Annotated in this window: 54 protein-coding genes and 1 tRNA gene (2 of these 55 running past the window's edge); 37 read left to right on the top strand and 18 right to left on the bottom strand. The window is 68.0% G+C overall.

All coding sequences use genetic code 11. The features are described from left to right. The 3 genes in view from ACJH5R_RS15255 to ACJH5R_RS15245 are tightly spaced (at most 56 nt apart) and all read right to left on the bottom strand, a layout consistent with a single transcriptional unit that may run on beyond the window. Positions 1-1,807, bottom strand: partial view of an acyl-CoA dehydrogenase gene (locus ACJH5R_RS15255; protein ID WP_406782302.1) — the 5' portion only. It extends 392 nt beyond the left edge of the window; the window shows 1,807 of its 2,199 coding nt (coding positions 1-1,807); its start codon is at positions 1,805-1,807; its stop codon lies off the left edge, out of view. Between the two features lie 56 nt (positions 1,808-1,863). After that, positions 1,864-2,811, bottom strand: coding sequence for a 2-hydroxyacid dehydrogenase (locus ACJH5R_RS15250; protein WP_406782301.1), 948 nt, complete (start codon positions 2,809-2,811; stop codon positions 1,864-1,866). Between the two features lie 2 nt (positions 2,812-2,813). Further along, positions 2,814-3,452: a TetR/AcrR family transcriptional regulator gene (locus tag ACJH5R_RS15245; protein ID WP_406782300.1), complete on the bottom strand. Its 639-nt coding sequence runs from the start codon at positions 3,450-3,452 to the stop codon at positions 2,814-2,816. 91 nt (positions 3,453-3,543) lie between these two features. Here ACJH5R_RS15245 and ACJH5R_RS15240 point away from each other — a divergent pair, with 91 nt between their 5' ends. After that, a complete protein-coding gene (locus ACJH5R_RS15240) occupies positions 3,544-4,119 on the top strand; it encodes a VOC family protein (RefSeq protein ID WP_308485266.1) in 576 nt (191 codons plus the stop codon). Positions 4,120-4,127: 8 nt separating this feature from the next. On the opposite strand, the gene ACJH5R_RS15235 is transcribed toward ACJH5R_RS15240, so the two are convergent. The 4 genes from ACJH5R_RS15235 to ACJH5R_RS15220 form a co-directional block, all read right to left on the bottom strand. Next, on the bottom strand, positions 4,128-5,108 hold the full coding sequence (locus ACJH5R_RS15235) for an FUSC family protein (RefSeq protein WP_406759000.1): 981 nt from the start codon (positions 5,106-5,108) through the stop codon (positions 4,128-4,130). 26 nt (positions 5,109-5,134) lie between these two features. Further along, positions 5,135-6,931, bottom strand: coding sequence for a selenocysteine-specific translation elongation factor (gene selB / locus ACJH5R_RS15230; RefSeq protein WP_406759001.1), 1,797 nt, complete (start codon positions 6,929-6,931; stop codon positions 5,135-5,137). A gap of 13 nt (positions 6,932-6,944) precedes the next feature. Then, entirely contained in the window at positions 6,945-8,252 is a 1,308-nt protein-coding gene (gene selA / locus ACJH5R_RS15225) for an L-seryl-tRNA(Sec) selenium transferase (protein ID WP_406782299.1), read from the bottom strand. Between the two features lie 23 nt (positions 8,253-8,275). Continuing rightward, positions 8,276-8,370 (bottom strand) — tRNA-Sec (locus ACJH5R_RS15220). A 106-nt stretch (positions 8,371-8,476) separates the two neighbouring features. On the opposite strand from ACJH5R_RS15220, the gene ACJH5R_RS15215 reads away from it, so the two are divergent. The 4 genes from ACJH5R_RS15215 to ACJH5R_RS15200 are packed head-to-tail and all read left to right on the top strand — an operon-like array spanning position 8,477 to position 11,945. After that, entirely contained in the window at positions 8,477-9,382 is a 906-nt protein-coding gene (locus ACJH5R_RS15215; protein ID WP_406759003.1) for a metal-dependent hydrolase, read from the top strand. Positions 9,383-9,420: 38 nt separating this feature from the next. Beyond that, on the top strand, positions 9,421-10,518 hold the full coding sequence (locus tag ACJH5R_RS15210; RefSeq protein WP_406759031.1) for a PDR/VanB family oxidoreductase: 1,098 nt from the start codon (positions 9,421-9,423) through the stop codon (positions 10,516-10,518). Continuing rightward, on the top strand, positions 10,515-11,495 hold the full coding sequence (selD, locus tag ACJH5R_RS15205) for a selenide, water dikinase SelD (protein ID WP_406759004.1): 981 nt from the start codon (positions 10,515-10,517) through the stop codon (positions 11,493-11,495). The genes ACJH5R_RS15210 and selD overlap by 4 nt, the downstream gene beginning before the upstream one ends. A 30-nt stretch (positions 11,496-11,525) precedes the next feature. Further along, positions 11,526-11,945: a hypothetical protein gene (locus tag ACJH5R_RS15200; protein ID WP_406759005.1), complete on the top strand. Its 420-nt coding sequence runs from the start codon at positions 11,526-11,528 to the stop codon at positions 11,943-11,945. Between the two features lie 16 nt (positions 11,946-11,961). Here ACJH5R_RS15200 and nrfD read toward each other — a convergent pair whose 3' ends face one another. From nrfD to fdh, 3 genes are read right to left on the bottom strand one after another with little or no spacing between them, the layout of a single operon-like run. Then, positions 11,962-13,017 (bottom strand): NrfD/PsrC family molybdoenzyme membrane anchor subunit, encoded by a 1,056-nt coding sequence (nrfD, locus tag ACJH5R_RS15195; RefSeq protein WP_406759006.1) that lies wholly within the window; start codon positions 13,015-13,017, stop codon positions 11,962-11,964. After that, positions 13,014-13,976: a 4Fe-4S dicluster domain-containing protein gene (locus ACJH5R_RS15190; protein WP_406782298.1), complete on the bottom strand. Its 963-nt coding sequence runs from the start codon at positions 13,974-13,976 to the stop codon at positions 13,014-13,016. The genes nrfD and ACJH5R_RS15190 overlap by 4 nt, the downstream gene beginning before the upstream one ends. Then, positions 13,976-17,266 carry a formate dehydrogenase gene (gene fdh / locus ACJH5R_RS15185; RefSeq protein ID WP_406782297.1) on the bottom strand — a complete coding sequence of 1,097 codons (3,291 nt, stop codon included), beginning with the start codon at positions 17,264-17,266 and terminating at the stop codon, positions 13,976-13,978. The genes ACJH5R_RS15190 and fdh overlap by 1 nt, the downstream gene beginning before the upstream one ends. An 89-nt stretch (positions 17,267-17,355) precedes the next feature. Between fdh and fdhD the strand changes: the two genes are divergently transcribed. After that, positions 17,356-18,180 carry a formate dehydrogenase accessory sulfurtransferase FdhD gene (gene fdhD / locus ACJH5R_RS15180; protein ID WP_406782296.1) on the top strand — a complete coding sequence of 275 codons (825 nt, stop codon included), beginning with the start codon at positions 17,356-17,358 and terminating at the stop codon, positions 18,178-18,180. A gap of 155 nt (positions 18,181-18,335) precedes the next feature. Next, a complete protein-coding gene (locus ACJH5R_RS15175; protein WP_406782295.1) occupies positions 18,336-19,613 on the top strand; it encodes a hypothetical protein in 1,278 nt (425 codons plus the stop codon). Here the strand turns inward: ACJH5R_RS15175 and ACJH5R_RS15170 are convergent. Then, positions 19,610-20,152 carry a hypothetical protein gene (locus ACJH5R_RS15170; protein WP_406782294.1) on the bottom strand — a complete coding sequence of 181 codons (543 nt, stop codon included), beginning with the start codon at positions 20,150-20,152 and terminating at the stop codon, positions 19,610-19,612. The two genes, ACJH5R_RS15175 and ACJH5R_RS15170, sit on opposite strands and share 4 nt — an antisense overlap. 105 nt (positions 20,153-20,257) lie before the next feature. Here ACJH5R_RS15170 and ACJH5R_RS15165 point away from each other — a divergent pair, with 105 nt between their 5' ends. From ACJH5R_RS15165 to eccE, 18 genes are all read left to right on the top strand, one after another. Then, positions 20,258-20,704: a hypothetical protein gene (locus tag ACJH5R_RS15165; protein WP_406782293.1), complete on the top strand. Its 447-nt coding sequence runs from the start codon at positions 20,258-20,260 to the stop codon at positions 20,702-20,704. Beyond that, on the top strand, positions 20,701-21,477 hold the full coding sequence (locus ACJH5R_RS15160; protein ID WP_406759013.1) for a hypothetical protein: 777 nt from the start codon (positions 20,701-20,703) through the stop codon (positions 21,475-21,477). Before ACJH5R_RS15165 ends, ACJH5R_RS15160 begins: the two co-directional genes overlap by 4 nt. 115 nt (positions 21,478-21,592) lie before the next feature. Next, positions 21,593-21,892 (top strand): PE family protein, encoded by a 300-nt coding sequence (locus ACJH5R_RS15155; RefSeq protein WP_406759014.1) that lies wholly within the window; start codon positions 21,593-21,595, stop codon positions 21,890-21,892. A 10-nt stretch (positions 21,893-21,902) separates the two neighbouring features. After that, complete coding sequence (locus ACJH5R_RS15150; RefSeq protein WP_406759015.1) at positions 21,903-23,495, top strand: PPE family protein; 1,593 nt, start codon at positions 21,903-21,905, stop codon at positions 23,493-23,495. A 222-nt stretch (positions 23,496-23,717) separates the two neighbouring features. After that, complete coding sequence (locus tag ACJH5R_RS15145) at positions 23,718-24,011, top strand: type VII secretion protein EsxS (protein WP_406782292.1); 294 nt, start codon at positions 23,718-23,720, stop codon at positions 24,009-24,011. A 34-nt stretch (positions 24,012-24,045) separates the two neighbouring features. Then, complete coding sequence (locus tag ACJH5R_RS15140) at positions 24,046-24,333, top strand: WXG100 family type VII secretion target (protein ID WP_406759017.1); 288 nt, start codon at positions 24,046-24,048, stop codon at positions 24,331-24,333. 97 nt (positions 24,334-24,430) lie between these two features. Further along, complete coding sequence (locus tag ACJH5R_RS15135; RefSeq protein ID WP_406759032.1) at positions 24,431-25,330, top strand: class I SAM-dependent methyltransferase; 900 nt, start codon at positions 24,431-24,433, stop codon at positions 25,328-25,330. Between the two features lie 275 nt (positions 25,331-25,605). Next, positions 25,606-27,438 carry a type VII secretion AAA-ATPase EccA gene (eccA, locus tag ACJH5R_RS15130; RefSeq protein ID WP_406759018.1) on the top strand — a complete coding sequence of 611 codons (1,833 nt, stop codon included), beginning with the start codon at positions 25,606-25,608 and terminating at the stop codon, positions 27,436-27,438. Then, positions 27,435-29,060 (top strand): type VII secretion protein EccB, encoded by a 1,626-nt coding sequence (eccB, locus tag ACJH5R_RS15125; RefSeq protein WP_406782291.1) that lies wholly within the window; start codon positions 27,435-27,437, stop codon positions 29,058-29,060. The genes eccA and eccB overlap by 4 nt, the downstream gene beginning before the upstream one ends. Further along, positions 29,057-33,019: a type VII secretion protein EccCa gene (eccCa, locus tag ACJH5R_RS15120; RefSeq protein WP_406782290.1), complete on the top strand. Its 3,963-nt coding sequence runs from the start codon at positions 29,057-29,059 to the stop codon at positions 33,017-33,019. Before eccB ends, eccCa begins: the two co-directional genes overlap by 4 nt. Positions 33,020-33,050: 31 nt before the next feature. Beyond that, positions 33,051-33,362 carry a PE family protein gene (locus ACJH5R_RS15115; protein WP_406759881.1) on the top strand — a complete coding sequence of 104 codons (312 nt, stop codon included), beginning with the start codon at positions 33,051-33,053 and terminating at the stop codon, positions 33,360-33,362. Next, positions 33,362-34,795 (top strand): PPE family protein, encoded by a 1,434-nt coding sequence (locus tag ACJH5R_RS15110; RefSeq protein WP_406759880.1) that lies wholly within the window; start codon positions 33,362-33,364, stop codon positions 34,793-34,795. Before ACJH5R_RS15115 ends, ACJH5R_RS15110 begins: the two co-directional genes overlap by 1 nt. Before the next feature lie 22 nt (positions 34,796-34,817). After that, entirely contained in the window at positions 34,818-35,111 is a 294-nt protein-coding gene (locus ACJH5R_RS15105) for a hypothetical protein (protein ID WP_064890669.1), read from the top strand. 14 nt (positions 35,112-35,125) lie between these two features. After that, complete coding sequence (locus ACJH5R_RS15100; RefSeq protein WP_406759017.1) at positions 35,126-35,413, top strand: WXG100 family type VII secretion target; 288 nt, start codon at positions 35,126-35,128, stop codon at positions 35,411-35,413. A gap of 33 nt (positions 35,414-35,446) precedes the next feature. Beyond that, a complete protein-coding gene (locus ACJH5R_RS15095) occupies positions 35,447-36,322 on the top strand; it encodes an ESX secretion-associated protein EspG (protein ID WP_406759879.1) in 876 nt (291 codons plus the stop codon). 48 nt (positions 36,323-36,370) lie between these two features. Then, positions 36,371-37,804: a type VII secretion integral membrane protein EccD gene (gene eccD / locus ACJH5R_RS15090; RefSeq protein WP_406782289.1), complete on the top strand. Its 1,434-nt coding sequence runs from the start codon at positions 36,371-36,373 to the stop codon at positions 37,802-37,804. Continuing rightward, positions 37,801-39,222, top strand: coding sequence for a type VII secretion-associated serine protease mycosin (mycP, locus tag ACJH5R_RS15085; RefSeq protein WP_406759877.1), 1,422 nt, complete (start codon positions 37,801-37,803; stop codon positions 39,220-39,222). The genes eccD and mycP overlap by 4 nt, the downstream gene beginning before the upstream one ends. Next, a complete protein-coding gene (gene eccE / locus ACJH5R_RS15080) occupies positions 39,219-40,190 on the top strand; it encodes a type VII secretion protein EccE (RefSeq protein WP_406782288.1) in 972 nt (323 codons plus the stop codon). The genes mycP and eccE overlap by 4 nt, the downstream gene beginning before the upstream one ends. Positions 40,191-40,201: 11 nt before the next feature. Here eccE and ACJH5R_RS15075 read toward each other — a convergent pair whose 3' ends face one another. The 3 genes from ACJH5R_RS15075 to bluB are packed head-to-tail and all read right to left on the bottom strand — an operon-like array spanning position 40,202 to position 43,038. Then, positions 40,202-41,395 (bottom strand): alpha/beta hydrolase family protein, encoded by a 1,194-nt coding sequence (locus ACJH5R_RS15075; protein WP_406782287.1) that lies wholly within the window; start codon positions 41,393-41,395, stop codon positions 40,202-40,204. A 57-nt stretch (positions 41,396-41,452) separates the two neighbouring features. Continuing rightward, positions 41,453-42,352 (bottom strand): amidohydrolase family protein, encoded by a 900-nt coding sequence (locus ACJH5R_RS15070; protein WP_406782286.1) that lies wholly within the window; start codon positions 42,350-42,352, stop codon positions 41,453-41,455. Continuing rightward, positions 42,349-43,038 carry a 5,6-dimethylbenzimidazole synthase gene (gene bluB, locus ACJH5R_RS15065; protein WP_406782285.1) on the bottom strand — a complete coding sequence of 230 codons (690 nt, stop codon included), beginning with the start codon at positions 43,036-43,038 and terminating at the stop codon, positions 42,349-42,351. The genes ACJH5R_RS15070 and bluB overlap by 4 nt, the downstream gene beginning before the upstream one ends. Between bluB and ACJH5R_RS15060 the strand changes: the two genes are divergently transcribed. From ACJH5R_RS15060 to ACJH5R_RS15045, 4 genes are all read left to right on the top strand, one after another. After that, complete coding sequence (locus ACJH5R_RS15060; protein ID WP_406759872.1) at positions 43,037-43,375, top strand: hypothetical protein; 339 nt, start codon at positions 43,037-43,039, stop codon at positions 43,373-43,375. The genes bluB and ACJH5R_RS15060 overlap by 2 nt on opposite strands. 3 nt (positions 43,376-43,378) lie before the next feature. After that, the gene (locus ACJH5R_RS15055; RefSeq protein WP_406782284.1) at positions 43,379-44,062 is read left to right on the top strand and encodes a phosphatase PAP2 family protein; all 684 of its coding nucleotides are present in this window, start codon (positions 43,379-43,381) and stop codon (positions 44,060-44,062) included. After that, positions 44,049-44,285: a hypothetical protein gene (locus ACJH5R_RS15050; RefSeq protein ID WP_406759870.1), complete on the top strand. Its 237-nt coding sequence runs from the start codon at positions 44,049-44,051 to the stop codon at positions 44,283-44,285. Before ACJH5R_RS15055 ends, ACJH5R_RS15050 begins: the two co-directional genes overlap by 14 nt. A gap of 73 nt (positions 44,286-44,358) precedes the next feature. Then, positions 44,359-45,015 carry a L,D-transpeptidase gene (locus tag ACJH5R_RS15045; protein ID WP_406759869.1) on the top strand — a complete coding sequence of 219 codons (657 nt, stop codon included), beginning with the start codon at positions 44,359-44,361 and terminating at the stop codon, positions 45,013-45,015. A gap of 5 nt (positions 45,016-45,020) precedes the next feature. Here the strand turns inward: ACJH5R_RS15045 and ACJH5R_RS15040 are convergent, their stop codons facing one another. Both ACJH5R_RS15040 and ACJH5R_RS15035 read right to left on the bottom strand, forming a co-directional pair. Next, entirely contained in the window at positions 45,021-45,332 is a 312-nt protein-coding gene (locus tag ACJH5R_RS15040) for a DUF732 domain-containing protein (protein ID WP_406782283.1), read from the bottom strand. Between the two features lie 12 nt (positions 45,333-45,344). Next, complete coding sequence (locus ACJH5R_RS15035; RefSeq protein WP_406782282.1) at positions 45,345-45,659, bottom strand: DUF732 domain-containing protein; 315 nt, start codon at positions 45,657-45,659, stop codon at positions 45,345-45,347. Positions 45,660-45,919: 260 nt separating this feature from the next. On the opposite strand from ACJH5R_RS15035, the gene ACJH5R_RS15030 reads away from it, so the two are divergent. Continuing rightward, positions 45,920-47,083 carry a PPE family protein gene (locus ACJH5R_RS15030; RefSeq protein ID WP_406782281.1) on the top strand — a complete coding sequence of 388 codons (1,164 nt, stop codon included), beginning with the start codon at positions 45,920-45,922 and terminating at the stop codon, positions 47,081-47,083. A 12-nt stretch (positions 47,084-47,095) separates the two neighbouring features. Then, complete coding sequence (locus tag ACJH5R_RS15025) at positions 47,096-48,328, top strand: PPE family protein (RefSeq protein ID WP_406782280.1); 1,233 nt, start codon at positions 47,096-47,098, stop codon at positions 48,326-48,328. A gap of 7 nt (positions 48,329-48,335) precedes the next feature. Here ACJH5R_RS15025 and ACJH5R_RS15020 read toward each other — a convergent pair whose 3' ends face one another. Next, entirely contained in the window at positions 48,336-48,962 is a 627-nt protein-coding gene (locus ACJH5R_RS15020) for a TetR/AcrR family transcriptional regulator (RefSeq protein WP_406759864.1), read from the bottom strand. 39 nt (positions 48,963-49,001) lie between these two features. Between ACJH5R_RS15020 and ACJH5R_RS15015 the strand changes: the two genes are divergently transcribed. The 6 genes from ACJH5R_RS15015 (at position 49,002) to ACJH5R_RS14990 (ending at position 55,266) form a co-directional block, all read left to right on the top strand. Beyond that, positions 49,002-50,228 carry a hypothetical protein gene (locus tag ACJH5R_RS15015; protein ID WP_406759863.1) on the top strand — a complete coding sequence of 409 codons (1,227 nt, stop codon included), beginning with the start codon at positions 49,002-49,004 and terminating at the stop codon, positions 50,226-50,228. Between the two features lie 105 nt (positions 50,229-50,333). Then, entirely contained in the window at positions 50,334-51,062 is a 729-nt protein-coding gene (locus ACJH5R_RS15010; protein WP_406759862.1) for a hypothetical protein, read from the top strand. Positions 51,063-51,145: 83 nt separating this feature from the next. Then, entirely contained in the window at positions 51,146-51,538 is a 393-nt protein-coding gene (locus tag ACJH5R_RS15005) for a hypothetical protein (RefSeq protein ID WP_406759861.1), read from the top strand. Between the two features lie 67 nt (positions 51,539-51,605). Then, the gene (locus ACJH5R_RS15000; RefSeq protein ID WP_406759889.1) at positions 51,606-52,502 is read left to right on the top strand and encodes a family 16 glycosylhydrolase; all 897 of its coding nucleotides are present in this window, start codon (positions 51,606-51,608) and stop codon (positions 52,500-52,502) included. A gap of 409 nt (positions 52,503-52,911) precedes the next feature. Beyond that, the gene (locus tag ACJH5R_RS14995) at positions 52,912-54,348 is read left to right on the top strand and encodes a hypothetical protein (RefSeq protein ID WP_406782279.1); all 1,437 of its coding nucleotides are present in this window, start codon (positions 52,912-52,914) and stop codon (positions 54,346-54,348) included. A 123-nt stretch (positions 54,349-54,471) separates the two neighbouring features. After that, complete coding sequence (locus ACJH5R_RS14990) at positions 54,472-55,266, top strand: family 16 glycosylhydrolase (protein ID WP_406759888.1); 795 nt, start codon at positions 54,472-54,474, stop codon at positions 55,264-55,266. Here ACJH5R_RS14990 and ACJH5R_RS14985 read toward each other — a convergent pair. Further along, on the bottom strand, positions 55,263-55,570 hold the 3' end of the coding sequence (locus tag ACJH5R_RS14985; protein WP_406759859.1) for a hypothetical protein. 586 nt of this gene lie beyond the right edge of the window; 308 of the gene's 894 nt are visible here — the last part of the coding sequence; the start codon falls outside the window, past its right edge; it ends in the stop codon at positions 55,263-55,265. The two genes, ACJH5R_RS14990 and ACJH5R_RS14985, sit on opposite strands and share 4 nt — an antisense overlap.

Raw genomic sequence — 55,570 nt, 5'->3', positions numbered from 1 at the left:
GCATCTCGGATCCGCCGATCGATACCCGCTCGGCCGTCAGCGTGTTGCGGCTGACCTCCCAGCCCCGGTTCACCTCGCCGAGCACCAGCTCGTCCGGGATGAACACGTCGTCGATGAACACGGTGTTGAACATCGCTCCGCCGGTGAGTTCACGCAGCGGACTGACCGTCACCCCCTCGGCCTTCATGTCCAACAGGAAGTAGGTGATGCCGTCATGTTTGGGAGCGCTCGAGTCGGTCCTGGCCAGCAGTGCTCCCCACGAGGAGAACTGCGCGGCCGACGTCCAGATCTTCTGGCCGCTGATCCGCCAGCCGCCGTCGACCTTGGTTGCCTTGGTAGTCAGGCTGGCCAGGTCCGAACCGGCACCCGGCTCGGAAAACAGTTGGCACCAGATCATTTCGCCGCGGAACGTGGGCGGGAGGAAACGCTGCTTCTGCTCGTCGGTGCCAAACGCCACGATCGACGGGATCAGCCACGCGGCGATACCCATCGCCTGGCGACGCACCCGGCCGGTGGAGAATTCCTGCTCGATGATGATCTGCTCGATCGGCTCGGCGGCCCGCCCCCACGGCTTCGGCAGGTAGGGCAACACCCAGCCGCCCTCGGCGATCGCGACCGTGCGCTCGTCGTGCGCCATGGCCTTGAGTGCAGCGACCTCGGCCCGGATCTCGGCCCGTAGCTTCTCGGTGTCGGGGTCCAGGTCGATGTCGATCTTGCGCATGCCACCGGCAGTGGCGGTATCGACCACCTGTTGCGGGTATGCGGAGCGGCTGCCGAAGGAAGCAGCCAGAATCAGTGCGCGCCGGTAGTACACACCCGCGTCGTGCTCCCAGGTGAAGCCGATTCCACCGTGCACCTGGATGCAGTCCTGGGTGCAGTGCTGCGCGGCGCTGGGCGCCAGCGTGGCCGCCACTGCCGTTGCGAACTGCACCGCAGAACCGGCAGCGTCCCAACCGTTTTCATCAGCCTCGTCGATAGCCCGGGCGGCATCCCACACCGCGGCGGTGGCCCGCTCGGTGTCGGCGATCATCTCCGCGCACTTGTGCTTGATCGCCTGGAACTGGCCGATCGGTCGGCCGAACTGCTCGCGGATCTTGGCGTAGTCCGCCGCAGTGTCGGTGGCCCAGCGGGCCACACCGACCGCCTCCGCGGACAGCAGCGTCGTGATCAGTGCGTGCGCCCGCGCCGACGAGAGGTCACGCAGGATCGCGGTGTCGTCGACCTCGACGCCGTCGGCGCGCACGTGGGCGATGGGACGCAGCGGGTCCACGCTCGTCACCGGCTCGATCTCGAGCTGCTCGGCGCGCAGCACCACCCACACCTCGGCGCCGTCGACGGCCACGGGCAGCACCAGCAACGACGCCTGCGCGGCGGCCGCCACGGCGCGGGCCTCGCCACCGATCACCAGCCCCGACCCTGAAGAGGTGCCGGTCAGTCCGGGATTGATTGTGTAGCTGGCGATCACCTCTCCGCCAGCCAGCCCGCTCAGCTCGGCGGCAGCCGGATTGTTCGCGGCGATCAGGGCGCTGGCGATTGCGGACGGCACGAACGGCCCGGGAACCGCGCCGTAGCCGAACTCGGCGAGCACCACCGCCAATTCCAGGATTCCGAAACCCTGGCCGCCGGCATCCTCGGCCAGATGCACACCCGCCAAGCCCTGCTCGGCGGCCGCCCGCCAATACGGCGGTGGATTCTGGATCGGGGTGTCCATCGCGGCGTGCAGCATCTCGGCCGGCACTGCGCGGGTCACAAACGACCGCACGGAATCGGCCAGGTCCTGATGTTCAGAGGTGATCGCTATCGGCATCGATACGCCTTTCGGTGTGTACGTATAGTCAATCTAACAACCAGTCGGTTGGTTGACTACGGTTGGTTGACGACGTGGGCCAGCGGTTGCCCATCGCGCAACCGGCGGCAGTTGTCCACAGCGGCCGCCAGGTAGCGCCGCATGGTGTCGGCGGTGTACCAGCTGACGTGCGGAGTGAGCACCACGTTCTCCAGGCTGAGCAGGGGGTTGTCCGCGGTCACCGGCTCGACGGCGAACACGTCGAGGCCGGCACCGGCCAGGCGCCCACCGCGCAGCGCGTCGGCCAGCGCGGCCTCGTCGACGATTGGACCGCGCGCGGTGTTGACTAGCACCGCCCCGGGTTTCATCCGCGCCAGGGCGGCCCGGTCGATCAAGCCCTCGGTGGCCTCGGTCAATGGAACGTGCAGCGAGACGATGTCCGAGGCGGCCAGCAGTTCTGGCAGGGGCCGCCAGCCGGGCGTGCCGTCGTCGCGGGTGCTGGTGTGCAGCACCTGCGCGCCCATGGCGGCCACGATTCCGGCCACCCGCTGCGCGATGCTGCCGAAGCCGACCAGGCCGACGGTGCAGCCGCCGATGTCGCGGCAGTGCTCGCCTAGATCGGGATCGGTCGGCCACCCGCGGACCTCCCGGGTGGCGCGATCCAGCGGCAGCAGCCGGCGCAGCACCGCGAGCATCAGCAGCACGGTGCCCTCGGCGACGGACGCGGCATTGGCGCCGGGCATATTGGCCACCGCGATGCCGCGCTGGGACGCGACGTCGACGTCGATGGTGTTGATGCCGACACCGAACTTGTGCACCAGCCGCAGTGCAGGCCCACTCAGCAGGTCGTCGCCCGAGAGCGGTCGCAGCACGTGCCAGAGCACCTCGGCGTCGGCCAGTTCACGGCGGAACGTGGCGTCGTCGTCGGCGGCGCACCACCGGATGTCCAGCCAATCGGATTCGGGTGCAACGAATTCCTCGACCTTCGGGCCGGGAATGAAATGCGCCAGGACTCTCAACGCCATGCTCAGGAATTCTCCTCGGTGTAGATCGCCCGATAGAACACGTTGGCCAGCGTGCGAATACACGCGTCATCGTCGGGGCCCTCATCGCGGGGCGTGGCGAGCTGGACATAACAGAACTGGTTGAGCATCGACACGATCGCCACCGCGAGCAATTCCGGGTCGTCATTGGGGCAGTAGCCCTCGGCTTGGGCGCGCTTGACCGTTTCAGTGATGTGGCCGACGGGAACGGCGCAGATATCCGCCCAGTACCGGGCGAAGTCGTCGTTGACCATCGCCAGCTGGGAGACCCCGATCATCTCGGCCAGCCGGTTGCGGTAGGTGTGCCAATGCGCGGCGGTGGCCTGCTCGATCCGTTCGCGGTTGGTCAGCCCGTGCCGCACCATGCTGGATGCGCGCTCACCGGCCTCATCGCGGAACCGCAGCGCCCATTCGGCGACCATCGCCTCTTTGGAGTCGTAGTAGTTGTAGAACGACGCCGCGCTTCGGCCGGCTTCGGCCGCGATGTCGGCGATGGTGGCGGCCAGAACTCCCTTGCGGGCGATCACCGCGCGCGCCGCCGAGTCGATCGCGGCTTGGGTGCGTCGGCCCCGGTGGGTGGGCAACGGGTCGCGGTGGCCGGACTGCTCGGGGCTGGTCGACACCGGAACACACTCCCTGTCTTGGTGGGGCTGGATCAAACCTGAATCTGATGTTAGATTCAGTTTCAGATCTTGACCAGAGGAGTGTCCGCACATGATCAAGCCGCACGGTGTCAACACCGAATTCGAAATCAGCGGGATCAACCACGTAGCGATGGTGTGCTCCGACATGGAACGCACCGTCGACTTCTACAGCAACACCTTGGGCATGCCCCTGATCAAGTCGCTCGACCTGCCCGCGGGTATCGGTCAGCACTTCTTCTTCGATGCCGGTAACGGGGACTGTGTGGCCTTCTTCTGGTTCCGCGACGCGCCGGACCGGGTGCCCGGGATCTCCTCGCCGGCTGCCATACCCGGAATCGGCGAGATCACCAGTGCGGTAAGCACGCTCAATCACCTGGCCTTCCATGTGCCGGCGGACAAGTTCGACGCCTACCGCCAGCGGCTGAAGGAAAAGGGTGTGCGGGTGGGCCCGGTCCTCAACCACGACGAGTCCGAGTGGCAGGCGAGCCCGACGTTGCACCCGGGTGTGTATGTCCGCTCGTTCTACTTCCAGGACCCCGACGGCATCACGCTGGAATTCGCTTGCTGGACCAAGGAATTCACCGGTGACGAGGAGCACGTCGCGCCCAAGACCGCAGCCGATCGGCGGGTCCCGGCCAGCACTTAGAAGCTGCGTCAATGCGGCGCGAGCCGGACGACCCGGTCCAGTTCGTCGATGCAGGTGTCGATGGAGGCAATTAACGCGGCGTTGCCGGAGTGTGCCACCAGCGTGTGACTGCGGGCCGATGTCGCGTGCGCCGCTGCGGCAACAGGCTCGTCACGGGTGAGGGCGGAGGCTGCCGCGGCGAGCTCGCCGACGGCTTCCCGGACCGGTTCGACGAGCGGTTCGGCGGTCCCGGTGATGGTGCGCGCCAGTTGCACCACGGAAGTGGCCAGCAGGGACAGTTGTGCGGCCTGGCGATCGGCGGCTCGCGTCGCGTCGCGCAGCGACCAGCGAAACGGGCATACCCGCGCCAACTGTTCGGCGGTACCGCGAGCTTCGGTCAGGCGAGCCAGACGGTGGTGCAGCTCGGCCGCGGCTGACAGCATCCAGTCGGAATCGCCGGTGTGGCTGTGTGTCTGGGTGAGGATGTCGTGCACCGCCGTCAACACTTCGATCCGGGCATCCCCCAGGACCACTACCGGGTTCCGGGGGAAAATCAGGATGCTGAAGGTTGCCGCGATCCCGCCGCCGACCAGCGCGTCGAACAGCCGCTCCGTTCCGATACCGCTGTGCGGCAGGGACAACACCAGGATGGCTGAGATGACCGTCTGGTTGACGAACATCGGACGGTGCTGCAGGAAACCTCGGCCGATGAGCAACGCCGCAGACAGCGAGACCAAGACGACTACCGACATCGCGATCGGCCCGGTGCCCAGCACCATGTTCACCAAGCTGCCTAATCCGATGCCCAGTCCCACCCCCACCACCATCTCGGCCGCAAGCTCTGCGCGGACCACGTTGGTCGCCCACATGCACACCGCGGCGGCGATCGGCGCGAAGAACGGGGCAGGGTGGCCGAGCACGTCGCGGGCCAGGTACCAAGCCACGCCCGCGGCGAGCGCGGTCTGCAGGATCGCCCATGCGGTGGCTCGCAGTCGCGACGTACCGATCATGTTGCCAGCAAACAGCATGTGTCGTGTCAGCGCACCACTTCCCGGTAGACCGCATCGATTCGGCGAGTCCAGCCGCGGGCATCGAGATACTCCAGCAAGGGGATCGCCACCCGCCGGGTGGTGTTCAACGCCTGCTTGGCCTGAGTGGCCGTGAAAGGCTGCGTCAGCGAAGCCAATTCACGCATCGCCAGCGCGGGCGCGGTTGGGAGCAGGACGAGATTCTCGCCGAGCCGCAACAACCGCCCGACCCGTTCAGCCGCCGCCAGCTCCCGGATACCCAGGTGCAGCGCGGCCAGATCGTCGGCCTCCGGGGCGTGAAACGGGGCCGCGGTCAGCCGGGATTCCAACTCGGCGATCGCGTACTCGGCAGGGCCGAGATCGGCACGGTCGTCCGGCACGCGAATCAGTCCGTCACGTTGTTCCAAACCCGCGGCACCTACCAGCTCATCGAGCAACGCCGCTTCGGGCAACGCAAGCAGATCCGCCGCCGCACCCCGGGACAGACCGGCGGACAGCGGATCGCGCTCTCGCAGTTCGCGCGCCGCAGTCTGCAGCCGGTCTCGCCAAGCCTTGTAGGTCGCAGGGTGCACCCACCAGCCGCCCATCACCGTCACCTCCGGCGGTGCCGGGGAGACCTCGTGTCCGAGCAACCGCAGCTGGCGCTGCGACACCGCGCCGCGGCGGGCCACCTCGGTAAGTACCCGGCGCGCCTGGTCGGCCGGATCGGAGCCGGCGAGCTCCTCGGCACGTCGGGCCGCGTCACCGCGTCGCCGCAGGGCCGGTGGATCGGCGTCGAGCACCACCACCCCGCCCAGCACGCGGCGGGCACCCGGGTCGCGCAGTACCAGACGATCGGAAAACATCAGCGGCAGAGGGTGTTCCAAAGTGATTCGGGCGTGGTCGGTGCCCAGAACCCGAAGCCGGGCGGACACCGCAGCCGTGCCGACGTGCACCACGATTCGCTCGGGTGCCTCGGTCAGGGGACAACCGGTGCTGCGCCGGACGTCGACCACTGTCGTGGTCAGCCACTCGTCGGGGCTGACCAGGGTGTCCCCGCGGCGCACCTCGCCGGCCGTCACCCCACGCAGATTGACTGCCACTCGCACCGTGGGGTGCAGTTCCGAATGCGCCTCGCCGCAGCTTTGCAGTCCTCGGACGGCCACCGCACGCAAGTGGCCGCGATCCAGCAACTGCAGGTGATCGCCGCTCGCAAGTGTGCCCGCGGTCAGGGTGCCGGTCACCACCGTCCCGGCCCCGGTGATGGTGAACGACCGGTCGACCCACAGCCGGAGGCGCCCCATGCGCAACGGTGGCGGAAGCTCGGCCAACAGGTCGTCGAGCACAGCACGCAGCGTGTCCAGGCCGGTGCCGTCCAGCGCCGAGACGGCGACGATCGGGGCGTCGTGCAGACCCGTCTGGGCCAGTTCGGCGCGGACCTGTTCGGACACCTCGGCGACACGTTGATCGCCGGCCCGGTCGACACGGGTGAGCACCACCAGTCCCCGGGTAATGCCCAGTGCCGCAATGGCGTCGCGGTGATCGTCGGACTGGGCCCGCCATCCCTCGTCGGCGGCGACCACGAAGCACACCACCGAGGCCGGTCCCAGGCCGGCGAGCGTGTTGGGCAGAAACCGTTCGTGGCCAGGGACATCGACAAAGGCCACTCGCCGTCCCGACGGCAGCGCGGTCCAGGCGAAACCCAGGTCGATGGTGAGTCCGCGCCGTCGCTCCTGCGCCCAACGGTCGGGTTCCATCCCGGTGAGCGCCCGCACCAGGGTGGATTTGCCGTGGTCGACGTGGCCGGCGGTGGCAATAACAAACATGGCCGAACGCCCCTCACCCCATCCGGTCGAGCGCGGCCCGCACCGCCGCCAGCAGCCGTCCGTCGTCGGCTTCGGGCACACAGCGCAGATCGATCAGGCAGGCGCCGTCGTGCACTCGGGGCAGCACCGCGGGATCGCCGGTGCGCAGCGGAGTGGCCGCCGCCTCGGGCAGTCGGACCGCCCAGCCCGGCAACGGGACTCCCGGCGCACCGCCGCCACCGACGCGGCCGTCGTGGGCGATGACGGTGCCGCCGACCGCGCTGGCCAACCGCTCGGCGCGCGATCGCAACTGGTCGGGATCGGCGTGCAGCGCCCGAGTCACCGGTGCGGGGGCGCCGGAGACGGTCGCCTCCAGCGCGGCGAGGGTGAGTTTGTCGGCGCGGACCGCGCGGGCCAACGGGTGTCGGGCAAGCCGGGAGATGACCCCGGCGCGGCCCAACACGATTCCGGCCTGCGGCCCGCCGAGCAGCTTGTCACCGCTGGCGGTCACGACGTCGGCGCCGTCGGCAAGCGTGGTGGCCGCATCCGGCTCGTCGGGCAGCAGCGGATCGGGGGCCAACAGTCCGCTGCCTAGATCGGCCACCAAGGCAACGTCGTGTTCGGTTGCCAGTGGCCGCAATTGCGCCAATCCCACCGACGCAGTGAAACCGTGGACGGCGAAATTGCTGGGGTGCACCTTGAGGATGCACCCGGTCTGCGGGCCGATCGCCTCGGCGTAATCGCGCAGGTGGGTGCGGTTGGTGGTGCCGACCTCGTGCAGCCTCGCCCCGGTGGAGGCGATCAGGTCCGGTAGGCGGAATCCGGCCCCGATCTCGATCAGTTCGCCCCGGCTGACCACGACCTCGCGGCCGGCGGCCAACGCGGTGGTGGCCAGCACCAGGGCCGCGGCACCGTTGTTGACCACCAGCGCGTCCTCGGCGCCCGGGCAGGCAGCCAGCAGCGCGGCGCGCGCTGCGACCCCATGTTTGGAGCGCGCGCCGGTGGTCAGGTCCAACTCGACGTCCACGTAGCCGCCGGCTGCCACCAACGCGTCGACCGCGGCGGCTGACAGCGGCGCTCGACCCAGATTGGTGTGCACCAGTACGCCGGTGGCGTTGAGGACCGGCCGTAGCGCCGTCCCCGTCCGCACTGAAATGCCCTCCAGTACGGCGCTTTCAACCTGTTCCGGTGCCAGATCGCCGCGTCGCGCTCGATCCTGGGCGTCGCGCACCAGGCCGCGGACCACGTGCTCACCGAGCCGTGCTCGGGCCGCACGAACCGGAGGCAGCATCAACAGTGCGTCGGTGCGTGGAATGGTGCGGCGCGGATCGGCGTCGGTCACGGCTCCTCCTGGCGATACGCGGCTGGCGGAGGCGGACGGGAATCGAACCCGCCAGGCCGAGCTACTCGGCCTCACCGGTTTTGAAGACCGGGGAGCCCACCAGGACTCAGACGCCTCCGCTGATCAACCTAAACCTTCAGCCGATCTTGGCGTGACAATGCCCGCTCACCGCAGAAAAACGCACCGAAATCGTGGGTAGCATGACCCCGAAGGAGGCCGTGACTATGACGAGCCAAACCAAGCCGGCGGTGGGCGGGCACACCTATGAGCCGGCCGGCGTGGAGATCCACGCCCGCAATGTCGAGTTCGACTGGTCCCAGACCCCGCTGCACTGGATCAAAGGCGAGCCGGTGGCCTCCGATGTGGTGAGCATTCTGCACCTGATCCTGCCCGAGGGCGAGCGCTGGTTCTGCGAGGTGTTCAACGAGGCGCTGCCGTACGTCAAAGACGAGGATCTGGCGCGGGCCATGCGCGGCTTCATCGGCCAGGAGGCGATGCATGCCGAGTCGCACGACAAGGCGGTGACCGAGTTCCTGGAAGCGCGCGGCGTCGATACCGGGCCCATACTGCGGCAGTTCGAGTACTTGTTCCGCAAGCTGCTGGCGCCGCGCAGCCAGCGGTTCGCCCGCACCCGATACAACGACATGGTGCAGCGGCTGTGGCTGATCGCGGCGATCGAGCACTACACCGCGATCCTGGGCGACTTCGTGCTGAACTGCTCGTGGGACGACTACGACGTCGACCCGACGATGGCCGACATCTGCCGCTGGCACGGTGCCGAGGAGATCGAACATCGCTGTGTGGCACACGATGTGGCGAACTACTTTCACCCCGGCTACCTGAACCGGTGCCGAGCGATGGTGGTTGGCCTGGCCTATCTGGTGTTGATGATTCACCGGGCGATCGGATTCATGTGCCGCTCCGACGCCACCATCAGCCATTCCTATTTCTGGCTGTGGCGTCAGTACCTGCGCGGGTCGCGGCGCAACATCCTGCCCCAGCTGCGGCAGGTGCTCAAATACACCTTCGTCTACTTCAAGCCGTCGTTCGACCCCGCCTCCATCGGCTCCACCGCGCAGGCCGTCGCCTACCTGGCGACGTCGCCGGCAGCACGGAGGGCGCGGCGTTGACGTCAGGGCACGACGCCGCGGGATCACGATTCCGGCCGCTGGGCGAGATTCCGGCCGACATTCCACCGCAGCTGTACGGGCGGTGGCGCCACGACCCCCTGCTGCGGGTCTCGAATCTGCTGGCCAAGATCGCGTTCCCGGCGTTCAGCGTGTTGATGCGGCGCTGGAAACTGGCCGAGCCGGATCGCACCCGCGAGTTGCGGGTGGCCCGACGCGAGATCGTCGCGCACGACAAAGATGTGGTGGCGCTGACCCTGGTCGCCATCGACGGCAAGCCGCTGGCCCGCTGGACACCCGGCGCGCACCTGGACCTGCTACTGCCCTCGGGCAAGATGCGGGAGTACTCGCTGTGCGGGGATCCCGCCGACTCCGACAGCTACCGCATCGCGGTGCGCCGCATCCCCGACGGCGGTGGGGGGTCGATCGAGGTGCACGACACGTTGCAACCGGGCACCACTGTCACGATCAAGGGTCCCCGCAACGGTATGCCGATGGCCGTTCCCGGTTTCGGTTCGCCGGCGCAGCGTCTGCGGTTCGTCGCCGGCGGTATCGGGATCACCCCGATCCTGCCGATGATGCGCGCCGCCGAGCGCCTGGGTCTGGACTGGTCGATGATCTACACCGGCCGTTCGGCCGACACCATCCCGTTCATCGATGAGGTGCAGCAGTTCGGCGACAAAGTGGCCGTCCGCACCGACGACACGCATGGGCTACCGACGGCCGCCGATCTGATCGGCGATGCGCCGGTGCCGACGGCGCTCTACGCGTGTGGCCCGCCGGCGATGCTCGAGGTGCTCCGCCAGGGCCTGATCGGCCGTACAGACGTGGAGCTGCACTATGAACGGTTCTCTGCCCCACCGGTTCTGGATGGCAAGCCGTTCACCGTCACCCTCGCCAAAACCGGCACCGTCGTCCCCGTCGACGCCGAGCAGACCGCGTTGGCAGCGATCCTGCAGGTCAACCCGGCTACCCCCTACTCGTGCAAGCAGGGATTCTGCGGCACCTGCCGGGTGCGGGTGCTCGACGGGGAGATCGACCACCGAGATCAGACCCTGACCGATACCGAGCGTGCCAACGGCGACATGCTGATCTGCATCTCCCGTGCTGCCGGCGACCACCTCATCATTGACGCATGACCGAACTGCGATTGACCGGCTACGCCCACGGCGGCGGCTGCGCATGCAAGATTCCCCCCGGTGAGCTGGAGGAGGCGGTACGCGGCCTGACCGGGCAGTCCGGGAAGAACGTTCTGGTGGGCCTCGACGACGGCGACGACGCTGCGGCCGTACTGGTCCGCGACGACCTCGCGGTGCTGTCCACCGCGGACTTCTTCACCCCCGTCGTCGACGACGCCTACGACTGGGGCCGGATAGCCGCCGCCAACGCGCTCTCGGACATCTATGCGATGGGCGGGCGCCCGGTGGTCGCGATCAACTTGGTCGGCTGGCCGCGGGAACGGCTGCCCCTGGAGTTGATGACCGAGGTGTTGCGCGGCGGGCTGGCGGTGGCCGAGCAGGCGGGCTGCCCGGTGATCGGCGGCCATTCCATCGACGATCCCGAACCCAAATACGGCATGGCGGTCACCGGGGTAGCCGACCCGACCAAGCTGCTGCGCAACGACGCCGCGCGGCCTGGCCTGCCGCTGACCTTGACCAAGCCGCTGGGAGTGGGACTGCTCAACAACCGGCACAAACGCACCGGCGAGGTGTTCGACGAGGCGATCGCGACCATGGTCGGGCTCAATCGAGACGCCGCCGAATCCGCAGTGTCGCTGGGGGTGCGGGCGGCGACCGACGTCACCGGCTTCGGGCTGCTCGGCCACCTGTACAAGATGTGCCGCGCGTCGGGGGTGGGTGCGGTGCTCGACGGATCCGCGGTGCCACTGATCGCCGGCGCACGCGAAGCCCTGCGCGATGGCTACGTCTCCGGTGGCACGCGCCGCAACCTGGACTGGGTGCGTCCGCACCTGCGCCCCGGCCCCGGGGTCACCGAGGACGATCTGCTGCTGCTGGCCGACGCCCAGACCTCCGGGGGCCTGCTGGTCGTCGGCGAGTTGCCCGGCCACCCCGTGATCGGACATACCGTGGCGGCCAGCGGAATTGACATCCTATGAGGGGGAACTCTGATAGGTTCCTCGATCACCATGAACCTTTCTCGGCGCGCCGTTCGCAACTCGTCCCGCGCGGCGGCAGTGTGCGCTGCCGCAGTCATCACCGCCGGTCCCGCATACGCTGATCCGCCGTTGCTCAACGGCGAATACCAGGGCGGTGACCAGGAGTTCGCCTGGACGATCGCAACCAGCTGTAGTCAGGCCGACTGCAACGGAACGGTGTCCAGTAATCAGGGCTGGACCAGTCCCATGAGCCTGGTCGACGGGCACTGGCAGTTCAGTGTCACCAAGCCGGACGGGGGGATCTGCGCGGACGGCAACTATGCACCGGCAATCATTCGGGTGTCGATCGACCCGGTATCGCTCGGCGGCGTGGTCACGACCAGCTCCGATGGCGAATGTCCGGGAAGTGCGCTGTCCTCCAGGCCCTTTCAGCTACACCAGCTCGGTTGAGACATTCCGGCAGGTCCTAATCAGCCGTGGTGATCGAATCCCCGGTGATCCCCGCCGCCTGGCGCTCCGCCAGCCGGCGCTTCTGCGGCTCGATGGTGTATCGCGGGTCCTTCGCCGAGGCCATGCCGGCTTCGAACACCCCGAAGCGGGTCAGCGCGGAGGCGCCCAGCAGCGCCAGCCCCGACAATGCCGCCACACCGCGGTGACGCCCGCCCAGGAGCGTCCCGATACCTCCGGCGATCGCCAACCGTTCGCTCCAGCGCAGCATCGCCCCGGCCCGGCCCTCGTGTAGCGGTTCCGCTGCGATCGGGTCCATCCGGTGCTCCATGGCCCGGGTGGCAATGACATCGCCGAGCACCCCGAGCACGGCCAATCGGCGGGCCGGCCCGGCCTCACGCACCGGGGTGGTCAGCATGGCCAAGCCGCCCGAGGCCAGGCTCGCCGAGCTGACGAACACGAACGGCAAGTCGCGGTGCGCGCCGTGCCAGGTCGGGGTCGCGGTGTCGCCCAGCAACACCGCGGTATAGACGGCCAGCGGCGCCGCGAACACCGCGGCCTCCAAGCCGGCCGGCCCCTCTGCCGCCTGCAGCACGCCGCGTAGCGGGCCCAGCGGTAATCGCTTTCCGGTCAACCGATCCAGCTCGGCGGCCGCCGCCACCGACGTGCCCGCGCCGAACCCCGACAGGATCCACGAGCCCAGGCTCATCGGCGACGTCAGCTTGATGGTGCGCAGCATGTTGACGAAGCGCTCCGGACGGCCGAGGTCGCTGATCAGGGCCGCCGCACTCAACACGATCGCCCCCAGTGCGGCCAGCCGGGAGTTGCGCCGCAACACTTTTCGTCCGGTCAGCTGGGCGCCGGCGGCCAGCAGACCGGATCCCCCCGCCACACCGCCGAGAAACAGGTAGGCGGCGATCTCGTGTGACCACGGTGCGGGTTTGACCACCGGACGGCCGTAGTAGGAGCTGAACTGCACGTCGGGGACCATCGGCATCTCGCGGCCACCGTCACCACCGCCTCGGCGTCGGCGCCTGCCGCCGCCGCGGCGCGGACCATCGGACACCACGTTCATGAGCGTCCCCCGAGGAAGGCGACCGCCTCGGCGGCAAGCATGCCCGCCGCGGCCAGCGCCGATCGCTTGAACATCGTCGGCAGGTCGGCGGTGCCCACCCGCGGGTCGGGCGGCAGCCCGTACACCTCCGGCTCGTCGAGCAACAGGAAGACCGAGCCGGTGCCGCCGACACCGTCATGCTCATTGGCGCCGTAGAGCCGGGCCTCGGTGCGGCCCTGGGCATGCAGCTGGGCCACCCGCTGCCGGGCCCGCTGCACCAGGTCATCGTGATCACCGAACCGGATGGACTCCGTCGGGCAGGTCTGCGCGCACGCCGGCGGCTGGCCGTCGACCAGCCGGTCGTAACAGAGTGTGCACTTCTGGGCGACCCCGGTGTTGGGCACCGGTTCGGGGGCGCGGGCACTCTTCGGCGCGGCGGTGCCGTCGGTGCGACGCTCGATCACCCCGAACGGGCACGCCGGCACACAGTTGCCGCAGCCATTGCAGACGTCGGCCTGCACCACCACCGTGCCGAACTCGGTGCGAAACAGCGAGCCCGTCGGGCACACGTCCAGGCACCCCGCGTGCGTGCAGTGCTTGCAGACGTCCGAGGACATCAGCCAGCGGAACTGATCGGTGTCGGGAGGAGCGACATCCGCCGTCTCGCCGGGCATCTTCGGCAGACCCAGGCTGATCAACTGCCGGCCGGATTCGCGGGCCTCCTCGATGCGGTCACGGTTCTGCTCGATGAACGCCACATGCCGCCATGTGCTGGCGCCCAGCGCACCGGTGTTGTCGTAGGACGAGCCGAGCAGCTCCAGCGGGCCGTCCTGCGGGTTGTGGTTCCACTCCTTGCACGCCACCTCGCAGGCCTTGCAGCCGATACAGATCGAGGTGTCGGTGAAGAACCCCTTGCGTGGGTGTTGCGGCGACCACCGGGCGTCGGCGGCGGGGTCGGTCGGTCCGGACAGTTGGCCCATCAGTCCCGCCCTTCTGGATCGACAGCGGCATTGCCGGTCTCCGGTGTTGTGCCGGAACGGCTTTGATACTCCGAGATCAGGCGCAGCAGCGCCTCACCGTGCGGCCGCCGGCCCGGTTGGATATCGCATGAGCCGGCCTTGGACTCCTGGATCTGCACGTTGGGGTCCAGGGTCACCCCGAGCAGATCGTTGGCGGCGTCGCCGCTGACCACCGCGTCGCCGCCGACCCCCCAGTGGTAGGGCAGCCCGATCTGGTGCACCGTGTGGCCGCCCACGATCAGTGGCGTCATCCGGTCGGTCACCAACACCCGGGCCTCGATCGCCGCCCGCGGCGAAATGATGGTGGCCCAGCCGAAGTTCTCCAGACCCCGTTCGGCGGCCAGCGCGGGGGAGACCTCGCAGAACATCTCCGGCTGCAGCTCGGCCAGGTACGGCAGCCAGCGGCTCATGCCGCCGGCGGTGTGATGCTCGGTGAGCCGGTAGGTGGTGAACACATAGGGATAGACATCGGCGCCCGGCTCACCGGCGCTGGGTGCCGACAGGTTGTCCTTGCGGGGGAACGTGATTCGGGCGGGGTTGCGCTGTTGACGATAGACGGCGTTGGCTACCGGCGACTCCTGCGGCTCGTAGTGGGTGGGCAACGGCCCGTCCACCACGCCCTTGGGTGCGAACAGCCAGCCCTTGCCGTCGGGCTGCATGACGAACGGGTCGTCGCCGGCCAACGCATCCGGGCCGCCCAACGCCGGATCCGGTCGAGCGCCCGGCGCGCGATCGACCACGAAGTCGGGCACGTCCTTGCCGGTCCAACGGCCGGCCGCCGCATCCCACCACACGTAGCGTTTGCGTTCGCTCCACGGCACCCCGTCCGGGTCCGCCGACGCGCGGTTGTAGAGGATCCGCCGATCGGCCGGCCAGGCCCAGCCCCACTCCGACTGGTTAGGGCTCGGCCCGCCGCGCGGTACACGGCGGGCGGCCTGGTTGACGCCGTCGGCGTACACCCCGGAATAGATCCAGCAGCCGCCGGCGGTGGAACCGTCGGCGCGCAGCTCGGTGAAACCCGAGACGCAACGACCGGCATCTGGACCGGTGAGCTGATGACCGTTGATCTCGGCCAGCACGAACTCCGGATCGGGATCACCGTGGGCGTCGACCGGGTAGTCCCAGACCAGGTCCAACAGCGGTCGGTCCCGCGGATCAGTCGACCCGGTGAGGTGAGCACGAATTCGGTTGCCCAGCTTGATGAAGAACTCCAGCTCACTGATGCAGTCCCCTGGCGGGGCGACGGCCTGATGGCGCCATTGCAACAGACGCTGGGTCTGGGTGAACGTCCCGGCCTTCTCAACGTGGCTGGCCGCCGGCAGGAAGAACACCTCGGTCTCGTTGTCCTGCGCGCGCAGCTCGCCGGAGGCGATCTCCGGGCCGTCCTTCCACCAGGTGGCCGACTCGATCAGGTTCAGGTCCCGCACCACCAGCCACTTCAGGTGCGACATGCCCAACCGTTGTTGACGGCCGTTGGCCGAACCGACGGCCGGGTTCTGGCCGAGCAGGAAATAGCCCTCCACTTCGTCGTTCAGCATTCCCGTCACGGCCTGGTAGGTGCCGTGCGGTCCGGTCAGCCGGGGCAGGTAGTCATAAGCCCAGTCGTTGTCGGCGGTCGCAGCGTCCCCCCACCACGCCTTGAGCAGGCTGACCAGATACGCGTCGGCGTTGGCCCAAAAGCCCTTCTGGCTCTTCGATCCAACGCGGTCCAGGTACTGGCGCAGGGTGTCGTCGCGCCCAGCCTTGGGCATCGGCAGATAGCCGGGCAGCATGTCGTAGAGCGTGGGGATATCGGTGGAGCCCTGAATGCTGGCGTGCCCGCGCAGCGCCATGATCCCGCCGCCAGGCCGGCCCACGTTGCCCAACAGCAGCTGCAGGATTGCCGCGGTGCGGATGTACTGGGCGCCCAGGGTGTGTTGCGTCCAGCCCACCGCGTAGGCGAAGCAGGTGGTGCGTTCGCGCCCCGAGTTGGCCGTGACCGCGGCCGCCAGGTAGTCGAACATCGTGGTGTCGATACCGCAGACGTCGCGGACCATCTCCGGTGTATAGCGCGCGTAGTGCCGCTTGAGGATCTGGAAAACCGTGCGCGGGTGCTGCAGCGTTTCGTCGCGTTGCACGCGGGCGTGGTCCAGTGCCGGGCCACCGCTGCCGAGCGTCTCACCGACCGAGCGCGCCGATGCGCTGGCGCCGTGCTCATGGCCGCCCCCGGGCGAGCCGATGTCCTCCTCGTAGACTCCTCGACTTTGGTACGCCCAGCTCGACGGGTCGTACTGCCCGGTCTGCGGGTCGAAGCCGGAGAACAACCCGCCCAGGTCCTCGGTGTCGCGGAAGTCCTCGCTGACCAGCGTCGCGGCATTGGTGTAGGCAAGCACGTAGTCACGGAACCACAGGTCGTGGGTGAGCACATGGTTGATCAGGGCACCCAACAGCACCACGTCGGAGCCGGCTCGGATCGGAATGTGCTTGTCGCACACCGCCGACGTGCGGGTGAACCGCGGGTCGACGTGGATCACCACCGCGCCGCGGGCTTTGGCCTCCTCCACCCACTGGAACCCCACCGGGTGGCACTCGGCCATGTTCGAGCCCTGGATGACGATGCAGTCGGCATTCGCCATGTCTTGCAATGTTTGCGTCGCTCCACCGCGACCGAAGGAGGCTCCCAGACCGGGAACCGTGGCGGAGTGTCAAATACGAGCTTGGTTGTCGACCTGTATGACGCCCGCAGCGGTGAAGAGTTTCTTGATGACGTAGTTCTCTTCGTTGTCCAGCGTCGCGCCGCCCAGCGAGGCGATGCCCATGGTGCGCCGCAACGGCCGGCCGTCGGCATCGTGGTCCTGCCATGCGTTGCGCCGCGAAGCGATGAACCGCTCGGCCACCATGTCGATGGCGGTGTCCAGCTCCAGCGGCTGCCACTGCGTGGCGCGGGGAGCCCGGTAGAGCACGGTGATCTGCCGGCCGGGCGAGTTGACCAACTGTTCGCTGGCCGACCCCTTCGGACACAGGCGCCCACGTGAGATCGGTGAGTTGGGATCGCCCTCGATCTGCACGACCTTCTCGTCCTTGACGTAGACGCGCTGGCCGCAGCCGACCGCGCAATACGGGCAGACGCTGCTCACCACGCGGTCGGCGGTAGCGGTTCGCGGCGCGATACTGCGGGTGCGTTCGGAGGTGACCGCCGGCCCACGGCCGAACACGTCGCCGGTGCGCAGTTGCCGGATTACCGGCCACTCCAGGAATTTTCGCTGAACCATTCCTGCAGCGTAGTCCCGTGGTGTTCGCGCGACGCGCTGTTCCGCGGCAACCGGGCGCGTATGAGAACCCGACCCGCGATGATGGAGCGATGAGTCGGATAACGCAGCGTCGGCGGGTCAGCCGCCTGGTCGCAGGGGATGCGACGCAGCGGCCCGAGACGCTGGCGGTGGAGGAACCACTGGAGATCCGGCTGGGCGGCGTCCCGCTCACCGTCACGATGCGCACACCCGGTTCGGATATAGAGCTGGCGCAGGGTTTTTTGCTCTCCGAGGGCATCATCGCCGGGCGTGACGATGTGGTGAGCGCGCGGTACTGCGGCGAGTCGGCGACCCCCAACACCTACAACGTGCTCGATGTGACGCTGGCGCCGCATGTGCCGCCCCCGGCGGTGGACATCTCCCGCAATTTCTACGCCACCTCGTCCTGCGGGATCTGCGGTAAAGCCTCACTGGACGCGGTACGCCTTGCCAGCCGGTACCAGCCGGGCGACGACCCGGTCCATGTTTCAGCGGCGGAGCTGACCGCGATGCCCGATCAACTGCGAGCCGCGCAGGACGTCTTCGCCAGCACCGGGGGTCTGCATGCCGCAGCGCTGTTCGACGTCACCCACGGCGGCGCGATGTTGGTGGTGCGCGAGGACATCGGCCGCCACAACGCCGTCGACAAGGTGATCGGTTGGGCGCTCGAGCGGCACCGGATACCGCTGTCCGGGACGGTACTGCTGGTGAGTGGGCGGGCATCGTTCGAGCTGACCCAGAAGGCGGTGATGGCCGGGGTGCCGGTCCTGGCCGCCGTCTCGGCGCCGTCGTCGTTGGCGGTCGACCTGGCGGTCGAATGCGGGCTGACGCTGGTCGCGTTCCTTCGGGGTGACTCGATGAATGTGTACAGCCGGGACGACCGCATCGTCGGCTGATCGGCAGCTCGGCTACGCCGCGCAATCGCGAAAAAACCGGAGTGCATGGGCCGCAATGGCGGAAGATAACGGCCCATCCGTGTTGCTTTTTCGGTTTCAGGGATTAGTGTGACGAGACTGAGTAAACCCTGGTCGGAAACCCGAGGAGGTGCTCGATGGCCAGTCGCCGTCAGGACCGGAGTCGCCTGTTCGGCAGGCGTCTGAGCAGCGCCGGCGCCACGTCCGGAGCGTTCCTGATCGCCGCCGTAACGCCGATCGGCCTCGCGCCGACCGCACACGCCGATCTGTGGGATCTGTTCGTCGACCCGATCGCAGACGTCGTCGACGGCGGGCCGGCTGCCGACCCGTTCGGGGACTTCGGCGATCTGGGACTGGGCAGTGCCGAGGCCGGACCGCTGGACTTCTGGCAGTCGATCAACGACTCGCTGCAGGAATGGCTCGCCAGTGCTTCGGGCATGCAGCTGGCCGAGATGATCAACCAGCCGTTTGTGTATCTGTTCGGGCGCGACCTGATCGGCAACGGCCTCGACGACTTCACCGACGCCAACACGTCGCTGTTCGGCAGCTCGGGCATCTTCGGTGACCTCGGTGACGGCGGATTCCTGTTCGGCAACGGCGGGGCCGGGGCCGCGGGTGAGGTAGGCGTGAACGACGGGGTCGGCTGGGCGGGCGGCTCGGCCGGGATGTTCGGCGACGGCGGCGACGGTGGTGCGGGTGCGGCGGGCGCGGCGGGTGGTGCCGGCGGCGACGGCGGCAGCATGTTCGGCAACGGGGGCAATGGGGGCGCCGGTGGTGATTCCACCGGCATCGCGGTCCCCGGCGGTGACGGCGGCGCGGGCGGAAACGCCGGCTCCTGGTTCGGCAACGGCGGGAACGGCGGTGACGGCGGCCTGGGCTTGCTGGGCGTCCAAGGGGTGTCCGCTGGGGCCGGGAGCGCCGCCGGCAACGGTGGCGCCGGCGGTAATGGCGCATCTCTGGGCTACGGCAACGGTGGTAACGGCGGTGCCGGCGGCACAGGTGGCGACGGGGCCGCGGTGAGTGGCAGCGGAACCGGCGGCGGTGGCGGCGGTGGCGGTGGTGGCGGCGGTGGAGGAGGCGGCGGAGGCGGCGGCGCCTCGGGCACCAATACCGCGGGCGGCAACGGTGGTCGCGGTGGCGCGGGTGGCAGCGCCGCCCTGATATCGGGCAACGGCGGCAACGGCGGTGACGGCGGCAACGGCGGTTACGCCGGAATCAGGGGGCCCGACAGCCCCGGGGGCCAGGGTGGCGCCGGTGGCCAAGGCGGCGCGGGCAGCATCGGCGGGAGCAACGGGGAAGCCGGCACCACCGGGAACACGCCGGGCAGCCATGGCGGCGGCGGTGGCGGATGCGTCCCCAACCCCGGTGGCGGCGGCCCGGGCGGCCCGGGCAGCGGTACCGGCTGTAACTCCTAGCGGGTTTGCGGGGCTGCCCAGTCGATCGCGGCGGCCATCACCCAACCGAGGACTCCGGCCACCAGGCCGAAGCCGAGGTGATACAGCGCCTTGTCGCCCAGGCCCACCATGCTCGCATGGTGACCGCCGATGAGCCCCGTCGCAATCGGAACAGCAAGCGCGACAAGGTGTATCGGAGCCGCGGCCAGCGCGATCAGCCATCGGCGGCTTCGCACGGCCGGGTTGGTTGTCAGCAGGCAAAGGAACGCCGCGGCGCCCAGGTAGCGAACCCCGGCCCAGGGGCCGGGACCGGACTGCAGTAACACGGTGGCTGCCGTGGATGCCGCCCCCACCGCGAGCACCGTCTGAGGCCGTCGCGCGGTGAGGGCGACCGCTACCAGCAGGGTCAGCCACACCAGGCCGCGATGCCCCGGCAATCCCAGCGGCATCCGCATGTCGGACGCCCACGTGATCACCAGGGCCGCCGCGGCCGGGAAGACGACGTCGCGGGCCACGAGCAGGCTGGTCGGTCTCCGCACGGTCCACGGCATCACGGTCATCGCCTCAAGGTAGGCCTCGCCGACCGCGCTGCACAACCTCAGTTGAGGGTCAGATGGCTGTGTGGACACTTGAATACGTGGCGACGCCTGCTTACGGTCATGCACATGCGGTCATCTGCTGTGCGCCTGGTCGGGCTGGGTCTAGCGGCGCTTGTCGCCGGCGCTGCCGTGGCGGGGTGCGCCGCCGACTCCGATACCGACACGTCGACGGGGTATCGCCTGGTGATCCGGCAGGACGGCCGAGTGCTGGACGAGTTCGATCTCGCCCGGCTGGGTGGCCTGCCGCAGACCGAGATCGCCACGCCGCAATCTCACGGAAGTCCCGTGCAGCGCGGCCCAGCGGTGCGCGCGGTACTCGACGCCGCCGGGGCCGACGCGATCCGCAGTGTTCGAGTCGAAGGACGTGACCCGGCGCAGACACTGACCGCCGCCGAGCTCACCGACCAGGTCGTGTTGAGTTTCACCAAACGCGACACGCTCAAACTGGCCGGTGCCGAACTCGAGCGCGACCGGTGGGTTCGCGATGTCAGCACTGTGGTCGTCAACCCGTGACGGTTTTTGCCGGTGTCGATCTGCTGATCGGCATCGACGACACCGATGACCAGTTCAGTCCCGGTACCGGCCGGCGTGCCCGGGCGCTGTTGCGGGAGTTGGCCGCTGCCGGGCTGGGTAGCGAGGCCGGAGCCACCCGGCATCAACTCCTCGTCGACGACCGCGTCCCCTACACATCGCACAATTCCAGCGCCTGCCTGGCCTGGCGCAGCCCCGGCGCCGACCCGCACGCGGTGCGCGACCAGATCATCGACTTCGTCGCCGGATTCCTGGAACGGGTCTGTCCGCCGGCCGCCGATCCCGGTCTGGCGGTAGCGATTCCGGCGGATGTGCCAGACGTCGGCCCACTGGTGGAGTTCGGTGGGCGGGCCAAACGAGAAGTGCTGCAGCGGGCGCATGCCCGTCGCCTCGGCGATGAACTGGGTGTCCACGTGTCCGGGCACGGCGGCACCCACGACGGGGTGTTGGGGGCCTTGGCGGCGGTCGGTCTGCAACTCTCCGGTGACGATGGCCTGTTCATCACGCTGCCGGGGTTGGGGAATCTGCCCACCGAGGCGACCGTCGACGAACTGCTGGCCAGTGTGCCCATTGACGATGTCCGTGACGGCAGCGACCGCCGTCCGGCGCCGGGAGAAGTGATCGAGTTGGGCGACTGGGTTCGGCCCGTCCTGCTGCGGGGGCGCGCCGTGCTGCTGCTGGACCCGCCCGTGCGGTGCGCCGATGGCAGTCTTCGTTGGCGCACCGCACCGCGGTCGGTGGTCAAGAAGCATTGAGGTGTATCCGCAGTTACGGGAACGACAAGGGCTTGAGTAGGCATATCGTGACTGCAACTGCGTCATTATTCCGCAGGTAGGGTTGGCGACGTACCGGCCGGAAGGGGGTTCCGTCATGGTCCTGGATGTTTTGCCTGAGGGCTTGGCTGCGACAAGCGCGGCGGTCGAGGCGATCGCCGCGGCGCTGGCGGCGGCGCATGCGACCGCGGCTCCGTCGATCACCGCGGTGGTAGCGCCGGCGATCGATCCGGTGTCGCTGCAGGCCGCGGCGGAACTCAGCCTGCAGGGCAGCGCGCATGGGGCGGTCGCTGCGCGCGGTGCCGAGGTGTTGGGCCGCGCCGGGGCGGGGGTCGCTCAAGCCGGCGTCAACTACCAGGTCGCGGACACCACGGCGGCGTCGGTGTTCCCGCGATAGCGGTGTGGTGATGTCGGCCCCCGCCACCTGGATGGCGGCCCCGCCGGAGGTGCATTCGGCAATGCTGAGCACCGGGCCGGGGCCGGGGCCGCTGCTTGCCGCGTCGGCAGCCTGGGCGACGTTGAGCAGTGAGTACCTCGGTGCCGCAAGCGAACTCACCGCCGTCCTCGGCGATTCTCAGCAGGTCTGGGCCGGCCCAACCGCCGAGGCGTACGCGGCGGCGCATCTGCCCTATGTGGCCTGGCTGCAGCTGGCCGGCACGCTCAGCGCCCGGACCGCCACCCAGCACCAGGTAATCGCGACGGCGTACAGCAGCGCTCTGGCGGCCATGCCGACCCTCGCCGAATTGGCCGCCAACCACGCCGCCCACGCGGTGTTGGTGGCGACCAATTTCTTCGGGATCAACACCGTGCCGATCGCGGTCAACGAGGCCGATTACGCCCGGATGTGGACCCAAGCGGCCACCGTAATGAGCGCCTATCAGGCGACCGCCGAGACCGCGCGCAGCTTGGGACACACCAGCGGCAGTGCGCAAGCCGGAGTCGCGGCAGCCGGAGACGGCACGGGCGGCGGCGGTGGGGGAGGCAACGGCGGCAACAGCGGGGGCGGTGGCGGATCCTTCGACCTGCCGACGCCGGCCGAGATCTGGCAGATGCTCTTCGGGTCCGACGGTCAGCAGGTGCCCGGACAGGGCCAGCCCAACTGGAGTCCCGCGGAATTCCTGCAGAACCTGTCCAATTTCGTCAACGGCAGTGAGAAGGCGCTGGCCTGGCTGCAGCAGAACTTCCAAGGTGTGCTGACGCCCGCCCAGTGGTGGCAGCTGACGAGCTACTTCGTTGCATGGCAGACCTACCGCGCCGTCAACTGGACGCTACGCAGTCTGCGCTTCCTGCTGCAGCTTTCCCCGCTGCTGGCGGGCGTCGGGTTGAACCTGGCGATCGGCAGCCTGGCTGCGGTCGGACCGCCGGCCGGCCTGGCCGGCTTGGCAGGACTGGCCGGCGTCCCCGCACCGGCGGTCCCGGTGCCGGCCCCGGCTGCGATGTCACCGGTCATCCCCGGTGGCGCGCCGGCGCCGAACCCTGCGACGGTGCCGGCTTCGGCAGCGCCGGCAGCCCAGGCGGCGACGCTGCCCGCCCCCGCTGCCTCCGCCGGCGCCGCACCACCACCACCGGCGGCGCCCCCGCTGATCGGCACCGAGGGCACGTTCCACAGCTACCTGGTGGGCTGGCTTCCCTCGGCGCAGAACGCTGCCGGCAGGGCGGGCGCGAAGTCGGCCCGGCCCGCCGCGGGTGTTGCGGCCGCCGCGACGATAGGCGAACCAGCAACCGGCGCGGCGCGACACGGCGGCCGTCGGCGCGGCAGGCTGATCGACCCCGGCTACCGCTACGAATACCTCGAGGACGACGACCCGGGTCGCGAAGCGGGCGGTGTGTCGCAGGCCCGCTACAGCACAACGGGCTTCACGGGGACGCTCGGCAAACCCGGCGTGGCCCGGGCCGCCGGTCTGGCGGGGTTGACCGCAGACGCGTACGGCGCAGGCCCAACCCTGCCGATGTTGCCCACCTCCTGGGACGGCCAGGGCGAGGCCCCGCCCGCCGAATAAGTTAATCCGCATTCGCGGCTACTAATCAGATTAAAGGTACGTATAACGAGGTAAATGTCGTAGCATTGGTCCTCAGTTATTGACCGGACTGACTCCGCCGGCGTGCTGGTCCGGGAGTGCTGCAGCCGCTCTCAACGATGCGAGCAACAGGCGGTCACGGCCTCCATGGAACCCGAGCGGCGCGGGCCACGACTAATCGATAGTTGAGAGAGGAGCGCGGGGATGAGTTTGTTGGATGCGCATATTCCGCAGTTGGTGGCGTCGGAGTCGGCGTTTGGTGCCAAGGCGGCGTTGATGCGGTCGACGATGGCGCAGGCGGAGCAGGCGGCGATGTCGGCGCAGGCGTTTCATGTGGGTGAGGCGGCTGCGGCGTTTCAGGGGTCGCATGCGCGGTTTGTGGCGATGGCGGCGCGGGTGAATGCGTTGCTGGATATGGCGCAGGTGAATCTGGCGGATGCCGGTAGCGCGTATGTCGCAGCAGACGCAGCAGCGGCTTCCGGTTACACCGGCGTTTAGGGATATCGGGGCCAGAAGAGAGGAGCGCAGTCTGATGTCGCAGATTATGTACAACTACCCGGCGATGTTGGCCCATGCGGCTGAGATGAATGGATATTCGGGCACGTTGCAGGCTGTGGGTGCTGATATTGCCAGTGAGCAGGCGGCGTTGTCGGCGGCGTGGCAGGGCGATACGGGGATGACGTATCAGGCGTGGCAGGCGCAGTGGAATCAGGCGATGGAGGAGTTGGTGCGGGCCTATCACGCGATGGCCACCACGCATGAGACCAACACCTTGATGATGAACGCGCGCGACACCGCCGAAGCCGCCAAGTGGGGTTAGCGGAGCGCAAGCTCTGGCCTGTCATGGCCGGTTCCGGCCGCATTCGGCGGGCCTTCCAGCGCGCTCACGTCGGCGTAGGGTCCCTGGAATGCCTCTAATGCGTAGTGAAGGTGACAGCTGGGACATCACCACGAGCGTCGGTTCGACGGCCCTGTTCGTGGCCACCGCCCGGGCGCTGGAAGCGGCCAAACCCGACCCAGTGGCCGTCGATCCGTATGCGGAGTTGTTCTGCCGGGCTGCCGGCGGGGACTGGGCGGCCGTGCTGGACGGCAACCTGCCCGACCACGAGTTGTTGTCCAGTGAATTCGGGCAGCACTTCGTCAACTTCCAGGGTGCACGCACCCGCTACTTCGACGAATACTTCAGTGGCGTCATAGAGGCCGGGGTGCGCCAGGTGGTGATTCTGGCGGCCGGGCTGGACTCCCGTGCCTTCCGGTTGCCCTGGCTGGACGGAACAACGGTCTTTGAGTTGGACCAGCCGCAGGTGCTCGGCTTCAAGAGTTACGTGCTGTCGCAGCGCGGCATCCGTCCCACGGCCGAGCGGCGTGAGGTCGCCGTCGACCTGCGTGAGGACTGGCCCCGGGCGCTGCGTGACGCCGGTTTCGATCCGACGCGTCCCTCGGCATGGATCGCCGAAGGGCTGTTGATCTACCTACCTGCTGTTGCGCAGGAGCAGCTGTTCGCCGGTATCGATGGCCTTGCCGCTTCGGGCAGCCACGTCGCGGTCGAAGACGGCATCCCGATGCCTCCGGACGCCTATGAAGCCGCGGTGGCGGCCGAAGTCGAGGCAGGCGACGACACCCGCAACTTCCATCGGCTGGTCTACAACGAGCAGCATGCTCCGGCGGATCAGTGGTTCGGTGCTCGCGGCTGGACCGCGGCGGTGACACCCCTGGCGTCTTGTCTGCAGGGGTTGGGTCGCCCCGTGCCGGAGCCCGACAGCCCAGCCGGTCAGATGATCCTGCGGAACTCGCTGATGTGGGCAGTCAAGAAGTAGCGGCGGTCGGTGACCGCTGGGGGGTGAACCGTTGTGGAAGACGAAACCGGCATGCGGTAGCGTGCGGGATAATCGAAAATGATTTTCAATAAGGAGTCGGTGATGGGTTGGAACGACGTGGGCGTGCCGACGTCCCGTTTGTGGGCTGCGAAGCCGCCTGCGGGAGTGACGGAAGTCGCCTGTCGATCGTCTCGATCGATCTCGACAGTTAGCTTATGCAATGCTAACTTCAGCCGGGTTGGTGCAGTCAAAAACAGTGAAGGGGCGAGCCACGCATGAATAACGGTGATGCGGCTCTGCTCACCCCGCAACCACGGGTCGACGAGGAAACCGTCAGCCGGTTTGCCACCTGCTGCCGCGCCCTTGGCATCGAGGTTTACCAGCGGAAACGCCCTGCAGACCTGACGGCGGCGCGCGCTGGATTCGCGGCACTCACCCGGGTCGCGCATGAGCAGTGCGACGCCTGGATCGGCCTGGCCGCCGCCGGCGATCAGTCGCCGCGGGTGCTGGCCGCGATCTCGCAGACCGTCGCCGGCGCCGGCGCCCTGCAGCGGCGCCTGGATCTGCAGCAGGGTGCGCTCGGGTTCCACTACGACACCGGGCTGTACCTGAAACTGCGCGCCACCGAAGCCGACGACTTCCACCTCGCTCACGCCGCGCAACTGGCGATGGCTGGCCGGTGCGCCGAGGCGAACGCGGTGGTCGCCGAGATCGCCCAGCGGCGTCCCGATTGGAATGACGTTCGCTGGATGGCGATCGCGGTGAACCACCACGCCGGGCGCTGGTCGGACATGGTCAAGCTGCTGACTCCGATCGTCAACGACCCCGACCGCGACGAGTTGTTCACCCACGCCGCCAAGATCGCCCTGGGGATCGCCCTGGCTCGGCTGGGCATGTACGCCCCGGCGTTGTCCTACCTGGAGGAGCCGGAAGGGCCGATCGCGGTCGCCGCCACCGACGGGGCCTTGGCCAAGGGGCTGATCCTGCGGGCCCAAGACGATGAGGAATCCGCGGCCGAAGTGCTGCAGGATCTCTACGCCGCCAACCCGGAGAACGAGCAGGTTCAACACGCCTTGCTGGACCACAGCTTCGGGATCGTCACCACCACCGCGGCCCGGATCGAGGCTCGGACCGACCCCTGGGACCCCGACACGGAGCCGAGCGCCGAGGACTTCGTCGACCCGTCCGCCCACGAACGCAAGGCCGAACTGCTGGCCGAAGCCGAGCGCGAACTCGGCGAGTTCATCGGGCTGTCCGAGGTCAAGAACCAGGTGCAGCGGCTCAAGAGCTCGGTGGCCATGGAGGTGGTGCGCAAGCAGCACGGTCTGGCCGTCGGTCAACGCACTCACCACCTGGTCTTCGCCGGGCCTCCCGGGACCGGTAAGACCACCATCGCCCGTGTGGTGGCCAAGATCTACTGCGGCCTGGGCCTGCTGAAGAAAGAGAACATCAAAGAGGTGCACCGTGCTGACCTGATCGGTCAGCACATCGGTGAGACCGAGGCCAAGACCAACGCCATCATCGACAGTGCGCTCGATGGCGTGCTGTTCCTCGATGAGGCGTACGCGTTGGTGGCCACCGGCGCCAAGAACGACTTCGGGCTGGTGGCCATCGACACCCTGCTGGCGCGGATGGAGAACGACCGTGACCGGTTGGTGGTGATCGTCGCCGGTTACCGGGCTGACCTGGACCGATTCCTGGACACCAACGAAGGTCTGCGGTCGCGTTTCACCCGCAGCATCGACTTCCCGTCCTACCAGCCGCCGGAGCTGGTCGAGATCGCGCACAAGATGGCCGAGCAGCGCGACAGCCGTTTCGAGCAGTCCGCACTCGAAGACATGGAGGCGCTGTTCGGTCAGCTGGCCGAGGCGACGCACCCCGACGCCAACGGCGTGGCCCGGCGCAGCCTAGACATCGCCGGTAACGGCCGCTTTGTGCGAAACGTCGTCGAGCGCTCCGAGGAGGAGCGCGAATTCCGGCTTGACCATTCCGAACAGTCCGGCACCGGGCTGTTCACCGATGAGGAGCTCATGACCATTACGACCGAAGACGTTCGTAACTCGGTGGCGCCGTTGCTGCGTGGCCTTGGCCTGGAGGCCAAGGCATGAGCGCGGCCCAGTCCGACCGGTCCGATGACGAGCGGCGCTCGTTCGCCTCGCGTACCCCGGTCAACGAGAATCCCGACCGGGTCGAATACCGGCGCGGCTTTGTCACCAAGCACCAGGTCAGCGGCTGGCGTTTCGTCATGCGGCGCATCGCCTCCGGCGTAGCCCTGCACGACACCCGGATGCTCGTGGAGCCGCTGCGCTCCCAAGCGCGTGCAGTGCTGATGGGTCTGCTGGTGCTGGCCACGGTCGCGGGCGGCTGCTTCGTCTTCACCCTGATCTGGCCCAACAGTGCGGCCAACAACGACCCGGTGCTGGCAGACAAGTCCACCTCCGCGCTGTATGTGCGGGTCGGGGACCAGCTGCACCCGGTGCTGAACCTGACCTCCGCGCGGCTGATCGCCGGTCGGCCGGTCAACCCGACCGTGGTGAAAAGCACTGCGCTGGACAAGTTCGCCCGCGGCAACCTAATCGGCATTCCGGGAGCCCCGGAACGCATGGTGCAGAGCAGCGCCCGGGACGCCGATTGGACGGCGTGCGACTCGGTGACCGGTTCGACTGCAGGGGTCACGGTGATCGGCGGGCCGTTGGCCTACAGCGGTTCTCGCGCCGGTGCGCTGGACGCGCAGCATGCGGTGCTGGCCGACAACGGTGCCGGCGCCTGGCTGCTGTGGGACGGCAAGCGCAGTCGAATCGATCTGTCCGACCACGCCATCACCGGAGCCCTGGGTCTCGGCGAGCGCGGTTCGGCGGTGCCCACTCCGCGCTCGATCGCCACTGGACTGTTCAACGCGATCCCGGAGGCGCCCGCACTGGTGGCGCCGGTGATCCCCGGCGCCGGCGGCAAGCCGTCGTTCGACCTGCACGCGGCCGCGCCGGTGGGCGCAGTTGTGGCGGCACACTCCCTGGACGGCAACTCCGACGGCACCCTGCGCTACTACGCGGTGCTCGAAGACGGGTTGCAGCCGATTTCTGGTGTGGTGGCGGCGGTGTTGCGTAACACTGATTCGCAGGGTTTGGATCGGCCGCCGGTGTTGGGTGCTGATGATGTTGCGCGGTTGCCGGTTTCGCGGCTGTTGGATGTGTCGCGTTTTCCGGAGCAGCCGGTGAGGGTGGTTGATGCGGTGTCGGCTCCGGTGACGTGTGCGCATTGGAGTAGGCCTTTTGGGGCGAGTACGAGTTCGTTGTCGTTGTTGTCGGGTTCGACGTTGCCGTTGCGTGAGGGTGTGCGGACTCTGGATTTGGTGGGTGCTGGGGTGGGTGGCACTGCTGCGCGTGTTGCGCTGGTCCCGGGGTCGGGTTATTTCGTCCAGAGTGTTAACAGTGATCCGGCGGCTAACGCCAGTGCGGGTCCGTTGTTTTGGATTTCGGACACTGGTGTGCGGTATGGCATTAACACTGAGGCTGGCGTCAATGGTGGTGAGGGGGACACGGTTTCGGCTCTTGGTTTGAGTGAGCCGGCGTTGCCGGTTCCGTGGTCGGTGTTGTCGCAGTTTGCTGTTGGTCCGACGTTGTCGCGTGGTGATGCGTTGTTGGCGCATGACGGGTTGGCGCCTGATGGGCGTCCGGGTCGTCGGGTGGCGTCGGAGTTGGGTGGCGTTTCTAGTGTTGGGGAGTCCCGATGAGTCGTTTGATTTTTGAGGCCCGTCGTCGGCTTCCGGTTCCGCCTACTGATAGGGGCACGATCACCGTTGAGCCGCCGCCGGAGTTGCCGCGGTTGGTTCCGGCGTCGTTTTTGCAGCGGGCGTTGCCGGTGGTGATTGTGGTGTTGATTGTGGGCATGGTGATTGCCATGGTCGCTACGGGGATGCGGTTGGTGTCTCCGGTGATGTTGTTCTTCCCGTTTGCGTTGTTGGTGGCGGCGGCGGGGATTTATCGGGGTGGGGATAAGAAGGCCCGCACTGTTGAGGTGGATGCTGAGCGGGCGGATTATCTGCGGTATTTGTCGGTGGTTCGGGACAATATTCGGGGGTCGGCGGCTAAGCAGCGGGCGGCGGCGGAGTGGTCGCATCCCGATCCGGAGGATTTGGCGGCGGTGCCGGGTTCGCGTCGGCAGTGGGAGCGCGATCCTCATGATGAGGATTTCTTGGTGGTGCGCACGGGCCGGCATGCGGTGGCGTTGGCCAGTGCGGTGCGGGTGAGTGACACTGCTGATGAGATTGATTTGGAGCCGGTGTCGCATAGTGCGTTGCGGGGCTTGCTTGATACCCAGCGCACGGTGCGTGATGTGCCCGTGGGTGTGGATGTGACGAAACTGTCGCGGGTCACGGTGCTGGGTGAGGGTGATGATGCGGCCGCCGATGTGCGGGGTGCGTTGCGGGCGTGGGTGGCTCAGGCCGTGACGTGGCATGACCCGACCATGTTGGGGGTGGCGTTGGCGTCGCCGGAGTTGGAGTCGCCGGCGTGGAGCTGGTTGAAGTGGTTGCCGCACACTGATATCGCCGGCCAGGCTGATGGGGTGGGCCCGGCCCGCTATTTGGCGGGCAGTGGTGAGGAACTGGCTGCGTTGTTGGGCCCGGTGTTGGCGACCCGGCCGGCGTTTACCGGTGAGGCCGGTGAGTCGGGTCGGCATTTGTTGGTGATCATCGATGATCCTGATTTTGATGTGGCGGCTTCGGTGTTGGGTGCAGCGCGGGCCGGGGTGACGCTCATTGTCCGTGGTGCGCTGGCCCCGAATCGGGAGCAGTACTCGGACCCCGAACGTCCGATTCTGCGGATCACTGCCGGTGGGGTGGCGATTGATCGGTGGCAGTCGGGGGGCTGGCAGCGTTATGTCGATGCCGCCGATTCGCTGGGTGCTGCGGAGGCGGCGCATCTGGCGCGGCGGTTGTCGCGGTGGGATTCGAACCCGACGCATGCCGGGTTGCGTTCGGCGGGCACTCGGGGGGCGACGTTCACCACGTTGTTGGGGATCAGTGATGCCTCCCGGTTGGATGTGCCGGCGTTGTGGTCCCCGCGTAGCCGTGAGCAGGAGTTGCGGGTCCCGATCGGGGTGACCGCGACCGGGGAACCACTGTTCTTTGATCTCAAGGATGAGGCCGAGGGCGGGATGGGTCCGCACGGGTTGATGATCGGCATGACCGGTTCGGGTAAGTCGCAGACCTTGATGGCGATCTTGTTGTCGTTGTTGACGACGCATTCGGCGGATCGGTTGATCGTGATCTACGCGGACTTCAAGGGGGAGGCCGGCGCGGACATCTTTCGGCATTTCCCGCAGGTCGTTGCGGTGATCTCGAACATGGCCGAGAAGCGGTCGTTGGCGGATCGGTTCGCGGACACGTTGCGTGGTGAGGTGGCGCGGCGGGAGTTGTTGCTGCGCGAGGCGGGCCGGGCGGTGCAGGGCAGTGCGTTTAACTCGGTGACCGAGTATGAGGCGGCGATCGCCGCCGGTCATGATTTGGCGCCGATCCCGACACTGTTCATTGTGGCCGATGAGTTCACGTTGATGTTGGCTGATCATCCCGAGTACGCCGAGTTGTTCGACTATGTGGCCCGTAAGGGTCGTTCGTTCCGGATCCATATTCTGTTTGCGTCGCAGACGTTGGATGTCGGCAAGATCAAGGACATCGACAAGAACACCTCGTATCGGATCGGGTTGAAGGTCGCTTCGGCGAGTGTGTCGCGGCAGATCATTGGGGTCGAGGACGCCTATCACATCGAATCGGGCAAAGAACACAAGGGCGAAGGCTTTTTGGTGCCGGCCCCGGGGGCGGCGCCGATCAAGTTCCGCTCCACCTATGTCGATGGGATTTATGACCCGCCGCGCCAATCGCGGGCGGTGGTGATGCACGCGTTGCCCGAACCGAAACTGTTCACCGCGGGTGTGGTCGATGCCGGTGAGCAGGCCACGATTGTGGGTGAGGTCGAGCAGGAGGTGTTGGGTCCGCCGCGCAAGCTGATCGCCACCATTGGGGATCAGTTGGCGAACTACGGGCCCCAGGCCCCGGCGTTGTGGTTGCCGCCCCTGGATGAGCCGATCCCCCTGGCGGCGACGTTGGCTGGTGCCGGAATTTCCGAGCGGCAGTTGCGGTGGCCGTTGGGACAGATCGACAAACCCTTTGAGATGCGCCGCGATCCGCTGGTCTTCGATGCGCGTTCGGCTAGTGGGAACCTGCTGATCCACGGTGGCCCCAAATCCGGTAAGACCACCGCGCTACAGACCTTCATCCTCTCGGCGGCGAGCCTGCATTCGCCGCGGGAGGTCAGTTTCTACTGCCTCGATTACGGCGGCGGGCAGTTGCGGGCCCTGGAGGGGTTGGCGCATGTGGGCAGTGTCGCCTCGGGCCTAGAACCGGAGAAGATCCGCCGCACCTTCGGCGAACTCGAACAACTGTTGACCGCACGCCAGCAGCGGGAAGCGTTCCGTGATGGCAGCATCGGTTCGCTCAACGACGGCTACGGTGAAGTCTTTTTGGTCATCGACAACCTGTATGCGTTCAGCCGCGATAACACCGACCAATTCAACACGCGTAACCCGCTTTTGGCCAAGGTCACCGAACTGGTCAACGTGGGCCTGGCCTACGGCATCCATGTCGTGGTGACCACGCCGAGCTGGCTGGAAGTACCGTTGGCGATGCGCGACGGTCTCGGACTGCGCCTCGAACTCAAGCTCCACGATGCCCGCGACAGCAATGTGCGGGTGGCAGGGGCCCTGACCCGTCCGGCCGAAGCGGTGCCGGCCAACCAGCCGGGTCGTGGTCTGACGATGGCCGCCGAGCACTTCCTGATCGCGGCACCGGATCTGACCCAGATCGAGGCGATCAATGCCCGCCATCCGGGGTTGGCGGCGCCGCCGGTGCGGTTGTTGCCGACCAACCTGGCCCCCGAAGAAGTGGGTGTGGCCTATCCCGCCATCGATCATGTGGTGATCGGGGTGCGCGAAGAGGACCTGGCCCCGGTGCAGGTGGACTTCACCGCCAACCCGCTGCTGCTGGTGCTCGGGGACGCCAAATCCGGCAAGACCACCTTGCTGCGGCACATCATCCGCACCGTGCGGGATCACTCCACGGCCGATCAGGTGGCGTTCACCGTGCTCGACCGGCGCCTGCACCTCGTCGACGAACCCCTGTATCCGGACAATGAGTACACCGCGAATGTGGATCGGGTCATCCCGGCCATGCTCGGACTCTCAGCGTTGATCGGCTCACGCCGGCCCCCCGCAGGATTGTCGGCCGCTGATCTGGCCAGCTGGAGCTATCAAGGCCACACCCATTACCTGATCATCGACGATGTTGATGCCATCCCCGACACCCCGGCCCTGACCGGCCCCTATGCCGGGCAGCGGCCGTGGACCACCCTGATCGAACTGCTCTCCCAAGCAGGCGATCTCGGCTTGCGGGTCATCGTCACCGGACGGGCCACCGGCTCCGCACACGCACTGATGACCAACCCACTACTGCGCCGGCTCAACGACCTACAAGCCACCACCCTGATGCTCTCAGGCAACCCCGCCGACAGCGGCAAAATCCGCGGCCAACGCTTCGGACGCCTCCCCGCAGGACGCGCAATCCTACTAGCCGACAACGACGAACCCACCTACCTACAACTAGTCAACCCAACATTCAGCGAAACCTTGACGCGCTGATGCGCATCGAATTGGGGAAGGGGAAATTGTCATGACGCTCAATGTGGTTCCGGAAGGTCTCGCCGCCGCCAGTGCAGCGGTCGAGGCATTGACTGCCCGTCTGGCTGCCGCGCAGGCCAGTGCCGCACCGCTGATCACCGCGGTGGTGCCGCCGGCGGCCGACCCGGTGTCGCTGCAGACCGCTGCCGGTTTCAGTGCGCAGGGCAGTGAGCACGCCGCGGTGGCAGCTCAGGGTGCTGTTGAGTTGGGCCGCGCCGGTGTCGGTGTCGGTGAGTCTGGCGTCAATTACGCCGCCGGTGATGCCGCGGGTGCGTCGACATACTTCTTGGGCACGCGCGGCTGATGTTTTCCGCCCCGGTCTGGATCGCCTCCCCGCCGGAGGTGCATTCAGCATTGCTGAGCAGCGGCCCCGGAGCGGGTCCGTTGTTGTCGGCTGCCGGGGCGTGGAATTCACTGAGCGTCGAGTACGCCTCAGTGGCAGACGAACTCACCGCAGTGCTCGGTGCAGTGCAGGCCGGTGCATGGCAGGGGCCCAGCGCCGAGCAGTACGTCGCCGCGCACGCGCCGTATCTGGCGTGGCTGGGCCAGGCCAGCGCCGACACCGCCGGGGTAGCGGCACAGCACGAGGTGGCCGCCACGGCGTACACCAGCGCACTGGCGTCCATGCCGACACTGGCCGAATTGGCCACCAATCACATGACGCACGGGGTGCTGGTCGCCACCAACTTCTTCGGGATCAACACAATCCCGATTGCGCTCAACGAAGCCGACTATGTCCGGATGTGGATCCAGGCGGCCACCACCATGAGCACCTATCACACAGTGTCCGGTGCGGCCCTGGCGTCGGCGCCACGCTCGGTGGAGGCACCGCCGGTGGTCAAGTCTGATTCGGCGCTGCCCGCCGACGACACCTCTTCGGGCTCCGGGGATTTCTGGACGGACCTGTGGAACCAACTGGTCCGGTTGTTCGAAGATCCGATCGGAACCATCAGGGCCATACTCGCCAACCCGTCGGCCTGGTTCCCGCTGTTGTTCTTCATCGCCTACGAGGCGTTCTTCATCCCCTTCGGCTGGACGTTCTGGTCGGTACTGCTCAGTTCGCCGTTCCTCTTGATGGGCATCGCAATCGGCGTGGTGAACGCGCTGTTGGCGGACGACATGGGCGAGCCGGTACCTGCCGCCGTAAAGCCGACGCCAGTCATGGTGCGCGGTGAACAGGCCCTCCCGCTGCCCGCGGCGGTGGGTGTCGGATCGGGCACGGTGCCAGCTGCGGGCGGCCCGGCAGCCGCTGGTGCACCGGCGGCCGGCGCGGCCCCAGGCGCGGTCCCCGGAACCCCGCTGCTCGCCTATTTGGTTGCGGGAGCACACCCCGGGAACAGCTTCGGTCCGACCCTGACCGATCGGGAACGGGGAAAGGCTCCCGCGGAAGGTATCCCCGCGGCCGCGGCGGGAGTGCGATCGGCGACACGCGAGAGTGCCCGGGCGCGACGCCGCAAGCGTGCGGTCATGCGAGACCATGCCGACGAGTTCATGGATCTGGATTCGGGCCCCATCAGCGGTCCGGCCGACGCTGCTGCGGTGGGTTCGGATCGGGGAGCCGGCGGCCTGGGCTTCACCGGGACGGTAGGCAAGCGCGGCACCGCAACGGCGTCGGGCCTTGCCACGATGGCCGGCGACGGGTTCGGTCGCGGGCCAAGTATGCCGATGTTGCCCGATACCTGGGGCGAGAAAGATCTTGGCGACTCCGCTGGGGAGTCGGAATCGGAACCGAAGTAGAAGTCAGGAAAGGAGTGCAGCGATGAGTATGTTGGATGCGCATATTCCGCAGTTGGTGGCGTCGGAGTCGGCGTTTGGTGCCAAGGCGGCGTTGATGCGGTCGACGATGGCGCAGGCGGAGCAGGCGGCGATGTCGGCGCAGGCGTTTCATGTGGGTGAGGCGGCTGCGGCGTTTCAGGGGTCGCATGCGCGGTTTGTGGCGATGGCGGCGCGGGTGAATGCGTTGCTGGATATGGCGCAGGTGAATCTGGCGGATGCCGGTTCGACATATGTGGCGGCTGATGCGGCTGCTGCGTCTGGTTACACCGGGGTTTAGGGAGGGTTTGTCTGATGTCGCAGATTATGTACAACTACCCGGCGATGTTGGCCCATGCGGCTGAGATGAATGGGTATTCGGGCACGTTGCAGGCTGTGGGTGCTGATATTGCCAGTGAGCAGGCGGCGTTGTCGGCGGCGTGGCAGGGCGATACGGGGATGACGTATCAGGCGTGGCAGGCGCAGTGGAATCAGGCGATGGAGGAGTTGGTGCGGGCCTATCACGCGATGGCCACCACGCATGAGACCAACACCTTGATGATGAACGCGCGCGACACCGCCGAAGCCGCCAAGTGGGGCTGATCCCAGTGATCCGCTCGATGAGGGAAGGCCGTGATGGGGACTGAACCCAACGCGGCCGAACTGACCGTCGAGCAAGCCTGGTACATCGCGGAAACCGTTGGTGCCGGGTCTTTTCCGTGGGTTTTGGCAATCACCATGCCCTACACGGACGCCGGGGAGCGGGGCGCGTTCATGGCGCGCCAGCGCGAGGAGCTCACCCGGATGGGAGTTGTCTCGCCTGAGGGCACGGTCAATCCGGCTGTGGCCGAATGGATCCGGGTGGTGTGCTTCCCGGACCGGTGGCTGGACCTGCGTTATGTGGGTTCGGCCGCCGGCGGGGCTCCCGAGATGTTGCGCGGTATCGTGGCGCGCCGCGACCAGAACACCGGCAAACCCGGCCGGACGGTGGTGGCACTGCGCAATGCGCAACTGGTCACGTTCACCGCGATGGATATCGACGATCCGCGCCTGCTGGTCCCGGTGCTCGGAGCAGGCCTGCGGCAGCGCCCACCGGCCCGGTTCGACGAGTTCACTCTGCCGGCCCGGGTAGGCGCTCGCGCCGACGAGCGGCTGCGTGCCGGTGCTCCACTCGCCGAAGTGCTTGACTACCTGGGTATTCCCGCCTCGGCACGGCCGATCGTGGAGTCGGTGTTCAGCGGGCCCCGCAGCTACGTCGAGGTTGTCGCGGGCTGCGCGCGGGATGGTCGGCACAGCACCACTGAGGTCGGGATGAGTCTGGTCGACACCGATGCGGGCCGCATCCTGGTCACCCCGTCGCAGGCCTTCGACGGCGAGTGGGTGTCGACCTTCCGGCCAGGAACAGACTTTGCGACTGCAGTCGCGATCGAACAGTTGACCGCCACCCTGCCCGAGGGCACATGGTTCCCCGGTCAGCGACTGTCCAGAGATTTCACCACCCAGCTGTCCTAAAAACAGCGAGAAGAACGTCCTAGCAGAGAAAAAGAATAGGGAACACCAATGACCGAAGCCCCGGTGCTGACCAGCGCCGTCATGCCGATTGTCCGCATCGCGGTCCTGGCCGACAGCCGGCTGACCGAGATCGCCGTGCCCGCGGAGTTGCCGCTGCGCGAAATCCTGCCTGCGGTGCAACGCCTGGTGGCCCCGGACGCCGGCGACGATGCCGAGCCGGCTGCCGGTGCCACCACCCGGCTGAGCCTGGCGCCGGTCGGCGGCGCACCGTTCAGCCTGGACGCCAGCCTGGACACCGTCGGGGTCGTGGACGGCGACCTGCTGGCGCTGCGTCCTGTCCCGGTCGGTCCGGCGGCGCCGGGCATCGTCGAGGACATCGCCGATGCTGCCGTCATCTTCTCAGCGTCTCGTCGTAACCCCTGGGGCGCCAAGCACATTCAACGCGCTGCGTTGGCCGCCGGGACGGGTCTGATCCTCGCCGCCACCGGGCTGGCCGCCGCGCACCGTGCGGTCACCGGTGAACCGGCCGGCCTGTTCGCCGCAGGGGCCATCGCCCTGCTCACGGTGCTCGCTGCGCTGCTGTGCCGCACGCGGTCGGCCGAAGCCGCACTCACCCTCTCGATTGCGGCACTGGTACCGCTTGCCGCGGTGGGCACCCTGGCGGTGCCTGGGCAGTTCAGTCCGGCCCACGTGGTGCTGGGCGCGGCCGCGGTCAGCGCATGGTCGCTGATCAGCCTGATCTTGCCGCCGGGCGGTCGTGGCGAGCGCGGGATCGCGTTCTTCACCGCCGCAGTGGTTGTCGGCGTCGGGGTGCTGGCGGCGGCTGCCGTCAAGACTTTCTGGGAACTGCCGTTCGTCACCGTCGGCGCTGGACTGATCACTGCGTCTCTGCTGCTGACCGTTGCCGCACCGCAGGTTTCGGCGTTGTGGGCGCGGCTGCCGTTGCCGGTGATCCCGGCGCCGGGCGACCCGACCCCGTCGGCGCTGCCGGAGAGCGTGCTTGCAGATCTGCCTCGCCGGGTCCGTGTCACCGACGCCCACCAGACCGGCTTCATCGCCGGCTCGGTGCTGCTCGCTGTGCTTGGTTCTGTCGCCATCGCCTTTGCACCTGAGGGGCTTTCGGGCTGGGCGTGGTACGTCGTCGCGGGTATCGCGGTGGCCTCGGTGCTGCGGGCCCGGGTGTGGGACTCGGCGTGGTGCAAGGCGTGGCTGCTGGCCGAGCCGCACCTGACCGCGATCGCCCTGCTGGTCGGCTACGCGGCCACCGGCCGGTACACGGCTGCCTTCGGTGCCGTGCTGGTCTTGGCCGCCTTGGTGGCGGTGTGGGCGGTGGTCTCCTTGAGCCCGTCCGTGGCGTCGCCGGACAGCTACTCACTGCCGGTCCGCCGCCTGGTGGGCTTCTTGGCTTCCGGTGTCGACGCCTCCTTGATCCCGGTCATGGCCTACCTGGTCGGTATTTTCGCCTGGGTTCTGTCTCGATGACCGTTGCCGCTCAACACAGTCGGAGCCGATCGGCGATCCGCGGAGCCGGCGTCGCGATGCTGGCCGCCTTGCTGACCAGCTCGCCGGCGTTGGCCATCACCCCGCCGACGGTCGACCCGACGGTGCCGCCGCCCAGCGGGGCACCCGGCCCCGTCGCTGCGATGGAACAGCGCAGCGAGTGCGTCAGCTCGGGCTTGATGCCGGGCAGCAACCTGAGCTCCGCGACGGCCGGACAGCGCATGCTCGACCTGCCCGCCGCGTGGCAGTTCTCTCGCGGCGAGGGCCAGACGGTGGCCGTCATCGACACCGGGGTACGGCCGGGCCCGCGCCTGGGGGCGGTGGACGCGGGCGGCGACTACATCGGCACCACCGACGGACTGACGGACTGCGACGGGCATGGAACCCTGGTTGCCGGCATCGTGGCCGGCCAGCCGGGTGATGACGGCTTCAGCGGGGTGGCCCCGGCGGCCCGCCTGCTGTCGCTGCGGACCGCCTCGGCGACGATCTCGCCGCGCCTGGGCGGAGACGATCCGCGGACAACTCGGGTGGTCACCGACATCACCGCCCTGTCGCGGGCGATCGTGCACGCCGCCGACCTCGGTGCGCGGGTCATCACCATCTCCACCACCACCTGCCTGCCGGCCGACCGCAACGTCGACCAGACGGCGCTGGGCGCGGCCTTGCGCTACGCGGCGGTGGAAAAGGACGCGCTGATCGTGGCGGCCGCCGGTGACGCCGGCCAGACCGGATCGGTCGGCGGCGGTGGGGAGGCGTGCGAGTCCAATCCGCTCACCGACCTGAGCCGCCCGCAGGACCCGCGCAACTGGGCCGGGGTGACGTCCCTGTCGGTGCCGTCGTGGTGGCATCCCTACGTGCTCTCGGTGGCGTCGCTGTCGTCGAGCGGCCGGCCATCCGGATTCACCATGGCCGGACCGTGGGTCGGTGTCGCTGCTCCCGGCGAAGACATCGTCTCGGTCAGCAACCGTGAAGACGGTGGTCTGGCCAACGCCCTGCCCGGCAACCAAGGCCGGCCGGTGCCGCTCACCGGCACCGGATACGCCGCCGGTTACGTGGCCGGCGTGGCCGCGCTGGTCCGCGGTCGCTACCCGGACCTGAATGCGATGCAGGTGGCGCACCGGATCGTTTCCACCGCGCACAACTCCGCGCGTGCACCTTCGGATGTGGTGGGCGCCGGAATGATCGACCCGGTGGCCGCCCTGACCTGGGAACTGCCCCCGGTCGCGGACCCGGCCGCCTCACCCGCGAAGAAGATCTCCCCACCCCCGGCGCCGCAACCCGAGGACCCGGCGCCACGGATCGTGGCCTTCGCCGGAACCGCGCTGCTGGCCGGGTTGGTCGTCGCCGTCGCCACCGGCGCCGCGGCGGCCGCTCGCCGACGAAAGGAAGACCAGCTGTGAGCTCGCACCGAACCACCATTCCCCGCCCCGGACCGGCCCGGATCACCTTGGTGCTGTTGGCTGTTGTACCCGCGCTGATGGCCAACCCCTGGGAGACCACCGCGCAGCGCTGGGCGCTTGCGGTGGGAATCGTCGTGACGATCCTGCTGCTCGGCTGGTGGCGTGGCCTGCACTTCACCACGATCGCCCGCCGCCGCTTGGCGATGTTGCGCTCGCGCGGCGGCGCGCACACCGACCGCCGGGACGCCGCCGGCGCGCGGGCGACGGGGGCGCTGAGGATCACGGCCTCGGCAGCGGGGAATGCTGTTCCGCTGTCGCTGATCGCGAGCTACTTGAACCGGTACGGCCTGCGGGCCGACACGGTGCGCATCACCAGTCGCGCAGGTGCGGGAACCACCGACACCTGGATCGGACTGACGTATGCGGCTGCACCGAATCTGGCCGCACTGCAGGCCCGCTCGGCATCCATCCCGCTGCAGCGAACCGTCGACATCGCCGTGCGACGCCTCGCCGATCACCTCCGTGAAATCGGTTGGGACACCACGATCGTCGCCGACGACGAGATCCCCACGCTGATCGACGCCGGTGCCCGGGAAGCATGGCGCTCGGTGGTCGACGGCTCAGGTGACCATGTCGCCGCCTACCAGGTCGGGATCGACGCGGCGCTGGCCGACACGATCAGCCGGATCCAGGCTGTCAATGCCGGTGAGACCTGGACGGTCCTGGAAGTGGCCGAAGACGACGGCCAGCAGACCATCGCCGCAGCCTGCGCGCTGCGTACCGGTTCGGCACCCGACGGTGGCGCCCCGCTGGCCGGACTCCTTCCGCAGCAGGGCAATCACCGCAGTGCGCTGCTGGGCTTGCACCCGCTGTCCGGCAGCCGCCTGGACGGCCACACCACGGTGTCGGGCGACGATCTCGCCGGCCTGCGGTGGCCTGTCACGGCGGCGGCTGCGGCCGCGCGCTAGCCGCCGTAGGGCTAGAACATGTAGGGCCGCAGGAACGCGGTCATCCTGCGCAGGTAGGTCGGTTGGCTGACGTGCAGCACATGGTTTCCCGGAAACCAGTGCAGCGCGCACTGATCCCAGTGATGCCACAGCATTTCGGATTGCTCCGGTGGTGCCAGCCGATCGCCAAGGCCGGTGATGATCAGTCGCCGTTCCTTGGCCACCAGCGGGGCGTAGTTCAGCGGTGAGTGGTAGGCCGTCGCAGCGACGAATTCGTCGCCGGCGACCTGCCCCAGCCGTTGTCCGCCTTGCAGCACCAGGTTGGCCGGAAACCAATCGCGGATCTCCGATTCGACGGCGACGACGGGCACATTCGGGATCACCGCCTGCAGGCGAGGTTCGACGGCGGCCAGCAGGGCAGTGGTGTAGCCGCCCAGTGACAGACCGGTCAAAGCGAAGCGGTCGACACCGGTGGACTCCAGATAGTCGACCATCGATCGGAAGTCGTGGACCGCCTGGGCCATCGCCTCGGCGAAGCCCGACATGCCGTGCGAGAAGTAGCCGTATCCGCTGAAGGGCGAGTGCTTTTCGGCCCGGCGACCGTGGAAGGGCAGCGTAAACAGGGCAACGTCGTACCCGGTGCGGAAGAACCACGGCAGTGAGAAGAAGAGCCCGTTGAACATGTAGGGCGACCCCATGAACCCGTGGATGACGCACAGCGTTGGCCGGGGTCCGTCGTCGTGGCGCCAGTGCTGAAATCGTGCGGTGTTGTTGTTTCCCAGGGCATGCCACGAATCGCGCATCGCCGGATTGACCGCTTCGAAACCGCTGCGGAACGAGACGTTTTCGACCGTGCCGCGCGCGATCCGCTCCGCGATCGGATTGGCCCGCCGCGCTGAAACCCTCGGCAGCTCCGCGGGTGCGGGAAATGACCGAATCGGGTCGTGATGCGACGCCAGTTCGGCATAGAACGCCAGCCGTTCCCGCTCCTGCCGTGACTGCTTGCGGCCCACCGCCGTGGTGAGCACCGACGGGATCATCGCTGCGGCAACCAGGGAGGCGACCGCGGTGCGCAAGCCGATGTCAGCGAAGGCCGACGCATCCACGATCGCCTTCTCCCGCAACGACAACTCGCTACGCCGCGGCAGGCCCTGTGCGCCGGCGTCGGCACCCGGAATATCGGGAATGGGGATGGGTGGGTTGATCGGGGTGACGTCAGTGCTCACGGTCGCCGGCCTTTCTCGGGTGCTGGTCGCCCTGGCCCTGCGGCCACCGGTGCGTCGTCAACCGGATGGTAACTCGATTGTGAAGAGCCGCGCGGCATTGTCGTGCAGAACCCCGCGTAGCCAGGTGTCGTCGACGCCGGGAAGGGCGGTGATCGCGTCGAGCGCCTCACGGTAGCCGTACGGGATGTTCGGAAAGTCGCTGCCGAACAGAATCCGCTCTCCCGCGGTGCGTAAGCGCGGATCGACGCCAGTCGGGAACGGCATGAGCTCGTCGACGAACGCGGTGAAGGCCATTGTGGTGTCGAGGTGCACGCTTGGCGAATCCAGGCAGATATCGAGGAATTCGTCGTACTCGGGCATGCCCATGTGCGCGATGATCAACGTGAGCCGCGGGTGGCGGCGCAGGAGTCGTCGCACCGGTTCAGGCCCGGTGAACCGGCCGGGTTGCGGGCCGGAGCCGCAATGGATGACGACCGGGATGCCGCAGTCCTCAATCACTCCCCAAACCTCGTCGAGCAGCGGGTCGGTCGGGTCGTAGTCGCCGACCTGGATGTGCGCCTTGAAGATTCGGGTTCCAGCGTGGATTGCGGCCTTGACGTAGTCGGCCGCCCCGGGCTCCGGGTAGAAAGTCGCCGTGGGCAGGCAATCCGGTGTGTCGTTGGCGAATTGGGCTGCCCACTGGTTGAGCCAGGCGGCCATATCCGGCTTGTGCGGATACACCAGAGAGGTGAATCGGCGTACCCCGAACGCACGCAGCGCATCGACGCGCTTGGACTCATCCATCCGGTAGGTGATGGGCCAGGGCCGGCCGACCATCGGACCGGCCGCATCGAAGTACTGCCACACCTTGTCCATCACCGACTTGGGCATGAAATGGGTGTGGACGTCGATGATCCCCGGCAGTCCGAGTCCCGACCAGACCTGGCGGACCGCGGCGGCTTCGTCGTCGTGTGTCATGAGATCTCCCAGGTGTTTTCGGACACGAACTCGCCCAGGGGCTGTCGGTAGGCCCACTCGTCGATCTCCAATGCCGGCCGGTCCGGAAACTCTGGGACCGGCCCCAGGCACAGGATCGCCACGGGCTCGGCGTCCGAGGGCATTCCCAGCAACTGCGCCAGCGCCGCAGGTTCGAACAGTGACACCCAGCCCATGCCCAGCCCCTCGGCGCGGGCGGCCAGCCAGAGGTTCTGAATCGCACATGACACCGACGCCAGATCCATCTGCGGCAAGGTGCGACGACCGAAGATGTGTGCCTGCCTGCCGTCCCGCAACGCCACCACCAACAGTTCGGCGCACTCGCGGATGCCTTCCACCTTCAGGGCCAGGAATTCCTGTTCGCGACGGCCCAGTGCCTCGGCGGTGCGATGGCGTTCCTCGTCGACCAGGGCGTGGATCCGGTGTCGAAGGCCGTCGTCGGTGATCCGGACGAACCGCCACGGCTGCATGAGGCCCACACTGGGGGCGGCGTGAGCCGCCGCCAACAGGCGCGCCAGGACGTCGGGGTCGACTGTGCTGGCGGGCACGAATCGGCGCATGTCGCGTCGCTCGGTGATCACCCGGTACACGGCTTGGCGCTCCTGCACGGTGAACGATGGATCAGCCACGGGATCATGGTAGGAGCCACATGAAGGGACGCTCGTCATGAAACGTTCGCAACTGCTCGACCACTTCTCCGCCGATGCCGCCGCAAACCTCGTTTACGGCGAACCTCACCAGACTCCGGACGGGGCGACGGTCATCACCGCCGCGCGGGTGACCGCGTCGGGCCCGGGCGGTTCGGACGTGACCGCCACACCTCTGGGGGTAGTGGTGATCCGCGGCGACAAGGCCAAGTGGGTGGCCGCGGTCGATGCGAACCGGATCGCGCTGGTCGGGGTGCTCACCGGGTTGCTGTCCGCCGTCATCGCCTCCCTGGCGGTACTGCGCCGTCCGCCCTGGCCGGACCTGCGTGGCACCGGGTCTTCCCGCGGTGGGAACTAGGTGGTGACGTCTTCGGCGGCGCGTGCAGCGCTGATCTCGGTGGCGGTCGCGGCGATGGTCTATGCGCTGATGCTGATGGGTTATCTGCAGGGCTGGGGCTGGCTGGCCCGCGTCGACGCCGCCGCACTGGACGCGAGCTACGACGTCGCGGTCAAACACCCGATCTGGGTCCGGTTCTGGGATGGCATCTCCACCGTTTTCGAACCGGCGGTGTTCCGGGCGGTGGGCATGGTTGCGGCCCTGGTCGCCGTGCTGCGCCGTCGGTTACGCGCGGCGTTGTTCCTCTTAGCTGCCGTGGAGACCAGCGGGCTGCTGACCGTGCTGGCCAAGGGCTCGGTCGGCCGGCCGCGGCCGGTGACGGCGCTGGTCGCGGCGTCCTCGACCTCGTTTCCCTCGGGGCACGCACTGGGGGTGACGATCGGTGTCGGTGCGCTGCTGCTGCTGGCGCTACCCGCGCTGCGGCGCAACGCCAGGGTGGCGGCCGTGAGCGTCGGCGTCCTGGTGGTGGGTGCGGTCGGGGTCTCCCGGGTAGCGCTCAACGTGCACCATCCCTCCGACGTGCTGGCCGGCTGGGCGCTGGGCTGGGCCTATCTGACGGTGTGGGCTCTGATGCTGCAACCGTGGCGGAGAGCGGAGTTGACCGGGTCCGCGGGTGCGTCGCAGGATGATCGTGATGACCAGCAGTAACGCCGATCCGGTGGGCGCACTCGTCTGTTCCCGCAAGGGCTGCAGCGCCGACGCGGTGTACGGCATGCTGTGGAACAACCCGAAACTGCACACCCCCGAACGTCGCAAGGTCTGGCTGACGTGTCCGCAGCACCGGGAGTACTTCCGCGACTATCTATCGTCGCGTGGCCTGCTCAAAGGTGAGGCGCCGGTCGAAGATCTGCCGCGCCGGGCGGAGCCGTGACCGCGGCGACCTGAATTCCGGCGCGCCGTGAGCGGTGTTTGACCCGCTTCGGGCGTGCGCAGATGATGAGTCAATGCGCCGACTTGTGAGCTTGTTCAGCGCTGCCCTGTGCACGGTTGCTGCCGCGCTGACCGCGGCGCCAGGAGCCCAGGCCGATGTCATGCCGTGGTTTGCCCGCTCGGTGGGCAACGCCAGCCAGGTGATTTCGGTTGTCGGGGTTGGCGGTTCGGACGCCAAGATGGACGTCTACCAGCGCAGTGCGACGGGTTGGCAGCCGGTGGCCGCCGGGATCCAGACGCACGTCGGTTCGGCGGGCATGGCAGCCAAGGCAAAGAGCGGCTATCCGGCCACTCCGATGGGCGTCTTCACCCTGCCGTATGCGTTCGGCACCGCGCCGAACCCGGGCGGGGGACTGCAGTATGTGCAGGTCGGTCCGGATCACTGGTGGGACGGCGACGATCACAGCCCGACGTTCAACACCATGCAGGTGTGCAAGAAGGCGCAATGCGCGTTCGACACCAGTGAGAGCGAGAACCTCGAAATCCCGCAGTACAAGCACGCTGTGGTGATGGGGGTCAACACCGCGCGCAGTCCCGGTGACGGCGCCGCCTTCTTCTTTCACACCACCGACGGAGGCCCGACCGCGGGCTGCGTCGCCATTGACGACGCCAAGCTGGTGCAGATCATTCAGTGGCTGCGCCCAGGCGCGGTCATCGCGATCGCGAAGTAGTTTCCTCAGGCCTCTTCGCAGTAGGACGCGCGGGCGATGCTGACGAACTGCGACGCTCTGGTCAGGGTCAGGCTGGGGTTGGCGTTCTTCACGGCCTTGGCCGCCTGATTGGGGGAGTGCCCCCCGACGAGGTACTCGCACACCGAATGCCCGCCGGCGACCGCATCGGCCGCATCCGGGTAGGAGATGCCCATCTTGTCGAGCGCGCTGAGGAAGCCGCTGTCATCGGTATCGGCGGCCGCCGGTGCGGCCAGGCCGAGCGCACCGGCCACCGCGAAGGCAGTCACGGCGAGTGTGCGGGACATGCGAACCGTCATGATCTTCCTCTGTCAATCGGTGATCGAGTCGGGGCAGAACGCCACTTGGGAGAACGTCACGAACCGGGCGGCGTTCTTCACCGACATGCTGCGGTTGGAGATCCGCACGGCACGCGCGGCGGAATCTGAGTGATGTCCCTCGCCCAGGTAGGCACAGACTTCCCGGCCGACGGCGACGGCGTCGACCGAATTGGTGTATTCGATACCGGCCTGCTCGATCGCGCTGATGAACAGGGCGTCGGTATCCGGGTCGGCGGCTGCCGGTGCGGCCGCGCTGACCAGCGCCGCAGCGCCGATCGCGATCAAGGCCCATCGTGGATTTATCACAGTGACAACAGGATGGCTGACCTGAATTAACCCCTAGCGGCAACAAAATGAACCATCGGTGAACACCGTCGGTACGGTGTGCGCCGGTTGCGTCGCGCCGGTAGACGGCCGCCTAACAGTTCATTTACCCGCTACCCTGTTGACCACTTCGGCTTAACCTATGGTTCACCTGCGTGCCGTTTCGTAAGGATCGGAATAGCCGTTCGCAAACCGCTGAAGGCCACTGGAGTGCCACCTAGTGCCGTGAGCGAGGAGACATCGTGTACCTGGACTACGGGGTGCTGCCCCCGGAGATCAATTCGGGACGCATGTACGCCGGCCCCGGATCCGGCTCCATGCTGACCGCCGCTTCTGCGTGGGAGAACCTGGCCGCTGAGCTGAATACCGCTGCGGCGTCCTACGACTCGGTCACGTCAGGCCTGGCCGCCGGGCCATGGACCGGACCGGCAGCGACGGCGATGGCCGCCTCCGCGGCACCGTATGTGACCTGGCTGCGTGGCGCCGGCGCCCAGGCCGAAACCACGGCTCGCCAGGCCACCGCGGCGGCGGAGGCCTACTCGACTGCGGTGGCCGCGGTGGTGCCCCCACCGGTGATCGCCGCCAACCGCGTCCTGCTCAAGCAGCTGGTCTCCACCAACTTCTTCGGTCAGAACTCCCCGGCGATCGCCGAAGCCGAGCTCCAATACGCCGAGATGTGGGCCCAGGACGCGGCCGCGATGTACCGCTACGCCGGTTCCTCGGCGGTCGCATCGGCGTTGGCCGCGTTCAACCAGCCGCCCCAGACCACCAACGCGGCGGGGCAGTCTGCCCAGTCCGCCGCGGTTGCCCAGGCCGGGGTCGCGGCGGCCGGCAACGGTGCGGCCACCGACATCTTCAGTTCGTTGATTTCGATCATCGGTCAGATATCGCCGTTCACCGGGTTGGCCACCCAGGGCCTGAGCGCCACCATGACCGGTTGGTCGGGTACGGCCAACATGCTCAGCAACGTCAACAACGGGATCGGCCTGGCCGCGTTTCAGGCGGAGAACCCCGGCGGCCTGGACGAAATACTGCACCCGCCCAAGATCGGCCCGGCCGGTTTGGGCTTGGGTGGCCTGGGACTAGGCAAATCCGGACTCGGCACCGCCGGGCTGGGTGCCGGACTGGGCAGTGTGGGGTCGTCGGCAAGCGCCGGCACTGCGCTCAAGATCGGGGCGTTATCGGTGCCCCACGGCTGGGCGATGCCGGTCACCCTGACCTCGGCGGGCGTGCCGTTACCGGCCGCCGCGGTGCCGGCGGCGCCGGTCCTGGCCGGCGGTGTGCCAGGCGGGGCGTTCGGTGAGACCATGCTCGGCACCTTGGCCGGCCGGGGTCTGGGTGCGGCGACGTCGCGAGCTGCCGCTCATCGCCGGACCGTGGTGCCGCGTCCGCCGGCCGCAGGTTAATCCCCCAACGACATGGACTTTGCGTTCCTCCCCCCGGAGGTCAATTCCGGCCGGATGTACACCGGCGCGGGGGCAGCACCGATGCTCGCCGCGGCGGCCGCCTGGGATGCCCTGGCCGCCGAACTGGAGACGGCTGCGGTCGGCTACGCCGGGGCGATCGAGAGTCTGATCGGGCACGCGTGGTCCGGCCCGACATCGGTGGCGATGGCCACCGCCGCGGCACCCTACGTGGCGTGGCTGCAGGCCGGGGCCGCCAACGCCGAGCAGACCGCGATACAGGCCAAAGCTGTTGCCGCGGCCTATGAGTCCGCCTTCGCGGCCACTGTCCCGCCGGCGGTGGTGGCCGCCAACCGGACCCTTCTCGCCACCCTGGTCGCCACGAATTTCTTCGGCCAGAACACTCCGGCCATCGCCGCCGCTGAGGCCGCGTATGCAGAGATGTGGGCCCAAGACGCCGTCGCGATGTACGGCTACGCGGCGGCGGCGATGCCGGCCAGCGCACTGCCGGAACTCGACCGGCCGCCGCAGACCACCAACCCGGCCGGGCCCGGCGCGCAGTCCACGGCGGTATCGCACGCGGCCGCCGGCAACGGCCAGGCATTGACGCAGGCCACGCTGCAGCAGTTCGCGAATCCGGCGGCCTCAACAGACCCACCGACGTGGTGGGAGACCCTTACCTCCGAATTGGGCCAGCTGACGCCGTTCAGCAGCATCGCCAGCAGCGGGCTGAGCTTCGACTCCAGCTTGTACACCGTGGTGAGCAACGGCGCCGGCTGGGGACGGCTGGTGTATGTCCGCGGTGGGACGGAGGGGGCCTTGACCTTCCTGGGGATCGGGCCGCGCGGTGTGCTGTCGGCGTCCACGACGCCGGTGACGGGGCCGGGTATCGGTAGGGCGATCCCGATCGGCGGGCTGTCGGTGCCGCCGAGCTGGGCGACCGCAGCCCCGGAGATGAAGCCCATCGCCTACACGCTGGCCGCCGCGCAGACCCCGTTGCCGCCGGCCGCCGGACTTCCGCCGGGAATGGCGTGTCAGGAGGCGATGATGGGAACGACCGCGGGCCAGGGCGCAACGCCCGCCACCACCGACCGCCGCAGCCAGAAGAGCAACGGCAAGAACGACGATCAGGACGGCAAGCCGATCACCACGCTGACCAATGGAAGCGGCTGGCTGGCGTCGTCCTGGGCGTATCACACCCGGCAGCGCGAGGGGCAGCCGCTGCCGTCGCACTGGCGGACGGGCTAGCGATCAGCTAACCGCGATCGCGCTGCAGGTAGTGGGCGACCATGTCGATCAGCGCCCGCCGCTCGGTCTGCCAGTCGATGGGTCCTCCCATGATCATCTGCGCCAACACAATTCCCCGCAGCGCTGCCCAGATCACCTCGGCGACACCGGAATCCGCGGGATCATCTGAGACCAGCCGCCCCAGCCTGTTGATCGCGGAGTTCATCTGCAGCAGGTGCTGATGGGACTGCTCGCCCAAACTGCCGCGAGTGGCCCGCAGGATCTCGAATGCGGCCAGTGAGGTCGGGCTGGCGTAGCAGCGCCACGCGGTGTCCACCACTGCCTCGATTCGCTCATGCAGCCCCAGCTCGCTGACGTCGACTGCGGACAGGCTCGTCAGCAGTTCGGCCACCCCGTCGTCGACCACGGCCATCAACAGGCCGTTGCGGTCCCCGAAGTGGTACTGGATGACCCCCCAGGTCACCCCGGCCCGCTCCGCGACGTGCTTGGCGGTCGCCGCGCCGAAACCCTCTTCGGTGATACAGCGCACCGTCTCGTCGATGATCCGGGCGCGGGTGTCGTCGCCGCGCTTGCGGGGCGCGCTGGTCCGTCGAGTGGGGCCAGTCGGCCGGGCGGAACCGGCGGAAATAGTCATTGTTGACTTTATAACATAGACACAACTATTTTTTAGCTCGTGACCGAATCCAGGTATGCCTCGCTGTCCCGCGAGGAGTTGGCTGTCCTCGTGCCCGAACTGCTACTGATCGGGCACATGATCGACCGCTCCGGAATGGCCTGGTGCATCTCGGAGTTCGGCCGCGAGGAAATGGTGCAGATCGCCATCGAGGAGTGGGCGGGCTCCAGCCCCATCTACACCCGGCGTATGCAGCGCGCGCTGGGCTACATCGGCGACGACGTGTTCACCATCTTCAAGGGCCTGCAGTTCGACATCGGATCACCACCGCAGTTCATGGACTTCCGCTTCACCATCCACGATCGCTGGAACGGCGAATTCGAGTTGGCCAGCTGCGGCGCGCTGCTCGACGTGGAGCCGATGGGTGACGACTACGTCTTCGGCATGTGCCACACCATCGAGGATCCGACGTTCGACGCCACCGCGGTGGCCACCAACGTCCACGCGCAGTGCCGTCCCGTACATCGCCCGCCCCGCACGCCGTCGGACCGGCAACCGCACTGCCACTGGACCGTCATCATCGACGAGGACTACCCGCCGGCCCAGCCGATTCCCGCGTTGGCGGTGATCAGTGAAAGCAAAGCCGCCACTTGGCAACTCGACGACATCGATGCCGCCGACGAAGGGCTGGCGGACTACACCGGACCGCTGCTGGCCGACGTCGACTTCACCGCGTTCTCTCACTCGGCGTTGGTGCGTATCGCCGACGAGGTGTGCCTGCAGATGCACCTGCTCTACCTATCCTTCGCGCTCGCGGTGCGGGCCCGGGCGGACTCCGACGAACTGGCCGCATCGGTGGGTCGGCGTCAGCTCACCGGCCTGGCCGGGCTGGGCGCCCAGCGAATCAAGAACGCGCTGAAGCTTCCTGGAGACATCGACGGTGCGCGACGCACCTTCGAGCTGCATCCGTTGCTCAATCCGATTGGCTACGTGCGCGCCGACATCGGCGAGAACACCATCGCGGTGCACCCCTCGCCCGCGCACGACGACGGCGCGTGGATCACGCTGTGCTCGCCCCAGGACGTCAACCCGCTGCAGGCCATCGCGACCGCCGTGAACCCGCTCCTGCGGGTGGAGGTCGAGGGGTCGGCAAACGAGTGGACGGCCCGGCTGATCGAGACCGACACCGAGGCAAAGGAAATGCCCGAGGTGATGGTGACCAAGGTCAGCAGCGGCGCGGATTTCGTGTTCCGCACCCGCAAATCGCTGCCGCTGACCGTGGTGTGAATCGGCTGATAGCCCGCCGACCGCCGGTGTGTCGGCGTTCCTGACCGGTTCGGCCCCGCCTATGGTGAGGCCATTCCAGCCGTTGTCGATCCAAGGTAGTCAGCCATGTACGACCCGCACGACGACGAGGCCACCAGGGAAGCAGAAGCGGTCGACGCAACTGACATGGCGCCGACCGTGATGTCTGCTCCGGGTTCCGGTGCTGTTGTGGACGCGTTCGCCTGGTCTCAGGAGGACGGCAGTGCTGGTGCCGAGCCGGTGCCCTACGTCGAGGACCCCTACTACGACCAGGATCTGAGTACCGGACGCCGCCCGACGGTTTCGGTGCCTGCTGCGCCGGTCCCGGGCCGTCGCGCGCCTTCGCGGCTACCGCGGTTGGCGTTCGGTGTGGGCATCGTGGTGGCGCTGATCGCTGTTGCCGGAGCGCTCTACAGCTTGGCCCGCAGTCAGGACGACGAGACGCCGGTTGCGCCCGAGACCAGTGCCGTGGTGCCGCCGACCCCGACGCCCAGTGCGCCACCGCAGCCCAGCGCCCCTGCGCCGCCGCCCGTGGCCACAACGTCGACACCGCCGCCGCAGACCACCACGGCGCCGCCGCCGACCACGACGACGGCGCCGCCCACCACGACCACCACGACCACCACCGCGCCACCGACCAGCACGACAACGACCACGACGGCTCCGTCTACGACGACGACCACGACCGTCCCGCCCACGACCAGTGAACCGCCCAGCACCACGGTGCCGCCGGCCACCACCGTGCCGATGACAACCGAATACCTGCACATTCCCTTGGTGCCGATTCCGATCCCGATCACGGTTCCGCAGAACTAGCTTTGGGCGTCGCCTGAGACCGTGGCCGGATTCGCCCCGCGCAGGCACACTGGGGTGTGGCGACCGGGCGAAAGGAGCTCGCAATGGGCGACAACGGTGCGTTCGGATTCGATTCCGAGGATTTGGACCGCATGATGCGTGAGGCGGGCGAGGGGCTGCGCGCAGCATTCGACCGCTTCTCCGGGACATTCGGCTCCGCCGGGGAGAAAGCCGGCTGGGGTGCGATCTTCGCGGACCTGGCCCGGGCGGCGCGGGCTGAGCCGGCGACCACCGGCGAGACCGGTGACGGCGTGTGGGCTATCTATACCGTCGGCGGCGACGGGGCAGCGCGCGTCGAGCAGGTTTACGCCACCGAGATCGACGCGTTGCGCGCCAGTCAGCGCAATCCCGACCCGAATCGCCGAGTCCGGTTCCTGCCTTATGGGATCGCCGTGGGCGTGCTCGACGACAGCGTCGAAGACGATGAGGTGACATAGGCCACGTGGGCGGGCTTGTCTTGTTTGACACCGGTGCGGTGTGGGTTAGATTGCCACCGTGTCCGAGATGAACCGCCGCCAGGTCATGATGATGCTGGGTGCCGGCGCATTGGCTGCCGCAGCGCCCACCCCCCAGGCCAGAGCCGTTCCCGCGGTCCCGGGAGCGCCCGGCGACCCGGCGCAGCCGCCGTCTGGTCCCGCTGCGCCTGCGACGCCCCCGACCGGTGCCGCCAAGCCCGGTGGCTTCATCTGGCATGACGAGTTCGACGGGCCGGCCGGCTCGGCCCCCGATCGGTCGAAGTGGACGATCTCCAATCACCGGACCCCGATCCGTCGTCCGGTCGGCTGGGACCGGCCCGAGTACTTCTACCAGTACCGCGACAGCCGCAAGAACGTCTTCCTCGACGGCAACTCCAACCTGGTGATCCGGGGCACCCAGGAGGGCAACACCTTCTTCGGCGGCTTGGTGCACGGCAACTGGCGTGGCGGCATCGGCACCACGTGGGAAGCCCGCATCAAGCTGAACTGCCAGACGGCGGGCTGCTGGCCCGGATGGTGGTTGTCCAACGACGACCCGGGCCGTGAGGGCGAGATCGACCTGATGGAGTGGTACGGCAACGGCGAGTGGCCCTCGGGCACCACCGTGCACGCCAACCCCTACGGCACCGCGTTCGAAACCTTCGCGCTCCCGGTGGACGGCAACTGGCACAACTGGCGGGTCACCTGGAACCAGAGCGGGATGTACTTCTGGCAGGACTATGCCGAGGGTATGGAGCCCTACTTCTCCGTCCCGGCCGTCGGCATCGAGAACATCGACGAACCGGGCCGGGAGTGGCCGTTCAACGACCCGGGATACACGGTGTTCCCGATCCTGAACCTGGCTATCGGTGGATCCGGCGGCGGTGACGCCCGAGTGGGGAGTTACCCGGCCGACATGCTGATCGACTGGGTGCGGGTCTTCTAGCCTGCTGTCCGCCTCGCCCGCCGTGCCGGTTCCGGCCGGCGGAGAGTTCGTGCACTAATCGCGACACGGGTTCTTTTGCTTCCGCCCCTCGCCGGAAACGTTAACGAAACAGGCTGTCTTTCACAGGATCTCGATCAAGTTAGCCGTCTTGGCTACTGGTCGGTAGGGCTTTGGAAATCGTACGCGGCACGACGAGGCGGAATGTGATTTGCGCCACATCATCGGAGTCTGCATGTGGAATCTGTTGCAGCTCAGCGGCATTGGCGAGCGACTCGACGCCCGTCAAGTCTGGGCAGGGTCCGGCAAGCAGGTGGATCGCTGAGGTAGCGTCCCCCTCGCTCGCCATCTAAGGCGATGCTGAGGGAGACACGACTGCCTGACGGCAAGTCCACAGGAGGGGATTTCTTTGATGAGTCAAGGTCACAACGGCGGCGCGCGTCGGCGCGTGGTGGGCGCTGGGAGCGCCGTGGGTGCGTTCCTGGCGCTGGGCCTGAGCCCGCTGGCCGCAGCTCCGGCCGCCAACGCGGACTTCGACTTCGACTTCGGCGATGTGCTGAGCGCGCTCGGTTGGGACGACTCGGCCGACGGCACTGCGGCCTTTGACGGCTCGAGCTTCGACTTGGCCCTGCCCGGCGCCGCGGACAGCACTGGGCTGGAAGGCATCTACGACTCGATCTACAGCAGCATCCACTCGATGGGCGACATGCTGATTCCGATCTTCGATGCGACCGGCATCAACACGCTGTTCGCGTTCGATGGCAGCTGTGGCTTGGTGTGCGATGGCGTTGACGCGTCCATCAGCGACGACGGTGTGCTGACCGCAGCCACCAACGGTGGTCTGCTGTTCGGCGACGGCGGCAACGGCATCGCCGGGTCCGCGGGTGGCGACGCCGGCCTGATCGGTAACGGTGGCGACGGCGGCGCCGGCGCGTTGGGTGCCATCAAGGACGCCGAGGGCAACGTGATCGAGGGCACCAACAACGGTGGCGATGGTGGCGCCGGTGGTTCGTTGCTGGGCAACGGCGGCAACGGCGGCAACGGTGGCGTCGGCGCCGCCAACGGTGGTAACGGCGGCAACGGTGGCTCGGCGGCGATGCTGGGTGCCGGTGGCGATGGTGGCGTCGGCGGTGCCGGCAGTGCTGGAGGCAAGGGCGACAACGCAACCAACACGACGGCCGCGGAGACCGGTGCCAACGGTGGCAACGGTGGCAACGGCGGTAACGGCGGCAACGGCGGTTCGCTTATCGGTAGCGGCGGCAACTCGGGCGCCGGCGGCGCCGGTGGTACTGGTGGCGCCGGTGGCGACGGTTCGCTGGTCAACACCACGTTCAACAACAACGGTGGCAACGGCGGCGTCGGTGGCGAGGGCGGCGCGGCCGGAGCGAAGGCTGGAACCGCGGGCATCCTCGGTGGCAGCGCCGGCACGATCGGCACCGGCGGCAACGGTGGCGTCGGCGGCGCCGGCGGTACTGCCGGGTTCGGTGCGACCGCCGGTACGGGCGGCACCGGCGGTGCCGGCGGTGACTCGACCTCGGGCAACGGTGGCAACGGCGGTGCCGGTGGCACCGGTGGGGCTCGCGGCTCGAACGGTCTGGCGTCCGGTACCGGTGGCGTCGGCGGCGTGGGCGGCGACAGCGCCACTGCTACCGGCGGCAACGGCGGTACCGGCGGTACCGGCGGCAGTGCTTCGGGCGGGCTTACGGCCGGCGACGGTGGCCACGGCGGTGCCGGTGGCGCCTCCGGCGAGACCGCGGGAGCACCGGGCTCCGCAGGCGCCGACAACAACGGGACCAACCCCGGTGCTGGCGGCCAGGGCGGCGAGGGCGCTGCTCCGGCAGCCGGCTAAGGGCCGCTACAACAGGCGACAGGAGCCCCGCACACCTTCGGGTGTGCGGGGCTTCTGCCATTGATGCCTCGGCCGCTGTAGTGGTTTCATGCGAAGGTGGCCGAGATAAATCGACGCAGCCTGATGTTGACGACCGGATTCGGCATGCTTGCCGCCGCGATGCGCATGCCGGAGGCATGGGCCCGACCGGGGCCCGCCGATCCGCTGCCCGACGCGCCGTCGCAGACCTACCTCTTCAGCGACGAGTTCGACGGCCCGGCTGGTTCCGCGCCGGACCCGGCGAAGTGGGCGGTGGCGCAGGCCCGGGAATCGATGAAGGACCCGACGTTTTGGGAGCGTCCCGAGAACGTCGGCCAATACCGTGACGATCGCAAGAACGTGTTCGTCGACGGCAAGTCGAACCTGGTGCTGCGCGCCGCCAAAGATAGCGACAACTACTACAGCGGAAAAATCCAGAGCCGGTGGATGGGCGGTATCGGGCACACCTGGGAAGCCCGGATCAAGCTCGACTGCCTCACCGCAGGGGCTTGGCCCGCCTGGTGGATGGGCAACGACGATCAAGGCGAGATCGACGTGCTGGAGTGGTACGGCAACGGCAATTGGCCATCGGCGACCACCGTCCACACGAGATCGAACGGTGCCGAATGGGCAACCCAACAGATCTCGATGGACAGCGCCTGGCACACCTGGCGGTGCCGTTGGGACACCGACGGCATCCGGTTCTGGCGCGACTACGTCGACGGAGCCGCACCCTACTTCTCCGTTCCGGCGAACTCGATCGCGGACTGGCCTTTCAATAATCCCGGCTACCACGTGTTTTCGGTGTTCAACCTGGCGGTGGCCGGTTCCGGTGGCGGTGATCCTCGATCGGGCAGCTACCCCGCCCAGATGCTCGTCGACTGGATCCGGGTCTTCTAAAGCGGTCTTACCTCGCCGGTCTCGCCGGGGCTGGCACCGTCTTCGCGCGCCTGGAGCCAAGCCACGCCTTGTTCGGCCGCTCGGATCAGCGCGCCACGCTCGCCGAAATAGGCGGCGAACAAACCCAACCCGGGCAGTGCCCCCAGACGCTGATAGAACTTCTTGGGGTGCGGGCGCTTGCTCACCTCGTCGAAAGTCGCCCGCAGGATGCCGGCCAGCTGCCAGACGGTGCGGGTGATCACCACCGGGGTCGATGACGTGATCGACTTCAGCGGCTTCCACCCCGGCGGCGGTGTTTCGGGAA

This window comes from Mycobacterium sp. SMC-19 (assembly GCF_045310815.1).
GTDB lineage: Bacteria > Actinomycetota > Actinomycetes > Mycobacteriales > Mycobacteriaceae > Mycobacterium.
This window is presented reverse-complemented; position numbering and strand designations above follow the sequence as displayed.

Excerpts from the sequence above, each read along its gene's own strand:
- selB (WP_406759001.1), bottom strand. The coding sequence starts at position 6,931 with ATGTTTGTTATTGCCACCGCCGGCCACGTCGACCACGGCAAATCCACC.
- ACJH5R_RS15145 (WP_406782292.1), top strand. The coding sequence starts at position 23,718 with ATGAGTTTGTTGGATGCGCATATTCCGCAGTTGGTGGCGTCGGAGTCG.
- ACJH5R_RS15150 (WP_406759015.1), top strand. The coding sequence starts at position 21,903 with ATGTCGGCCCCCGCCACCTGGATGGCGGCCCCGCCGGAGGTGCATTCG.
- mycP (WP_406759877.1), top strand. The coding sequence starts at position 37,801 with ATGACCGTTGCCGCTCAACACAGTCGGAGCCGATCGGCGATCCGCGGA.
- eccA (WP_406759018.1), top strand. The coding sequence starts at position 25,606 with ATGAATAACGGTGATGCGGCTCTGCTCACCCCGCAACCACGGGTCGAC.
- ACJH5R_RS15100 (WP_406759017.1), top strand. The coding sequence starts at position 35,126 with ATGTCGCAGATTATGTACAACTACCCGGCGATGTTGGCCCATGCGGCT.
- ACJH5R_RS15095 (WP_406759879.1), top strand. The coding sequence starts at position 35,447 with ATGGGGACTGAACCCAACGCGGCCGAACTGACCGTCGAGCAAGCCTGG.
- ACJH5R_RS15200 (WP_406759005.1), top strand. The coding sequence starts at position 11,526 with ATGAACCTTTCTCGGCGCGCCGTTCGCAACTCGTCCCGCGCGGCGGCA.
- ACJH5R_RS15025 (WP_406782280.1), top strand. The coding sequence starts at position 47,096 with ATGGACTTTGCGTTCCTCCCCCCGGAGGTCAATTCCGGCCGGATGTAC.
- ACJH5R_RS14995 (WP_406782279.1), top strand. The coding sequence starts at position 52,912 with ATGAGTCAAGGTCACAACGGCGGCGCGCGTCGGCGCGTGGTGGGCGCT.
- ACJH5R_RS15045 (WP_406759869.1), top strand. The coding sequence starts at position 44,359 with ATGCGCCGACTTGTGAGCTTGTTCAGCGCTGCCCTGTGCACGGTTGCT.
- ACJH5R_RS15040 (WP_406782283.1), bottom strand. The coding sequence starts at position 45,332 with ATGACGGTTCGCATGTCCCGCACACTCGCCGTGACTGCCTTCGCGGTG.
- ACJH5R_RS15140 (WP_406759017.1), top strand. The coding sequence starts at position 24,046 with ATGTCGCAGATTATGTACAACTACCCGGCGATGTTGGCCCATGCGGCT.
- ACJH5R_RS15215 (WP_406759003.1), top strand. The coding sequence starts at position 8,477 with ATGACGAGCCAAACCAAGCCGGCGGTGGGCGGGCACACCTATGAGCCG.
- ACJH5R_RS15165 (WP_406782293.1), top strand. The coding sequence starts at position 20,258 with ATGCGGTCATCTGCTGTGCGCCTGGTCGGGCTGGGTCTAGCGGCGCTT.
- ACJH5R_RS15070 (WP_406782286.1), bottom strand. The coding sequence starts at position 42,352 with ATGACACACGACGACGAAGCCGCCGCGGTCCGCCAGGTCTGGTCGGGA.
- ACJH5R_RS15240 (WP_308485266.1), top strand. The coding sequence starts at position 3,544 with ATGATCAAGCCGCACGGTGTCAACACCGAATTCGAAATCAGCGGGATC.
- fdhD (WP_406782296.1), top strand. The coding sequence starts at position 17,356 with ATGAGTCGGATAACGCAGCGTCGGCGGGTCAGCCGCCTGGTCGCAGGG.
- eccB (WP_406782291.1), top strand. The coding sequence starts at position 27,435 with ATGAGCGCGGCCCAGTCCGACCGGTCCGATGACGAGCGGCGCTCGTTC.
- ACJH5R_RS15060 (WP_406759872.1), top strand. The coding sequence starts at position 43,037 with ATGAAACGTTCGCAACTGCTCGACCACTTCTCCGCCGATGCCGCCGCA.
- ACJH5R_RS15005 (WP_406759861.1), top strand. The coding sequence starts at position 51,146 with ATGGGCGACAACGGTGCGTTCGGATTCGATTCCGAGGATTTGGACCGC.
- selD (WP_406759004.1), top strand. The coding sequence starts at position 10,515 with ATGACCGAACTGCGATTGACCGGCTACGCCCACGGCGGCGGCTGCGCA.
- bluB (WP_406782285.1), bottom strand. The coding sequence starts at position 43,038 with ATGACGAGCGTCCCTTCATGTGGCTCCTACCATGATCCCGTGGCTGAT.
- ACJH5R_RS15000 (WP_406759889.1), top strand. The coding sequence starts at position 51,606 with ATGAACCGCCGCCAGGTCATGATGATGCTGGGTGCCGGCGCATTGGCT.
- ACJH5R_RS15105 (WP_064890669.1), top strand. The coding sequence starts at position 34,818 with ATGAGTATGTTGGATGCGCATATTCCGCAGTTGGTGGCGTCGGAGTCG.
- ACJH5R_RS15155 (WP_406759014.1), top strand. The coding sequence starts at position 21,593 with ATGGTCCTGGATGTTTTGCCTGAGGGCTTGGCTGCGACAAGCGCGGCG.
- ACJH5R_RS15170 (WP_406782294.1), bottom strand. The coding sequence starts at position 20,152 with ATGACCGTGATGCCGTGGACCGTGCGGAGACCGACCAGCCTGCTCGTG.
- ACJH5R_RS15115 (WP_406759881.1), top strand. The coding sequence starts at position 33,051 with ATGACGCTCAATGTGGTTCCGGAAGGTCTCGCCGCCGCCAGTGCAGCG.
- ACJH5R_RS15250 (WP_406782301.1), bottom strand. The coding sequence starts at position 2,811 with ATGGCGTTGAGAGTCCTGGCGCATTTCATTCCCGGCCCGAAGGTCGAG.
- ACJH5R_RS15190 (WP_406782298.1), bottom strand. The coding sequence starts at position 13,976 with ATGGGCCAACTGTCCGGACCGACCGACCCCGCCGCCGACGCCCGGTGG.
- ACJH5R_RS15110 (WP_406759880.1), top strand. The coding sequence starts at position 33,362 with ATGTTTTCCGCCCCGGTCTGGATCGCCTCCCCGCCGGAGGTGCATTCA.
- eccCa (WP_406782290.1), top strand. The coding sequence starts at position 29,057 with ATGAGTCGTTTGATTTTTGAGGCCCGTCGTCGGCTTCCGGTTCCGCCT.
- nrfD (WP_406759006.1), bottom strand. The coding sequence starts at position 13,017 with ATGAACGTGGTGTCCGATGGTCCGCGCCGCGGCGGCGGCAGGCGCCGA.
- eccD (WP_406782289.1), top strand. The coding sequence starts at position 36,371 with ATGACCGAAGCCCCGGTGCTGACCAGCGCCGTCATGCCGATTGTCCGC.
- ACJH5R_RS15175 (WP_406782295.1), top strand. The coding sequence starts at position 18,336 with ATGGCCAGTCGCCGTCAGGACCGGAGTCGCCTGTTCGGCAGGCGTCTG.
- ACJH5R_RS14990 (WP_406759888.1), top strand. The coding sequence starts at position 54,472 with ATGTTGACGACCGGATTCGGCATGCTTGCCGCCGCGATGCGCATGCCG.
- ACJH5R_RS15020 (WP_406759864.1), bottom strand. The coding sequence starts at position 48,962 with ATGACTATTTCCGCCGGTTCCGCCCGGCCGACTGGCCCCACTCGACGG.
- ACJH5R_RS15135 (WP_406759032.1), top strand. The coding sequence starts at position 24,431 with ATGCGTAGTGAAGGTGACAGCTGGGACATCACCACGAGCGTCGGTTCG.
- ACJH5R_RS15010 (WP_406759862.1), top strand. The coding sequence starts at position 50,334 with ATGTACGACCCGCACGACGACGAGGCCACCAGGGAAGCAGAAGCGGTC.
- ACJH5R_RS15050 (WP_406759870.1), top strand. The coding sequence starts at position 44,049 with ATGACCAGCAGTAACGCCGATCCGGTGGGCGCACTCGTCTGTTCCCGC.
- ACJH5R_RS15235 (WP_406759000.1), bottom strand. The coding sequence starts at position 5,108 with ATGATCGGTACGTCGCGACTGCGAGCCACCGCATGGGCGATCCTGCAG.